This is a genomic window from Nitratireductor aquibiodomus NL21 = JCM 21793, assembly GCF_000615975.1.
Taxonomy (GTDB): Bacteria; Pseudomonadota; Alphaproteobacteria; order Rhizobiales; family Rhizobiaceae; genus Nitratireductor; species Nitratireductor aquibiodomus.
This window is the reverse complement of the sequence record NZ_BAMP01000013.1, coordinates 1-56027: the sequence shown is the minus strand read 5'-3', so window position 1 is coordinate 56027 and position 56027 is coordinate 1. Positions and strand designations below refer to the sequence as shown.

48 protein-coding genes and 11 pseudogenes (1 of these 59 running past the window's edge) are annotated in these 56027 nt (G+C 62.1%); 39 read left to right on the top strand and 20 right to left on the bottom strand.

Annotation, left to right across the window (positions count from 1 at the left end; genetic code table 11):
- Together JCM21793_RS24420 and JCM21793_RS30105 are read right to left on the bottom strand one after the other, a co-directional pair.
- Positions 1 to 965, bottom strand: the 5' portion of a protein-coding gene (locus JCM21793_RS24420) for a hypothetical protein (RefSeq protein ID WP_244439674.1). The gene continues 631 nt to the left of window position 1, outside the view; only the first 965 of its 1596 coding nucleotides appear in the window; its start codon is at positions 963 to 965; its stop codon lies off the left edge, out of view.
- Positions 890 to 1534: a PIG-L family deacetylase gene (locus JCM21793_RS30105; RefSeq protein ID WP_244439676.1), complete on the bottom strand. Its 645-nt coding sequence runs from the start codon at positions 1532 to 1534 to the stop codon at positions 890 to 892. The genes JCM21793_RS24420 and JCM21793_RS30105 overlap by 76 nt, the downstream gene beginning before the upstream one ends.
- A gap of 15 nt (positions 1535 to 1549) precedes the next feature.
- Here JCM21793_RS30105 and JCM21793_RS30100 point away from each other — a divergent pair, with 15 nt between their 5' ends.
- Complete coding sequence (locus JCM21793_RS30100) at positions 1550 to 1708, top strand: hypothetical protein (protein ID WP_244439677.1); 159 nt, start codon at positions 1550 to 1552, stop codon at positions 1706 to 1708.
- Between the two features lie 33 nt (positions 1709 to 1741).
- On the opposite strand, the gene JCM21793_RS05915 is transcribed toward JCM21793_RS30100, so the two are convergent.
- A complete protein-coding gene (locus JCM21793_RS05915) occupies positions 1742 to 2941 on the bottom strand; it encodes an ROK family transcriptional regulator (RefSeq protein WP_025029765.1) in 1200 nt (399 codons plus the stop codon).
- A 148-nt stretch (positions 2942 to 3089) separates the two neighbouring features.
- Between JCM21793_RS05915 and JCM21793_RS05910 the strand changes: the two genes are divergently transcribed.
- The 7 genes and pseudogenes from JCM21793_RS05910 to JCM21793_RS05885 all read left to right on the top strand — a co-directional run bounded on the left by JCM21793_RS05910 (position 3090) and on the right by JCM21793_RS05885 (position 9637).
- Positions 3090 to 4355, top strand: coding sequence for a sugar ABC transporter substrate-binding protein (locus JCM21793_RS05910; protein ID WP_025029764.1), 1266 nt, complete (start codon positions 3090 to 3092; stop codon positions 4353 to 4355).
- Between the two features lie 53 nt (positions 4356 to 4408).
- Positions 4409 to 5302, top strand: coding sequence for a carbohydrate ABC transporter permease (locus JCM21793_RS05905; RefSeq protein WP_025029763.1), 894 nt, complete (start codon positions 4409 to 4411; stop codon positions 5300 to 5302).
- A 79-nt stretch (positions 5303 to 5381) separates the two neighbouring features.
- Entirely contained in the window at positions 5382 to 6185 is an 804-nt protein-coding gene (locus tag JCM21793_RS05900; protein WP_202800318.1) for a carbohydrate ABC transporter permease, read from the top strand.
- 7 nt (positions 6186 to 6192) lie between these two features.
- Positions 6193 to 7679: pseudogene (gene argH, locus JCM21793_RS24415) on the top strand (argininosuccinate lyase).
- Positions 7648 to 8105: pseudogene (locus JCM21793_RS31385) on the top strand (ABC transporter ATP-binding protein); the annotation flags it as partial. The pseudogenes argH and JCM21793_RS31385, both read left to right, overlap by 32 nt.
- A gap of 18 nt (positions 8106 to 8123) precedes the next feature.
- Positions 8124 to 8741 carry an ABC transporter ATP-binding protein gene (locus JCM21793_RS31380; RefSeq protein ID WP_370671624.1) on the top strand — a complete coding sequence of 206 codons (618 nt, stop codon included), beginning with the start codon at positions 8124 to 8126 and terminating at the stop codon, positions 8739 to 8741.
- The gene (locus JCM21793_RS05885; RefSeq protein ID WP_025029762.1) at positions 8738 to 9637 is read left to right on the top strand and encodes a carbohydrate kinase family protein; all 900 of its coding nucleotides are present in this window, start codon (positions 8738 to 8740) and stop codon (positions 9635 to 9637) included. Before JCM21793_RS31380 ends, JCM21793_RS05885 begins: the two co-directional genes overlap by 4 nt.
- 97 nt (positions 9638 to 9734) lie before the next feature.
- Here the strand turns inward: JCM21793_RS05885 and JCM21793_RS05880 are convergent, their stop codons facing one another.
- From JCM21793_RS05880 to doeA, 3 genes are read right to left on the bottom strand one after another with little or no spacing between them, the layout of a single operon-like run.
- Positions 9735 to 10427, bottom strand: coding sequence for a GntR family transcriptional regulator (locus tag JCM21793_RS05880; RefSeq protein ID WP_025029761.1), 693 nt, complete (start codon positions 10425 to 10427; stop codon positions 9735 to 9737).
- A gap of 19 nt (positions 10428 to 10446) precedes the next feature.
- On the bottom strand, positions 10447 to 11610 hold the full coding sequence (argE, locus tag JCM21793_RS05875; RefSeq protein ID WP_025029760.1) for an acetylornithine deacetylase: 1164 nt from the start codon (positions 11608 to 11610) through the stop codon (positions 10447 to 10449).
- Between the two features lie 3 nt (positions 11611 to 11613).
- Positions 11614 to 12798 (bottom strand): ectoine hydrolase DoeA, encoded by a 1185-nt coding sequence (gene doeA, locus JCM21793_RS05870; RefSeq protein ID WP_025029759.1) that lies wholly within the window; start codon positions 12796 to 12798, stop codon positions 11614 to 11616.
- Positions 12799 to 13021: 223 nt separating this feature from the next.
- Between doeA and eutB the strand changes: the two genes are divergently transcribed.
- The 7 genes and pseudogenes from eutB (at position 13022) to maiA (ending at position 19984) form a co-directional block, all read left to right on the top strand.
- Positions 13022 to 14044 (top strand): hydroxyectoine utilization dehydratase EutB, encoded by a 1023-nt coding sequence (gene eutB / locus JCM21793_RS05865; protein ID WP_025029758.1) that lies wholly within the window; start codon positions 13022 to 13024, stop codon positions 14042 to 14044.
- Positions 14034 to 15026: a cyclodeaminase gene (locus JCM21793_RS05860; protein WP_025029757.1), complete on the top strand. Its 993-nt coding sequence runs from the start codon at positions 14034 to 14036 to the stop codon at positions 15024 to 15026. The genes eutB and JCM21793_RS05860 overlap by 11 nt, the downstream gene beginning before the upstream one ends.
- Positions 15027 to 15028: 2 nt before the next feature.
- Positions 15029 to 15529 (top strand): Lrp/AsnC family transcriptional regulator, encoded by a 501-nt coding sequence (locus tag JCM21793_RS05855; protein ID WP_025029756.1) that lies wholly within the window; start codon positions 15029 to 15031, stop codon positions 15527 to 15529.
- A 127-nt stretch (positions 15530 to 15656) separates the two neighbouring features.
- Positions 15657 to 17141: an NAD-dependent succinate-semialdehyde dehydrogenase gene (locus JCM21793_RS05850; protein ID WP_025029755.1), complete on the top strand. Its 1485-nt coding sequence runs from the start codon at positions 15657 to 15659 to the stop codon at positions 17139 to 17141.
- Between the two features lie 42 nt (positions 17142 to 17183).
- Positions 17184 to 18545: pseudogene (locus JCM21793_RS05845) on the top strand (aspartate aminotransferase family protein); the annotation flags it as partial.
- 92 nt (positions 18546 to 18637) lie between these two features.
- Positions 18638 to 19333, top strand: coding sequence for a fumarylacetoacetate hydrolase family protein (locus tag JCM21793_RS05840; protein WP_025029753.1), 696 nt, complete (start codon positions 18638 to 18640; stop codon positions 19331 to 19333).
- 1 nt (position 19334) lies between these two features.
- Positions 19335 to 19984, top strand: a pseudogene (gene maiA, locus JCM21793_RS24405) (maleylacetoacetate isomerase).
- Between the two features lie 5 nt (positions 19985 to 19989).
- On the opposite strand, the gene JCM21793_RS05830 reads toward maiA, so the two are convergent.
- Entirely contained in the window at positions 19990 to 20454 is a 465-nt protein-coding gene (locus JCM21793_RS05830) for a MaoC family dehydratase (RefSeq protein ID WP_025029752.1), read from the bottom strand.
- A gap of 278 nt (positions 20455 to 20732) precedes the next feature.
- Between JCM21793_RS05830 and rirA the strand changes: the two genes are divergently transcribed.
- Positions 20733 to 21194, top strand: coding sequence for an iron-responsive transcriptional regulator RirA (gene rirA, locus JCM21793_RS05820; RefSeq protein WP_007006804.1), 462 nt, complete (start codon positions 20733 to 20735; stop codon positions 21192 to 21194).
- Positions 21195 to 21247: 53 nt separating this feature from the next.
- Here rirA and JCM21793_RS05815 read toward each other — a convergent pair whose 3' ends face one another.
- From JCM21793_RS05815 to hemP, 5 genes and pseudogenes are all read right to left on the bottom strand, one after another.
- The gene (locus tag JCM21793_RS05815) at positions 21248 to 22042 is read right to left on the bottom strand and encodes a heme ABC transporter ATP-binding protein (RefSeq protein ID WP_007006805.1); all 795 of its coding nucleotides are present in this window, start codon (positions 22040 to 22042) and stop codon (positions 21248 to 21250) included.
- Positions 22042 to 23142, bottom strand: a complete 1101-nt coding sequence (locus JCM21793_RS05810; protein ID WP_025029750.1) for a FecCD family ABC transporter permease — start codon at positions 23140 to 23142, stop codon at positions 22042 to 22044. The genes JCM21793_RS05815 and JCM21793_RS05810 overlap by 1 nt, the downstream gene beginning before the upstream one ends.
- A 1-nt stretch (position 23143) precedes the next feature.
- Positions 23144 to 24052 carry a heme/hemin ABC transporter substrate-binding protein gene (locus tag JCM21793_RS05805; RefSeq protein ID WP_025029749.1) on the bottom strand — a complete coding sequence of 303 codons (909 nt, stop codon included), beginning with the start codon at positions 24050 to 24052 and terminating at the stop codon, positions 23144 to 23146.
- A 114-nt stretch (positions 24053 to 24166) separates the two neighbouring features.
- Positions 24167 to 25224, bottom strand: a pseudogene (locus tag JCM21793_RS24400) (hemin-degrading factor).
- Positions 25225 to 25234: 10 nt separating this feature from the next.
- A complete protein-coding gene (gene hemP, locus JCM21793_RS05795) occupies positions 25235 to 25435 on the bottom strand; it encodes a hemin uptake protein HemP (RefSeq protein ID WP_007006809.1) in 201 nt (66 codons plus the stop codon).
- Positions 25436 to 25695: 260 nt separating this feature from the next.
- Between hemP and JCM21793_RS05790 the strand changes: the two genes are divergently transcribed.
- Genes JCM21793_RS05790 through JCM21793_RS31700 form a run of 7 tightly spaced genes read left to right on the top strand, consistent with a single transcriptional unit; the run spans position 25696 to position 30613 of the window.
- On the top strand, positions 25696 to 27711 hold the full coding sequence (locus tag JCM21793_RS05790) for a TonB-dependent receptor domain-containing protein (protein ID WP_007006810.1): 2016 nt from the start codon (positions 25696 to 25698) through the stop codon (positions 27709 to 27711).
- A 1-nt stretch (position 27712) separates the two neighbouring features.
- Complete coding sequence (locus JCM21793_RS05785; protein ID WP_025029747.1) at positions 27713 to 28174, top strand: hypothetical protein; 462 nt, start codon at positions 27713 to 27715, stop codon at positions 28172 to 28174.
- Positions 28175 to 28207: 33 nt separating this feature from the next.
- On the top strand, positions 28208 to 28915 hold the full coding sequence (locus tag JCM21793_RS05780) for a MotA/TolQ/ExbB proton channel family protein (RefSeq protein ID WP_007006812.1): 708 nt from the start codon (positions 28208 to 28210) through the stop codon (positions 28913 to 28915).
- On the top strand, positions 28905 to 29294 hold the full coding sequence (locus JCM21793_RS05775) for a biopolymer transporter ExbD (RefSeq protein WP_007006813.1): 390 nt from the start codon (positions 28905 to 28907) through the stop codon (positions 29292 to 29294). Before JCM21793_RS05780 ends, JCM21793_RS05775 begins: the two co-directional genes overlap by 11 nt.
- A 5-nt stretch (positions 29295 to 29299) precedes the next feature.
- Positions 29300 to 29710: an ExbD/TolR family protein gene (locus tag JCM21793_RS05770; protein WP_025029746.1), complete on the top strand. Its 411-nt coding sequence runs from the start codon at positions 29300 to 29302 to the stop codon at positions 29708 to 29710.
- Between the two features lie 2 nt (positions 29711 to 29712).
- A complete protein-coding gene (locus JCM21793_RS31705; protein ID WP_502685575.1) occupies positions 29713 to 30459 on the top strand; it encodes an energy transducer TonB in 747 nt (248 codons plus the stop codon).
- Entirely contained in the window at positions 30341 to 30613 is a 273-nt protein-coding gene (locus tag JCM21793_RS31700) for an energy transducer TonB family protein (protein ID WP_502685574.1), read from the top strand. Before JCM21793_RS31705 ends, JCM21793_RS31700 begins: the two co-directional genes overlap by 119 nt.
- A gap of 52 nt (positions 30614 to 30665) precedes the next feature.
- Here the strand turns inward: JCM21793_RS31700 and putA are convergent.
- Positions 30666 to 34278: pseudogene (putA, locus tag JCM21793_RS24390) on the bottom strand (bifunctional proline dehydrogenase/L-glutamate gamma-semialdehyde dehydrogenase PutA).
- A gap of 160 nt (positions 34279 to 34438) precedes the next feature.
- Between putA and JCM21793_RS05755 the strand changes: the two are divergent.
- The gene (locus JCM21793_RS05755; protein ID WP_036539747.1) at positions 34439 to 34891 is read left to right on the top strand and encodes an Lrp/AsnC family transcriptional regulator; all 453 of its coding nucleotides are present in this window, start codon (positions 34439 to 34441) and stop codon (positions 34889 to 34891) included.
- Here JCM21793_RS05755 and JCM21793_RS05750 read toward each other — a convergent pair.
- From JCM21793_RS05750 to JCM21793_RS24385, 4 genes and pseudogenes are all read right to left on the bottom strand, one after another.
- Positions 34878 to 36095: a cytochrome-c peroxidase gene (locus JCM21793_RS05750; RefSeq protein WP_025029744.1), complete on the bottom strand. Its 1218-nt coding sequence runs from the start codon at positions 36093 to 36095 to the stop codon at positions 34878 to 34880. The two genes, JCM21793_RS05755 and JCM21793_RS05750, sit on opposite strands and share 14 nt — an antisense overlap.
- A gap of 1 nt (position 36096) precedes the next feature.
- The gene (locus JCM21793_RS05745) at positions 36097 to 36552 is read right to left on the bottom strand and encodes a FixH family protein (RefSeq protein ID WP_036539736.1); all 456 of its coding nucleotides are present in this window, start codon (positions 36550 to 36552) and stop codon (positions 36097 to 36099) included.
- 153 nt (positions 36553 to 36705) lie between these two features.
- A complete protein-coding gene (locus tag JCM21793_RS05740; RefSeq protein ID WP_025029742.1) occupies positions 36706 to 38163 on the bottom strand; it encodes an NAD-dependent succinate-semialdehyde dehydrogenase in 1458 nt (485 codons plus the stop codon).
- A 69-nt stretch (positions 38164 to 38232) separates the two neighbouring features.
- A pseudogene (locus JCM21793_RS24385) lies at positions 38233 to 39173 on the bottom strand (AEC family transporter).
- 130 nt (positions 39174 to 39303) lie between these two features.
- On the opposite strand from JCM21793_RS24385, the gene JCM21793_RS05730 reads away from it, so the two are divergent.
- From JCM21793_RS05730 to JCM21793_RS24375, 6 genes and pseudogenes are all read left to right on the top strand, one after another.
- A complete protein-coding gene (locus JCM21793_RS05730; RefSeq protein ID WP_007009716.1) occupies positions 39304 to 39855 on the top strand; it encodes a histidine phosphatase family protein in 552 nt (183 codons plus the stop codon).
- 107 nt (positions 39856 to 39962) lie between these two features.
- Positions 39963 to 40240: pseudogene (locus JCM21793_RS28600) on the top strand (acyl carrier protein).
- A gap of 33 nt (positions 40241 to 40273) precedes the next feature.
- Positions 40274 to 41461, top strand: coding sequence for a beta-ketoacyl-ACP synthase (locus JCM21793_RS05720; protein WP_007009718.1), 1188 nt, complete (start codon positions 40274 to 40276; stop codon positions 41459 to 41461).
- An 85-nt stretch (positions 41462 to 41546) separates the two neighbouring features.
- Positions 41547 to 42766 (top strand): annotated as a pseudogene (locus JCM21793_RS24380) (beta-ketoacyl-ACP synthase).
- 39 nt (positions 42767 to 42805) lie between these two features.
- Complete coding sequence (locus JCM21793_RS05710) at positions 42806 to 43834, top strand: zinc-binding dehydrogenase (protein ID WP_007009720.1); 1029 nt, start codon at positions 42806 to 42808, stop codon at positions 43832 to 43834.
- Between the two features lie 9 nt (positions 43835 to 43843).
- Positions 43844 to 44763: pseudogene (locus tag JCM21793_RS24375) on the top strand (lipid A biosynthesis lauroyl acyltransferase).
- Positions 44764 to 44780: 17 nt separating this feature from the next.
- On the opposite strand, the gene JCM21793_RS05700 reads toward JCM21793_RS24375, so the two are convergent.
- Positions 44781 to 45212, bottom strand: coding sequence for a L,D-transpeptidase (locus JCM21793_RS05700; protein WP_025029740.1), 432 nt, complete (start codon positions 45210 to 45212; stop codon positions 44781 to 44783).
- A 188-nt stretch (positions 45213 to 45400) separates the two neighbouring features.
- Between JCM21793_RS05700 and JCM21793_RS05695 the strand changes: the two genes are divergently transcribed.
- The 5 genes and pseudogenes from JCM21793_RS05695 (at position 45401) to JCM21793_RS05675 (ending at position 51744) form a co-directional block, all read left to right on the top strand.
- Positions 45401 to 46684 (top strand): acetylornithine deacetylase/succinyl-diaminopimelate desuccinylase family protein, encoded by a 1284-nt coding sequence (locus JCM21793_RS05695; RefSeq protein WP_025029739.1) that lies wholly within the window; start codon positions 45401 to 45403, stop codon positions 46682 to 46684.
- Between the two features lie 82 nt (positions 46685 to 46766).
- Positions 46767 to 48248, top strand: coding sequence for an ABC transporter substrate-binding protein (locus JCM21793_RS05690; RefSeq protein WP_025029738.1), 1482 nt, complete (start codon positions 46767 to 46769; stop codon positions 48246 to 48248).
- Between the two features lie 49 nt (positions 48249 to 48297).
- Positions 48298 to 49244: pseudogene (locus tag JCM21793_RS24370) on the top strand (ABC transporter permease).
- Positions 49241 to 50113 (top strand): ABC transporter permease, encoded by an 873-nt coding sequence (locus JCM21793_RS05680; RefSeq protein ID WP_025029737.1) that lies wholly within the window; start codon positions 49241 to 49243, stop codon positions 50111 to 50113. The pseudogene JCM21793_RS24370 and the gene JCM21793_RS05680 overlap by 4 nt, the downstream one beginning before the upstream one ends.
- The gene (locus JCM21793_RS05675) at positions 50110 to 51744 is read left to right on the top strand and encodes an ABC transporter ATP-binding protein (protein WP_025029736.1); all 1635 of its coding nucleotides are present in this window, start codon (positions 50110 to 50112) and stop codon (positions 51742 to 51744) included. Before JCM21793_RS05680 ends, JCM21793_RS05675 begins: the two co-directional genes overlap by 4 nt.
- A gap of 80 nt (positions 51745 to 51824) precedes the next feature.
- Here JCM21793_RS05675 and JCM21793_RS05670 read toward each other — a convergent pair whose 3' ends face one another.
- Positions 51825 to 52196 (bottom strand): TerB family tellurite resistance protein, encoded by a 372-nt coding sequence (locus tag JCM21793_RS05670; RefSeq protein ID WP_007009727.1) that lies wholly within the window; start codon positions 52194 to 52196, stop codon positions 51825 to 51827.
- A gap of 258 nt (positions 52197 to 52454) precedes the next feature.
- Between JCM21793_RS05670 and JCM21793_RS05665 the strand changes: the two genes are divergently transcribed.
- The 4 genes from JCM21793_RS05665 to JCM21793_RS05650 all read left to right on the top strand — a co-directional run bounded on the left by JCM21793_RS05665 (position 52455) and on the right by JCM21793_RS05650 (position 54861).
- The gene (locus JCM21793_RS05665; RefSeq protein WP_007009728.1) at positions 52455 to 53240 is read left to right on the top strand and encodes a TSUP family transporter; all 786 of its coding nucleotides are present in this window, start codon (positions 52455 to 52457) and stop codon (positions 53238 to 53240) included.
- Between the two features lie 50 nt (positions 53241 to 53290).
- Positions 53291 to 53461, top strand: coding sequence for a hypothetical protein (locus tag JCM21793_RS29695; protein WP_007009729.1), 171 nt, complete (start codon positions 53291 to 53293; stop codon positions 53459 to 53461).
- 40 nt (positions 53462 to 53501) lie between these two features.
- A complete protein-coding gene (locus tag JCM21793_RS05655; RefSeq protein ID WP_025029735.1) occupies positions 53502 to 54353 on the top strand; it encodes a helix-turn-helix domain-containing protein in 852 nt (283 codons plus the stop codon).
- A 73-nt stretch (positions 54354 to 54426) separates the two neighbouring features.
- Positions 54427 to 54861, top strand: coding sequence for a VOC family protein (locus tag JCM21793_RS05650; RefSeq protein ID WP_007009731.1), 435 nt, complete (start codon positions 54427 to 54429; stop codon positions 54859 to 54861).
- Positions 54862 to 54863: 2 nt separating this feature from the next.
- Here the strand turns inward: JCM21793_RS05650 and JCM21793_RS05645 are convergent.
- Positions 54864 to 56027, bottom strand: a 1164-nt coding sequence (locus tag JCM21793_RS05645; RefSeq protein ID WP_025029734.1) for a cobyric acid synthase, incomplete at its 5' end; no start/stop codon positions are given.

Here is a 56027-nt window from a genome sequence, read left to right as displayed (position 1 = left end):
TCCGGTAAAGCCACATCCAGAACCCGCACAGACAGCTGCGCTGGAAACGTGCGCGCGCGCGCATCGATATGCGGATAAGCGATCCTGTTCACGGTTTCGGCGTGCGCGCCATCAATCTGCAACGGAAGACTGCAGAGACCCGATGCAACATCCTGCGGTGCCTCCACGCGAAGGCCACCGGCTACCGGTTCTGCGCTCCAGCCGGAGGGCAGTGCCAGCGCGGCCTGCCCGGAATGCGGGAAAACGTCCGAGATGCGCAGATCGATCTGGCGCGTTTCAGCCGCCGCGTTGATCAATGCGCGGTCGGGAGACAGTGTGGCCGACCGCGCAGGAAGCACGACAGGCGCCCGCTCCAGCGGCAGAAGCGTTTCTGACGAAACCCCGCCGACGGTCACGCCGACACGTATGGCTGGCAGGCGGGCGACACCGGGACGGTAAACCGCCGGATAACAAACCGTGCTTTGTGCACCCGCCGGAACATGGACAACACCATCCGAATGCCGCCAGCCCTCCGGCAGAACGGGTGTGACCTCGGCCACTGGACCCGTCGTTTCGATAGACAGGGCAACCTCTTCGCCCGGACGCAGAACATCACGTTCAAGCGTTGCGCGTACCGAAACGCCACTGGCAATGCGCATGACGTGTGAAAGCTGGATTTCCTTGGCGGCAAGGCGATGGTGCACCTCGCCGCGCGCCCTGTCCGGACAGGCATCGCGGGCGGCGCGGACTGCCTTGAGTGCCATAGCCGCCTGAAGCGCCACCCTGTTCATATCCGGGAACGCCGCAAATGCAGCCTCGCAGGCCGATTGCGCCATTTCGAGATGGTCGGCGATTTCAGGTGCACCGGCAAATTCTGCCAGATCGGCGAGCGTCGCCGGCAGCCCGTCGGTCAGTTCGTTGTCGGGCCCGTCCACCTCGGACCGCACCAGATGCAGCGGCCAGTCGTTCGGCTCGCCATAAGGCACCCAGCGCCCATGCCCTGCGTCAGATGGAAGGCGCGCGACTGTTCACCGATCTGCGCCCAGCTCCAGCCCGTCACCGGGTCTTCTCCGCTTGCCTTTACGGTCAGGGTTGCATTGGGCGGCGGCAGATCGTCATCGTAATTGTCTCCCGCCCCCGACCATGCCGGAAGATAGAGCTTCTTCACCTGCCAGACAGGCAGATCCACATCCGGGAATGTCGGATCGGCGGCAGCGCTCATCACCTCATGGGCGAGCCCCGTCATGGCGCGGTGGTGACCATGCTGGCCCGGTATGTCCAGAAATGTGGGGCAGATGATGTCCGGACGTTCGGTACGGATGATCTCGACAAAGCGTTTGAGCGCTCTCTCACGGCCCCACTTCTCAAGCGTCTCGGTACCGCTCTTTGAGAAACCGAAGTCGAAGATCGTGTCATCGGGCGTTTCGGAGAGCCAGTAGAGATTGAGCTTGAGCACATCGGCCGCGCGCTCCATTTCCGCCGTGCGCACGACGCCAGATCGTGCGTCACCTCGGAGCCGATGGCGTTCTGCCCGCCCTCGCCGCGATTGGCGCAGGCATAGGAGAGCGCGATGCCGTCGCGCAAGGCCAGCGCCGCCAGCATTTCCGACGTCTCGTCGTCGGGATGTGCGCCCGTGTTCATGAAGGAGACGCACGACCTCAGCGGCGCAAGGGCCTGCCAGAGCCTGACGATGCGCGGATTGCGCATCTGCGTTGCAATACGCTCCTGATCGGAAACGGGCATTTCTGAACCTCCCAGAGAATCAAGTTTTTGCGGCAATGCGCGGTGTGATGGTGTCGTGGATGACGAGCGCTGCCCCGCCGAGCGCGGCGGTGAGGCGCCCGCAGGAACCGCGCTGGACACGCGGTGTGGCTCGTCCGGCCCGTGCAGCAACAGAGCCGCCAGGAAGATCGAGCGAGGCAATAAGGTGATCGAGAACCGCATCCGGCATGGCACCGCCAAGAATGACGGTTTCAGGATCGAAAAGGTTCTCGATCAGACCGACCGCCTGCGAAAGCGGACCTGAAGCCTCGTCGATCCACTCCATCAAATGCGCGTTGCCTGCCCTGTAGAGGTTTTCGATATCGGAGGCGCTGCCGATCTCGATACCCGCGCCTGCAAGCCGCGTGCGGGCGGCGATGCGGCTGGCATAGGTTTCAAGACAGCCATGATTGCCGCAGGCACAAAGACGCCCGCCGGGCCGGACAATGACATGGCCGATCTCGCCGGCATTGCCGAACGCCCCGCGCTGCACCTCGCCCTCTGCAACCACGCCAAGGCCAAGCCCTGCGCCAAAATAGATGAAGCAGAAGGTGCGAAGCCCCGTTGCGACGCCGCGCACGCGCTCGGCCACGGCGGCAGCCGTCGCGTCGTTTTCTACCACCACAGGCATGTCGAGCGCTTCCTCGAACACGGCAACGGGGTCGCTGTCCTCCCAGCCGTGAAGCGCAGACTGTCCGGCACCCGATATGCCGACCTTGCCGAACGGACCCGGCATCACCACGCCGGCGCCCAGAATCTTCTGGGTCTTGCCGCAACGCCCCTCGAGCGCGCTGGCACGTATACGCCGGGCAACGGAAACAACCGTGGAAGGAGCATTGTCCGGCAACGCCTCGCGTGTGGTGAACAGCGTTTCACCCTCAAGGTTCACCAGCGCACCGAACATCGCGTCCGGCCTGACCTCGATGCCGAGCGCCACCGCGCCGTCCGCGTTGAGCCGATATTTTAGAACCGGCAACCCCCGCCCCTCGGACTGGCGCCCGGCTTCGATCAGAAGCCGGTCCTCCTCCAGTTCGGCAATGATGTTGCTTACGGCCTGTGTCGACAGGCCCGATATGCGCGCAATCTCCGCACGCCCGATGGGCTGTCGCTCACGCACATGGCCCAGCACCACCTGACGGTTGTGAAGCCGGGTGCGTTCAGCGTTCGATCCGACAATGCGACGGGGGTTGCTGATCTTCATATGCGCTTATTAATTCAACTTACTTGAATATTCAACTTGATTGAGTTAATCGTCAGCGAATGGACATGCCGCCTCATTGAGACGGGTGAACAGAGGGTGACTGCTTTGCCAGACAGGATTTGGCTGGCGATCAAAGGGAGCGAACAGAATGAAACTCAACAGACTACGGACCTTCATGATGGGTGCCGCCACGGCAGCCATGACCATGGCTTCTGGCGCAGGCAGCGCTTCGGCGGTCGAGATCGAGTACTGGCAGTACTTCTTCGAAGCGCGCGTCGACGCGATGGACAAGCTGATCGAGAATTTCGAGGCAGCCAATCCCGACATCACCGTCAAGATGACGCATTTCCCCTATGACAGCTATCGCACCAAGGTGGCTGCTGCCATTCCCGCCGGTCAGGGCCCCGATGTCGTCCAGCTCTTCTATGGCTGGCTGAACGATTATGTGGAAGCCGAGCTCATCCAGCCTCTGCCCGCCGACACCTTCCCGCCGGAAAAGATCGAGGAAGAGTTTTTCCCCATGGTCAAGGCGATGCGGATGGGCGACAGCTACTGGGCACTGCCCACTGCCGTGCGCTCGCTGGCGCTGTTCTACAATGAGCGCATGTTCGATGAAGCCGGCATCGAGAACCCACCGGCAAATCTCGACGAATTCGTTGAAGCCGCGAAAAAACTGACCAAGAAGGACGGTGCCGGGAACCTCACCGCCGTTGGCATCACCACCGGCATGACCGCGCAGGATCACCACTGGATCCGCGAAGTGCTGATCCGCCAGTTCGGCGGCGAGCCGTATCTGGATGACTACAAAAAGGTCAACTACAACAATGAGGCCGGACTGAAAGCCTTTGGTTTCTATAACGATTTGCAGGCCAAGCACGGCGTGACGAAGGCCGCCTTCATGGATGAACCGCAGGCCGCCTTCAAGGCCGGCCGCGCCGGCATGCACATTGACGGCTCGTTCCGCATCGGCGCGCTGGAAAGCGTGCGCGGCCTCAAATGGGGCGTGGCCGAGCTTCCCGCCGGTCCTGATGGCACCAAATCGAACTATTCCTCCTACTGGGTGAACGCGATCACCTCGAAGGCGGAAGGCGAGAAGTTCGATGCCGCCGTCAAGTTCATGGAGTATCTCACCTCCGACGAGGCCATGCAGATCTGGCTTGAGACGGTCGGCGAGCTTCCTGCAAAGCCGTCAGCCGCAATGACCGACGAGAACGTCAATCATCCCGTCTACGGCCCCTTCATCAAGGGTCTCGAATACGCAAAGACCACGGTCTTCGCCAATGAGAGCGCCCAGCGTCAGACGATGGTGGACATGATGCAGCGCATCGAGCTGCAGGGTCAGGCGCTTGAAGAGAGCGTCTCCCAGGCCGCCGGCGAAGAGCAGAAAATCCTCGACGAGTACTACCAGAAATAAGGCCTTATGGGCGTCCGGCCTGCCGGACGCCCAACGCAATTCGGGACGGGGCCATGCGCTTTTACAACAATCTCACCATCTCGCAGAAGCAGATCGTCTGGGCCTGGATTTTCCTCGCCCTGCCGGTTCTCTTCTATGTCGTCATCCGCTTCTATCCGACGGCCAATGCCTTCGTTCTTTCCTTTCAGGAATGGAACCTGCTCGGCGACCGGAAATATGTGGGCCTTGAAAACTACACCAGGCTGTTCAGCGATCCGGTCTTCTGGAAAGTGTTCAAGAACACCTTCATGTATCTGATCCTGGGCACGCCGGTCAGCCTCGTCCTGTCCTTCATCATCGCCTATCACCTCGACAAGGTGCGCTTCATGCACGGCACCATCCGTGCGCTCTATTTCCTGCCCTTCATGACAAGTGCGGTGGCCATGGCCTGGGTGTGGCGCTGGTTCTACCAGCCGGTCCCGATCGGCGTGTTCAACAATTTCCTGGCAAGCTTCGGCATCAGTCAGATCGAATTTTTGAGCTCGACAACCAACGCCCTTCCCTCGGTTCTGGCCTGTGCGGTCTGGGCGGGTCTGGGCTTTCAGGTCATCATCTTCATGGCCGGCCTGCGCGCCATTCCGCAAAGCTATTACGAGGCCGCGCGCATCGATGGCGTGTCCACATGGACGGTGCTGAGCGAGATCACCATCCCGCTTCTTAAGCCGACAATCGTGTTTCTCGTGGTCTTTTCCTCGATCGGTTTCCTACGGATCTTCGATCAGGTGTTCAACATGACCACCAACAACCCCGGCGGTCCGTTGAATTCTACCAAGCCGCTGGTGCTTTTGATCTACGACACCGCATTCAACGGCTTCAACATGGGCTATGCGGCAGCACAGACCGTCGTGCTCTTTACCATTCTGCTGGTCGTCAGCCTGATCCAGCTTCGACTTTTGAAGGATAGCTGACATGGCCAGTCAGGACATCGCAGTCAAAGCGTCCACTGACGCGCTTTTTTCCGGATCCTCGCGTAATTCCAGGCGCAATATGGGCCAGTTCATCCGCTGGGCACTCCTGTTCGGCGGCGGCATTCTCATGATCATGCCCATCGTGTTCATGGTCTCCACCTCGCTGAAATTCCCCTTCGAGGTCTACAATCTGAACCTGATCCCCGAAGAGCCGACAATCGAGAACTACACCTATGTTCTCGAGGACGGGCGCTTCTACGGCTGGTTCATCAACTCGCTGGTCATCGCAATCGTCACCACCGCGTCGGCCGTCTTCTTCGACGCGCTGGTTGGTTACGCGCTCTGCAAATTCAAGTTCCCCGGCCGCTACCTAGTCTTCATCGCCATCCTGTCGACGCTGATGATCCCGACCGAGATGCTGGTCATCCCGTGGTATCTCATGAGCAAGAGCTTTGGCTGGCTCGACACCTATTGGGGCATCATGTTCCCGGGCGTCATGACCGCCTTCGGCACCTTCCTCATGAAGCAGTTTTTTGAGACCGTTCCGGACGATTTCCTGGAGGCTGCGCGCATTGACGGGCTGAACGAGTTCCAGATCTGGTGGCAGGTGGCCATGCCGCTCGTCCGCCCGGCGCTTGCAGCCCTTGCGATCTTCGTTTTCCTCGGCAACTGGACCGCCTTCATCTGGCCGCTGATCGTCACCAATTCGGTGGAGATGTACACGCTGCCGGTCGGCCTTTCGAGCTTCGGCGACGAGGTGGATGTGGCCTGGGAACTGATCATGACGGGTGCGGCCATCTCCACGCTGCCGACACTGGTCGTTTTCCTCATCTTCCAGCGCTTCATCATTCGCGGCGTTGTCATGGCCGGCCTCAAGGGATAAGCGCACGATGAGCCTCAACGAAAAATTCCCTCACCCCGTCTACAAGGACACGGTGCTGGCACCGCTTTTTGAAGGCGTGAAGGCCAATTATGTGGGTGCGTTCCGTGCCATCAACCGTGCGCATCTGGTGATGCTCACAGAGACCGGCATTCTCGCCTACGATGACGCCGCTCGCATCGCCGCAGCCCTCATCGACATTGACGAGACGGTCGATGTCGATGCCCTCACCTATACCGGCGAGGTGGAAGACTATTTCTTCCTCGTCGAGGCGGAACTCAAAAAGCGGCTTGGCCCGGATCTCGCCGGCATGCTGCACACGGCGCGTTCGCGCAATGACATGGATCATACGGTCTTCAAACTCACATTGAAGCACCATGCCGACACGCTGATCGGCAAGGCGCACGCGTTGGCTTCAGCCTCATCGCCAAGGCCGAGGCCGAGCGCGACACGCTGATCGTTGCCTACACGCACGGCCAGCCGGCACAGCCCTCGACGTTCGGCCACTACCTCTCGGCCGCCGTCGAGGTGCTTCTGCGCGACATCGAGCGTCTTCAGGCGGCCCGCGCCAATATCGACCATTGCCCGATGGGCGCTGCCGCCATCACCACCAGCGGCTTCCCCATCGACCGTGGCCGCATGGCCGATCTGCTGGGCTTTTCCGAGCCGTTGCGCAATTCCTACGGCTGCATCGCCTCGGTCGACTATCTCACCGGCCTCTACAGCCCGATGAAGCTCACCTTCCTGCATCTCGGGCGTTTCATTCAGGACATGCAGTTCTGGTCGGCCTTCGAGGTGGGACAGCTCCATGTGCCCGGCAGTCTCGTGCAGATTTCGTCCATCATGCCGCAAAAGCGCAATCCCGTGCCCATCGAGCATCTGCGCCATCTTGCGTCCATGACCTGCGGGCGCGCCGATGCGGTCATCAACACGATGCACAACACGCCCTTCACCGACATGAATGACAGCGAGGGCGAGGTTCAGGTGGCTGGCTATTCAGCCTTCCAGAGCGGCGCGCGCGTGCTCGATCTTCTAGCAGCGCTGATCAGCGTCGTCTCCATCGATGGGGAGCGGGTTGCAAAAAACATCGATGCCGCCTGCATCACGGTCACGGAACTCGCCGACACGCTGGTGCGCCGCGAAAACCTGTCCTTCCGGCAGGCGCATGAGATCGCAGCCGCCACGGCCCGCGCCGTGATCGCCGATGGCAAACCACTCGGCGAAGGGTTCGACGCTTTCTCCAAGGCTTTCAATGAGCTTTCTGGCCGCGACAGCACGCTCGACCCCGCAGCCTACAGCGAGGCCGTCAGCGCACGCCATTTCGTGGCGGTGCGCGAGCGTTTCGGTGGTCCGGGCCCCGACGCCATGAACGAGGCGCTTCAAACCTATCGCGCCACCCTCACCCGCCTTTCAGAACAACAGGCAGCGGACCTTGCCCGCGCCGAAAAAGCCGGGGCCGCGCTCGATGCCGCCTTCGGCGCTCTCTTGCAGGAGTAGACCCTTGGCCACCTTGTCCCTTCGCAATCTCGTCAAATCCTACGGCAAGGTCGAGGTGCTTCACGGCATCAATCTCGACGTGGCCGATGGTGAATTCGTCGTCTTCGTCGGCCCGTCGGGCTGCGGCAAATCCACGACCCTGCGCATGATCGCCGGCCTTGAAGAGATCAGCGGCGGCGAAATCCACATCGGCGAGCGCCTCGTCAACAATCTGGAGCCCAAGGAGCGCGACATCGCATGGTGTTCCAGAACTACGCAATCTATCCGCACATGTCGGTGCGCAAGAATATCGGCTTCGGCCTGCGCACGTCCAGGCTTTCAAAAGAGGCGAAGGACAAGCGCATCGACGAGGTGGCCGCCATTCTCGGCATGACCGACCTCTTGGAGCGCCGCCCCAACCAGCTTTCGGGCGGGCAGCGCCAGCGCGTCGCCATCGGCCGTGCCATGGTGCGCGATCCCGCCGTCTTTCTGTTCGACGAGCCGCTCTCCAACCTTGATGCGCAACTGCGCACCCAGATGCGGCTTGAAATCAAGAAGCTTCACCAACGCGTTGGAAACACGATCATTTTCGTGACGCACGACCAGGTGGAAGCCATGACCATGGCCGACCGGATCGTAATCATGAAGGATGGCTATATCCAGCAGGTCGGCACGCCGCTTGAGGTCTATCACAAGCCGGCAAACACCTTCGTCGCCCAGTTCATCGGCGCACCATCCATGAACATGCTGCCGGGCAACTGGGCCGGAAAGGGCGTGAAACTCGGGGATGGGCTCGGCATCGATCTGCCCCAACGCAGTGCCTCGGAAGGGGCCGACGTGATCCTTGGTATCCGGCCAGACGATCTCGTTGTCACCGGCGGCAACGGGCTTTTCTCGGGCACCGTCAACATTGTCGAGCCGCTCGGTGCCGACACGCTGGTCTATGTCGGTGTCAATGGTCATGAGGTGATCGCAAAGGCATCGGGCCGCAAACCGCCAAAAGCCGGCGACACGGTCAAGCTGACGGCGAAGGCCGGCGAAATGCATCTCTTTGATGCCAAATCCGGGGAGGCGCTGCCGTGACGCAAGCCAACCGGTCGGGCCGCGTCCTGAGCGTAGGGCGGCTCTACTGCGATCTGATTTTTACCGATCTGCCGAAAATGCCAACGTTGGGTGAAGAAGTTTTTGCCGGCGGCCTGTCGATCAAGCCAGGCGGCGGCGCGTTCATCACCGCGGCCTATGTGGCCGCCCTCGGGCGGCCGGTCTCATTGGCTTCCGCACTCCCTTCGGGGCCGTTCGCCTCAGCACTGATGAAAGAGCTTGAGGCAAGCGGTGTCGATCTTTCGGCCTCGCAGCCCATGCCCGACACGCTCGATCCGCAGATCACCGTGGCCATGACATCGGGCACGGAACGCGCGTTCCTCACGCGCCGCGCCGGTCCCGCCGTGCCGGAAACATTTGCGCAAGTCATCGCCAACGGTGACTTCGCCCATCTCCATATCGGCGAGCTCGCTACTCTGGTCGAAGCGCCCTTCCTCATCGAACAGGCGCGCGGTGCGGGGCTTTCCATCTCGCTCGACTGTTCATGGGACGATGCGGTTCTGGCGCGCGATGATCTTGCCGCGCTGATCGGAGCAGTGGACATATTCCTGCCCAACGAAACCGAGGCGCAGCGGCTTGCCATTTCCCCGGGAAAGAAACCGCCCGCACCGCTTACAATCGTCAAGCGCGGGCCGGAAGGATCCATCGCGATCAGCGCCGAAACCACCATCTCGATGCCGACGCAGCCCGTCAATGTAATCGATTCCACGGGGGCCGGAGACGCGTTCAATGCCGGTTTCATCGATGCGTGGCTTTCCGGAAAACCGGTTGAACAATGCCTTGCAGCCGGCAATCGCTGCGGGGCCGAAGCCGTCATGCGGGTTGGCGGCGCAACCGACCTGCCCGATCTGAGCGCACTGGTAAAGGCGGCCTCCTAGAGCATTTTGCAGGCAGGTGAATTCACCTGCCGTTCGCACAAATGCGGAAAAATATACAGATTGAGCGGAGCAGCGTTTTCGTGAAACGATGAGCCGCTTAAAGAGGTCCGGCCTCCACCTCTTCGCCTGCCCTTTCCTTCAGGCGAGCAAAACTCATGGCCACATGGGCGCGGCGGATTTGCCCGACGCTTTCCAGCGCCCCGCAGGCAACGGCTGCGGCAATGTCGGAGACTTCGCGCAGGAAAAAGCCGATCTCGCTGGCAAGCGTTTCTTCCGTGCCGTCCTCGCCGGCCGCACGCTTTAGCCAGATCCGCGTGGTCTGATAGTACAACCGTTCGGAAAACTCCTGCAGAGGCTCGTTTTCCGTCAGCGTCATCAAAAGATGGAAAAAATCCATATTGAGCTGTGCAAAGGCGCGCTGGCTGGGCGTTCTCACCAAAGCCTCACAGCGCGTCTTCATGCCAGCGAAGGCGCGTTTGGCGTCTTCATCGGGCTCTATCGGTGAAAGCTTGCCGATCAGCTCCGAAAGCTCCACACGCAGGCGGTAGACCTGTTCCAGCGAGGCGATGTCGATATCCGTGACGATGGTTCCCACGCCATGGACAGAGCGCAGATAACCCTCGTCCTCGAGCCGGGCCAGAACCCGGCGGATCGGCGTTCGGCTGGTGTCGAATTCCTCGGCGAGGTCTTCTTCGCGCAGCCGCATGCCCGGCGGATAGTCGAGCAGACAGATGCGTTCGCGCAAAAGCGTGTAGATACGCTCGAACCGCGCACGTGCCTCGCCTGTCATCGCTCTGGCTCCATCGCCCTCAGCTCACCTTTCTGCCCAGCCGGTCAAGCATGCCAAGGCATTCTTCGAGCTGTTCCAGAGAAACGAACTCGTCTGCCTTGTGCGCCTGTTCGATGGAGCCCGGCCCGCAGATGACGGAGGATATCCCCGCTTTCTGGAAAAGCCCCGCCTCCGTGCCGAACGCCACCACTTCCGCCTCGGTGAGACCGGTAAGCTCCGAAACGATCTGCCGCGCCTCCGATTCGGTTACCGGCTCCAGCCCGTCCACCTCACCGATCACATGGGTGACGATGTCAGCGCCCTCAAAAACCGCCTTCATGACTGGCTTCAGCTCGGATTCGACAAACGCTCGGATACGGTCTTTCACAAAATCCGCATCCTCATTGCGCACCGGGCGCATTTCCCATTCCACGGAGCAGTGGTCGGCAATCACGTTGCGGGCCGCACCACCCGAGATCGTGCCGACCTGAAGCGTCGTCCAGGGCGGATCGAACCGGTTGCCCTTCGGCGCACGCGTCTTCAGATCCTCGGCCAGCGCCATGAGCCGCGAAATATAGCGCACCGCATATTCAACCGCATTGACGCCGCGTTCAGGAGAAGAGGCATGGCCGGCAAGCCCGCGAAACTCGGTCGTGTATTCAAAGCAGCCCTTGTGACCCTCGATGATGCGCATCATGGTCGGCTCGCCAATGATGGCGACGGAGGGCCGGATTTCCGCCCGCTCCAGCTCCTCCACCAGCGCGCGGGCACCAAAACACCCGACCTCCTCGTCATAGGTGAAGGCGAAATGCATTGGCCGTTTCAGGTCCAGCTCGGCAAAGTGCGGCGCCATGGCGAGCGTGCAGGCGATGAACCCCTTCATGTCGCACGTGCCACGGCCATAAAGCCTGCCATCTGCTTCACGCATGGCGAACGGATCGCTCGTCCACTCCTGCCCCTCAACGGGAACGACGTCGGAATGGCCCGAAAGCACGATACCGCCATCCCCTTCGGGCCCAAGCGTGGCAAACAGGTTCGCCTTGTGCCCACTCTCGTCCAGCGTCATTGAAAGCCTTGCACCGAGCGCGCTAAAAAGCTCGCTGGCATAGGCGATCATCTCCAGATTGCTCTCTGCCGAAATGGTGGGAAACCCCACCAGATCGGACAGGATGCGCGTCGTGTTTTCCAGCGTTTCGGATCGCATGGATCAGTTCTTCACGATCAGTTCGCGCGGGCGGCGGCAAAGCGCCTCGGCCGGGCCATCTTCCGTGATCAGGATGCTTTCGGTGATTTCCAGCCCCCAATCGGCCATCCACAGGCCCGGCATGAAATGGAACGTCATGCCCGCTTCCAGAATTGTCTCGTCCTCGCGGCGCAGCGAGATTGTGCGCTCGCCCCAGTCTGGCGGATAGGAAATGCCGATCGGATAACCGCAGCGCCCGTCCCGCGTGATGCCGGCCCGCTCCAGCGCGCCATAGAGCGCATCGGCGATCTGGCCTGCGCGGTTGCCCGGCCGCGCGATCTCCAATCCCGCCTCGATGCCTTCCACCAACGCCTTTTCCGCATCCAGCATGTGCTGCGGCGGCGTGCCGAGAAACACGGTGCGGCAGAGCGGCGCGTGGTAGCGGCGATAGCAGCCGGCGATTTCGAAGAAGGTCGCATGCCCCTGCTCGAAGCGCCGCCCGTCCCAGGTCAGATGCGGTGCGGCGGCGTCGGAGCCCGTCGGCAGTAGCGGCACGATGGCCGGATATTCGCCCCAGTCATCATCGACGCCGCGGATCGCGTCGGCATAGATCTCGGCCACCAGATCGTTTTTTTTCAGGCCCGGCTCGATGCGCTCGACAATGCCGTCGATCATCTTTTCGGAGATCCGCGCCGCCCGGCGCATGAAGACGATTTCCTCGTCAGATTTCACCGCACGCTGCCAGTTCACCAGCGCCGTCGCGTCCACAAAGGTGGCGTTGGGCAGTTCTTCCTTCAAAACCAGATAGGCCTTGGCGGAGAAATAGTAGTTCTCCAGCTCCACGCCGACCCGCTTGTTACCGAAGCCGTGGGCGCGCAAAATTTCGGCCAGATGCTGCATCGGATGCAGCGTGTTGGCCTGCACATAGTGGTCGGGATAGCGCAGCACCCGGTCGTCATCCATATAGACCGTGCGCACGGCGCCGTTCCCGTCCATCGACCGGCCCCACCAGATCGGGTCGGCATCCTTGAAGACGATCACCCCCTGATGGACATAGAACGACCATCCGTCATAACCCGTCAGCCAGGCCATGTTGGAGGGATCTTCCACGAACAGAACATCGATACCCTTCGCCTCCATGGCGTTGCGGGTCTTTTCGAGGCGAGCGGCATATTCCTGCGCGCTGAAGGGCATTTCGGCTGCTGGCATGGTTCCTCCAAAAAGCGAAAGACCGGACGCTTTTGCACCCGGCGAAACCGTACACCGGAAAGGCAATTCGCAACCTTGTGTACAACTATTCCATGATCACATTTTCGAGCCGGTGAATCGCAGGAAAACGACATCGAATGTCGCTACTTCTATTCCCGAGCCAACGATGTTGTGTACAAATCAGCACCATCACGCTGCCTCGCAGACAATCCGGGAGATTTTCATGAGCCACAGGGCTACGCTTGCGCTGGCAGACATTCTGGCCGCGCGTCGCCGCATTGCCGGTATTGCGACACTCGATACCCCTCTCCCGCCCTCGCCCTTTCTCAGCCGTCTCGCGGGTGATGACGTCCTCCTCAAGCTCGAAATCGGACAGGCAAGCGGCGCCTTCAAGCTGCGCGGTGCCGCCAATGCGGTCCTCACCCTGCCCGGCGACGCCACCGGCGTGGCCTGCTGCTCGACCGGCAATCATGGCCGCGCGGTTGCCTATGCGGCACGCGCGCGTGGCCTGCGCGCCGTCATCTGCATGTCGAAGCTGGTACCGGAGGCGAAAATCGCCGGCATCAGGGCGCTTGGTGCCGAGGCCCGCATCATCGGCGCAAGCCAGGACGAAGCGCAGGTCGAAAGCCGCCGCCTCGCCGAGGAGGAAGGCTTCTGTGAAATCTCGCCCTTCGACGATCTGGCCGTCATCGCCGGTCAGGGCACGATAGGGCTTGAGCTCCTGGAACAGCGCCCGGATCTTGAAACCGTGCTCATTCCTTTGTCGGGCGGCGGGCTCGCCGGCGGCATCGCCTTTGCCCTGAAGGCGATCAAGCCCTCCATCCGCGTCATTGGCATCACCATGGAGCGGGGTGCAGCCATGCACGCCTCGCTTGCCGCCGGAATGCCGGTCGCCATCACCGAGGTGGCGAGCCTCGCCGATTCGCTTGGCGGCGGGATCGGGCTTGAAAACCGACATTCCTTCGACCTTTGCCGCAATCATCTGGATGATGTCGTGCTCGTCACCGAGGAAGAAATCTATCGCGCCATGCAGGCGCATTATTTCGAAGACCGGCTGGTGTGCGAAGGGGCGAGTGCCGTCGGTACCGCCGCCCTCATGGCCGGCAAGATCTCCGGAAGAATCGGCCCCACCGCCACGCTCATCACCGGACGCAATGTCGATATGCAGATCTTCACCGACATCGTCTGTGGCCGCGATGTCGCGCTCGGCGACACGATCATCAAGGGAGCGCCCCATGCCGCATGACATTCTCGTCCTGACCGAAGCCGATCTGCGCAAGGCCATCCGCCTCGACCTTGAAGCCATCGACGTGGTGGAAGAAGCCTTCCGCGCGCTCGCCTCCGGCCAGGTCATCATGCCGCCCATCCTTTCCATGGACATTCCGCAGGTTCATGGCGAGGTGGATGTGAAAACCGCCTATATTCCCGGCTTTGAAGGCTTCGCCATCAAGGTCAGCCCCGGTTTCTTCGACAATCCGAAGATCGGCCTGCCGAGCCTCAATGGCCTGATGATCCTGTTTTCCGCAAAAACCGGCCTCGTGGAGGCGCTTCTGCTCGACAATGGCTTTTTGACCGATTTGCGCACCGCGGCCGCCGGCGCGGTCGCCGCCCGCCATCTGGCTCCGCCCGAAATCGAAACCGCCGGCGTCATGGGAACCGGCGTGCAGGCCCGCCTGCAAATGATCGCCGCGCATCAGGTGCGCCACTTCTCCCGCCTTCTCGTCTGGGGGCGCGATGCGGCAAAGGCAAAAGCCTGCGCCGCCGAACTGGCCGAAACCCTCGGCATCAACGTTAGAGCTGAAACGGACCCGGCCAGCCTCGTCGCCCAAAGCCAGCTTGTCGTCACCACCACGCCGGCCCGAGAACCTGTTCTCAAAGCCGATTGGCTGCATCCGGGGCTCCACATCACCGCCATGGGCTCCGATCAGGAAGGCAAGAACGAGATCGAGCCGACGGCTCTCACCCGCGCCGATCTCTACGTCGCCGACCGTGTGAGCCAGTGCGAAAAACTCGGCGAACTGGCAGCCGCGATTCATGACGGCGTATGGCATGGCGGCACGCCACCCGAACTCGGAGACATCGTTTCTGGAGCCGGTACCGGCCGCACCGGCGATGACCAGATCACCATCTGCGACCTCACCGGAACGGGCGCGCAAGACACGGCCATTGCCACATTTGCGCGCGCCCGGGCCTTGACAGCGAAGGCCGGGACGACGATCCAGAGCTGACCATGCTCAAGCTCGACGATCGCGATCTCAAGATTCTCGGTATCCTTCAAAGGGAAGGCCGCATCTCCAAGGCGGCGCTGGCCGAACGCGTCAACCTGACGCCGCCCCCCTGCTGGGAGCGGCTGAAACGCCTTGAAAAGGCGGGGATCATCACCGGCTACCGTGCAGAAGTGGCGCTGGCGAAGCTCACGCCCCACATTGCCGTTTTCATGGCCGCCGAACTTTCTGGCCACCGCGCGGAAGACTTTCAGCGATTCGAACGCAGCGTGCAGGACATCGATGAAATCAGCGGCTGCTGGGCTGTCGGCGGCGGGTTCGACTATATCCTGCAGATCATCGCACGCGACATCGACGCCTATCAGCGGCTGGTCGACAGGCTTCTTGAGATGAATGTGGGTCTTGCGCGCTATTTCACCTACATCGTCACCAAGCCGGTGAAGCAGCCGGGCGCGTTTCCGCTCGGAGTTCTGGTGAACACCGACGAGACGGCGCAGAAGGAATAGTGGGCGCGGGCCACGAAGTTCAGAAGAAACCTTGGTGCGCCCTGCCAAGATCGTCAGAAAATTTGGCGACCCGAACGGCATAATCCCAGTCGATCCATAAACTGGAAATCCGCTTGGGAGTGAGCCGATGTCCGCTATTGCAGCCCTTCAGAAAACCGCCCTGTCCGATCTCGCCGATCCGCGTCTGTTCCGCGAATACGCCTATGCGAATGGCCACTGGATCGCCGCCCCCGGCGATCCAGTGGTGGATGTCTACAATCCGGCCGATGGCGCGCGGCTCGGCTGCGTTCCGGCACTCACCGCAGAGCAGGTTGGTGAGACCATCGAGGCAGCGCACGCAGCCTTTCCCGCATGGGCCGCCCTTCTCCCACAGGAGCGCGCGCAGATCCTGATGCGCTGGTACGATTTGATCGTCGCCGCCAAGGAGGATCTCGCCCATCTCATGGTTCTGGAACAGGGCAAGCCGCTGTCCGAAGCGCGCGGCGAGATCGATTACGCCGCCTCCTTCGTCTCCTTCTACGCCGAGGAAGCCAAGCGCGTTTCGGTCGAGAGCGTCGCTTCGCACCTGCCGGGCGCGGACATGCAGGTTTCGCGCGAGCCGGTGGGTGTCGCGGCCCTCGTCACGCCATGGAACTTCCCCTCCGCCATGCTCACCCGCAAGGCGGCAGCCGCCCTTGCCGCCGGCTGCACCGTGGTCGCGCACCCCTCTTCCGAGACGCCGTTCTCCGCACTCGCCCTTGCAGAACTCGCCGAGCGCGCCGGCGTGCCGGCAGGCGTCTTCAACGTGCTCACCGGCAAGGCAGCCGAAGTCGTCGGCGCGATGACCGCCTCAACCCGTGTGCGCGCCGTCTCCTTCACAGGCTCCACCGAGATCGGCCGCCTGCTCTACGCGCAGTCCGCGCCGACCGTGAAGCGTCTCATCATGGAGCTTGGCGGCCATGCGCCCTTCATCGCCTTTGCCGATTGCGACCTCGACCACGCGGTCGAGAGCGCCATTTCGGCGAAGTTCGCCACCTCCGGACAGGACTGCCTTGCCGCCAACCGCTTCTATATCGAGCGCCCCATCTACGACGCCTTCGTCGCCGCATTCGCCCGCAAGGTCGAGGAACTGACGGTCGGCAACGGCCTCACCGATCCCGATATCGGCCCGCTCATCCATGAGCGCGCGGTCGCGAAGCAGAAAGAACAGGTCGCCGATGCGCTTGAAAAAGGTGCGCGGCTCGTAACAGGCGGAAAAGTGTCGCGGCACGGCCCCACCTTTTTCGACCCCACAGTTCTGGCCGATGTGCCCGAAACAGCCCTCATCTTCCGCGAGGAGACGTTTGGGCCGATTGCCGCCTTCACGCCCTTCGACGACGAAGCGGACGTGCTCGAAAAGGCGAACGACACCGAAACCGGCCTCGCCGCCTATCTGCACACGCAGGACCCCAGCCGCATCGCCCGCCTTTCGCGCGGTCTCGAATTCGGCATGGTGGCCGTGAACCGCACCAAGATCACCGGCGCGCCCATCCCCTTCGGCGGGGTCAAGCAGGCGGGCCTTGAGCGCGAGGGCTCCCGCCATGGGCTGGAAGCCTTCACCAACATCAAATATGTCTGCCGCAACGTCGGTTGAGCAGCGCTGAATACAGTTTGAGACGAACAGGAGAGTGACATGCTGTTGAAGAACGACCAACTCGACCAGTGGGACCGCGAGGCCTTCTTCCACCCCTCGACCCACCTGGCCCAGCATGCGCGCGGCGAAAGCGCAAACCGCATCGTGACCGGCGGCAATGGCGTCTATATCGAGGACCGCGACGGCAAGAAGCTGCTCGACGCCTTTGCCGGCCTCTATTGCGTCAATGTCGGTTATGGCCGCACCGAGATCGCTGATGCGATTGCCGAGCAGGCCAGGGAGCTTGCCTATTACCACGCCTATGTGGGCCACGGCACGGAAGCCTCCATCAAGCTCGCCAAGATGATTGTCGACCGCGCGCCTGAAAATATGTCCAAGGTCTATTTCGGCCTCGGCGGCTCCGATGCCAACGAAACCAACGTCAAGCTGATCTGGTACTACAACAACATACTAGGCCGCCCCGAGAAGAAGAAGATCATCTCGCGCTGGCGCGGCTATCATGGCTCCGGCCTGATGACCGGCTCGCTGACCGGGCTTGAGCTCTTCCACAAGAAGTTCGACCTGCCGCTTGCCCAGGTGGTCCACACCGAAGCGCCCTATTACTACCGCCGCCCGGTCCTTTCCATGAGCGAGGAGCAGTTCACCGCCCATTGCGTGGCGGAGCTCGAAGCGCTGATCGAGCGCGAGGGCGCGGACACCATCGCCGCCTTCATCGGCGAGCCCGTGCTCGGCACGGGCGGCATCGTGCCGCCGCCGGCCGGATACTGGGCCGCGATCCAGAAAGTGCTGCGCAAGCACGACATCCTTCTCGTCGCCGACGAGGTCGTGACCGGCTTTGGACGCCTCGGCTCCATGTTCGGTTCCATCCATTACGACATGGAACCCGACCTCATCACCATCGCCAAGGGCCTCACCTCGGCCTATGCGCCGCTTTCCGGCTCCATCGTCGGCAAGAAGATGTGGGAAGTGCTCGAGCGCGGCACGGATGAATATGGCCCGATCGGCCATGGCTGGACCTATTCGGCCCATCCGATCGGCGCGGCAGCCGGCATCGCCAATCTCGAATTGGTCGACAAGCTCGGTCTCGTGAAGAATGCCGGCGAGACAGGCGCTTATTTCGTCAACGCCATGCGTGATGCCATTGGCGACCACGCCCATGTCGGCGAAGTGCGCGGCGAAGGCATGCTCTGCGCCGTCGAGTTCGTGAAAGAGCGCGAGAACCGCTCCTTCTTCGACGCTTCCGAGAAGATCGGCCCGCAGATGGCCGCAGCCCTTCTTGAACAGGGCGTCATCGGCCGCGCCATGCCACAGGGCGACATTCTGGGCTTTGCACCCCCGCTTTGTCTGACGCGCGAAGAAGCAGACACGATTGTCGATGCGACCGCCAAGGCCGTGAAGAGCGTCTTCAAGGCTGATCTCCAAACTTGGGCGCTTCGGGGCCTTGCCCCGGAGCGTCAATTCGGCCATCTCTTCTCCCAGTCATCTGGGAGAGTTTCATGGCCGATTTCGTTTTTCCGCCCGCCCCGCAGCCCTCCGTTGCCGTTTCCGGCACCGAGGCGCGCTTTCCCGTGCGGCGCATCTTCTGCGTCGGGCGCAACTATGCCGCCCACGCGCGCGAAATGGGCCATGATTCGGACCGCGAGCCGCCATTCTTCTTCACCAAACCGGCTGACGCCGTGGTGGATACCGACACGGTGATCCCCTATCCCAGCCTGACCAAAGATCTTCACCACGAAATCGAGATGGTCGTCGCCATCGGCAAGGGCGGCAGCAACATCGACCCGGCCCATGCGCTCGACCACGTCTATGGTTATGCGGTCGGTCTCGACCTCACGCGGCGCGATCTTCAGGGCGATGCCAAGAAAAAAGGCCGACCATGGGACTGGGGCAAGGCGTTCGACCGCTCGTCGCCCTGTGGCCCCATCGTGCCTGTTGCCGAGACCGGTCACCCGTCTGAGGGCCGCGTCTGGCTCGCCGTCAACGGCGAAATCCGCCAGGAAGGCGATCTGGACGAGCTGATCTGGCCCGTGGCCGACGTGATTGCACTGTGCAGCCAGGCCATGGAGCTGAAGGCCGGCGATCTGATCTATACCGGAACGCCTGCCGGCGTCGGCGCGCTTGAGCCGGGCGATCAGGTGGAAGGCGGCGTCGACGGCATCGGCGAGATCGCCATCACCATCGGCGAGGCCTGAGATGAACGAGATCGTCCTGCACAATTATTTCCGCTCCTCCACCTCTTACCGGGTGCGAATAGCCCTCGCCATGAAAGGCATCGACTATCGCTATGCCGCGCATCACCTGCGCCATGGCGAGCATCGCGGCGAGGCTTATCTGTCGGTCAATCCGCAGGGCCTCGTGCCGGCGCTGGTGTGGAGCACGGTACGATGATCGCGCAGTCCATGGCGATCATGGAGTTTCTGGACGAGACGGTGCCCGAGCCCCCGCTCCTGCCCGCCGATGCGCATGGGCGCGCGCGGGTTCGCATGCTCTCCCAGATGATCGCCTGTGAAGTCCATCCGGTGAACAATCTGCGCATTCTGAACGCGCTCAAGGAGCGTTACGGCGCAGACGACGCCGAAGTCGGCGCATGGTTCCGCCACTGGGTGAATGCCACGTTCGAACCGCTTGAAAAGATGCTCGCCGAGAGCCCGCAGACCGGCGCCTTCTGCCATGGCGACACGCCCGGCATGGCCGATATCTGCCTTGTGGGTCAGGTTACCAACAACAAACGCTTCGACGTCGACATGACGCCCTATCCCGTCATCCAGCGCATCAACGACGCCTGCATGGAACTGGAAGCGTTCCGGAAGGCCGCGCCGATGAACCAGCCCGACGCGGAATAGGCCGCTCAGGCGGCCTTGTCGTCGAGAATCAACATGATGATGGTTTCAGCGGCAAGTGCGGGCGTTTCCTCGCCCTCGATTTCCACCTCGCCGTGATGACGGATGAGAAGCCGGCCCGGCGCCTTTTCCTCGATGCCCTTCAGCGTGCTGCGCAGCCGCACGCGGCTGCCGGCCTTGACCGGCGCCAGAAAGCGCAGCCGGTCGAGCCCATAATTGATGATCGTGCCCAGATGCACCGGCCACGCGCCACAGTCATAAGACAGGCTCGATAAGAGCGACAGCGTGAGGAAACCGTGCGCGACAGGTTTGCCAAACGGGCTTTCGCGCTCCGTGCGCTCGCGATCCACATGAATCCACTGGTGGTCGTTGGTGCAGTCGGCGAAACGATCGATCATCGACTGGTCGACGACCACCCAGTCGGAAACGGTCGTGTCCACGCCGATCTCATTTTCCAGAACATGCGCGTTCATCGTCTATGCCTTTCTGAAATGAATTCGTCTGCAAAATCTGGTCTGAGGCGTCAGAACGAGCATGGCTGCGCTTTCCCCGCCGACCGGTTCCCAGATTTGTCGCGCGAATATTGTGCATTGCAGCACGAATAACAAGGCAAAGCGGTCATACGTGAAATTGCGCAACTCAGCGATTGCCTGCATAAAGTTGATTGAATTTATCAGATTTATGCCGACTCACTCTGGAATTATTCTAAACAATAAGCCATATTGCGGGAACGATATGTGAAAGGACTGTTATGCGCCTAACGCGACAAACCAATTATGCAATCCGGATTCTGATGTATTGCGCCGCCAATGAGGGTCGGCTCAGCCGCATCTCGGACATCGCTGAGGCATACTCCCTGTCCGACCTGTTCCTGTTCAAGATTCTGCAGCCGCTTGTCGAGCACGGCTTTGTCGAGACCGTGCGTGGACGTCATGGCGGTGTTCGTCTGGCGAAACCGGCCGGCGACATCACTCTGTTCGATGTCGTGCGCGTCACCGAGGACAATTTCGCCATGGCGGAATGCTTTGAGAATGACGACGCAGAGTGCCCGCTGGTCGAAAGCTGCGGCCTCAATGAAGCGCTGCGCAAGGCGTTGAACGCCTTCTTCGAAGTGCTGGCCGGCTATACGATCAGCGATCTCGCCGTCGGCAAGCCGGATATGCGATTACGGCTCGGTCTTGACGAGTTACCCGAGCGTGTAGCGGCACGCTAGGCTCAGGAAGGACCGTACGCAGACGGTCCTCATCCTCCGAAAATGTTCTGACCCTAAAGCTGCGCTGACTGTGGCAGCACATAGGGAAGATCTCCACCTGGCGGAACACCCACCTGAATTCGGCACTCGAACACGTCGGACACAAGCCGATCGTTAAACACATCGGCAGGCGTTCCCGCCGCGACCAGCGTCCCGCGATGCATCATGGCCACCTGATCGGCAAAGCGCGCGGTTAGGTTGAGATCGTGCAGAACCGCCAGCACACCACCGCCGGCAGAAGCAAACCCGGCGGCAATGTCCATGATGATCAGCTGATGCTTGATGTCGAGGCTTGAAACCGGCTCATCGAGCAGAAGGTAGCGCGGCCTGCCGTCGAGCACCGGTTTCCAGACCTGGCAGAGCACACGGGCGAGCTGGACACGCTGCTGTTCGCCGCCCGAAAGTTCCTGATAAAAACGCCCGGCAAATCCTGCGAGATCAACGCGCTCAAGAGCCTTTTCGGGAAGCCTCGTCTGCTCGGCCGGGCCAGCGCCTGACCGCCCGCCCAGAAGCCCCAGCTTGACCACCTCGCGCACCGTATAAGGGAAGGAGAGCGAACTTGCCTGCGGCAGAACGGCCCGATGCGCGGCAGCCTGCCATGGCTGCATGTGCCGGAGCGCTTCGCCATTGATCCGCACATCGCCATCATATGGCAGGTCGCCAGATACCGCCTTCAGAAAGGTGGTCTTGCCCGATCCGTTGGGCCCGACAATGGCCGTCACGGTGCCCGGCTTCACCGACAGTGTCACATTGCGGAGAATGAGCCTGCGCCCGACCCGCACCGAAAGATCTTCGACATCGATCGCCATCACAGATCCAGAATCCCCCTCTGGCGCAGCAATATCCACAGGAAGAACGGCGCACCGAGCGTCGCCGTGACAATGCCGATCGGCAGCTCCGCTGGTGCTACCACAACACGGCTGATCGCATCGGCCACCAGAAGCAGGCTCGCCCCCAGAAGCGCCGAAGCCGGCAGCAGGTAGCGATGTTCGGGGCCGATGGTCAGCCGCAGAAGATGCGGCACAACGATGCCGACAAAGCCGATGCCGCCGGCCACGGCAACCGAAGCGCCCGTTGCCGCCGCCACGGCCAGAATGGCGGAGTTCTTTACCCGCTGGACCCGCACGCCAAGATGGTTGGCGGTCGTCTCGCCCAAAACCATCGCGTCGAGCCCGCGTGCCAGGAAGGGCGCTGCAGCAAGGGCTGCAAGGATGATCGGCCCGGCAGCCCAGATTTTTGCCCAGGTGGCCCCCGCCAGAGAACCAAGCCCCCAGAAGGTCAGGTCCCGCAGCTCCTGATCGTCCGCGACGTAGACGAGCATGCCCGACAATGCGCCTGCGAGCGCGCCAAGCGCTATGCCGGCAAGAAGCATGGTGGCGATCGATGTCTGCCCGCGCCGTGTCGCCACCCGGTAGAGGAGCAGGGTCGACACGAGCCCGCCGCAGAAAGCGGCCAGCGGCAGAGCATAAATGCCGAACATGCCGATCACCGGAGCAAGCATCGTGTTGCCGAGCACGATCACCGTGATGGCGCCAAGCCCCGCGCCGGACCCCACACCGACAATGCCCGGGTCGGCCAGCGGGTTGCGAAACAGTCCCTGCATGACAGCGCCGGAAACAGCCAGCGATGCGCCAATCAGGCTTCCGAGCACCACACGCGGCAGGCGGATGTCGCCGATGACCACCCGGTCGCGCAGTGAGAGGGCATCTGCTCCACCGCCCAGCCAGCCCGAAAGCACCGCCCAGAACGACGTATCGGATGCACCCGATCCAAGACTGAACAGAAAAAGAAACGCGTAGAGCAGGATCAGGGCCAGAATGACCAGCCGTGCCCGCGCCGAACGGTCGCCACTCGTATCAACATGCCAGCGCCATCGTGGCGCCGGTGCGGCATTGTCACGTAACGCCATGCTATTCGGTCACCGTTTCCGAACCGTTCAGAGCGCTGGCCAGATCGCGCACCGCGCCTGCAGTCCGTGGGCCGAAGCCCAGAAGATACGAACCGTCCATCCGTATCAGGGTTCCCTTCTTTCCGGCCGGAGTGCTGGCGAAAGCGGGGTGTTTCAGCACATCCGGCCACCCTCCGTGCCCCTCGCGCTCCATCATGAGAACAACCTCCGGAGCCGCCGAAATCACGGCCTCGTCAGTCACCTGCTTGAAGCCGGACATCGTGTCCATCACGTTGACCCCGCCCGCCATGCGGATGATGCCGTCTGCGGCCGTATTTCTGCCTGCGGCCATGACCCGCCCGCCGCGCATGCTGAGCACGAAAAGCACGCGCTTCCCGTCAGCCTGCTTCTGCGCTTCCGCTTCGGCGGCATCGAGATCGGCCTTGACACGGAGCGCGAGCATTTCGGCTTTTTCTTCAACGCCCAGAGCGGTGCCAACCACGCGAATCTTGCGCAGGATTGCCTCTCGGTCATAGCCTTCCGGAACTTTTACGAGGGGCACGCCGGACGTCTCAAGCACATCCATCGTTTCCACCGGCCCACTTCCTTCCATGGCCAGTATGGCACTCGGCTCGACGGAGAGCACGCCTTCGGGCGAAAGCGCTCGCATATAGCCGATATCGGGCAGTTCCTCCGCCTCTGGCGGATAGGTGCTCGTCGTGTCGCGCGCGACAAGCCGCTCTTCCTCGCCAAGACTGTAGACGATCTCGGTAACGGCACCGCCGATCGTCACCAGCTTCGAGGCGTCGGAGAACGGCTGAATGGCCTCGTCCGCAACGGCGGGAGTGAATGCTGCACCGAGAGCAATGAGCGCACTCACCACAAGCCGCCCCAACCCTCTTCGCGTCACTGAAGAAATCGCTTCACGCATGGTCCGCCAGTCTCCCTGGATCCCGGCCCGATTTCCGTAGTGCACGGGACAGTCCAATCAATTGATTTCACCAGACGAAGACAGGGAGCGAGACTCCCCGTCCAGGAAGGTCAGTCAGGCCACCTGCCGGCATTCGCGCCGTGGCAAGCCTTCGACCATGGAACGCCAGTCGCTTCGCTCGGCATGTCCTTCGAGGCGTTCCCCGAAGAACTGGGCGATCAGTTGCCCGTCGGCGCCATAAGCTCCATGGAGGTGACATGACCGTCTCTGGTCGGTTTGCGAACGGCCCAGAGTTCCTTCACGTGGTCTGTTCGCAGATGAAGATTGAAACCGGGGTCAAGAATGTTGATCCATGGTCCCATCGGCTTCACCGTTTCGATCGCGCCCGTATGGATCTGGATACATCCGCTGCTGCCGACGAAACACATGATCGGCACTGTCTCACGGACCGCCTGATGCAGCATCTGTGTCAGGGCGTCGTCCCCCAGCCGCCAGGCGTAGTCCTCGCCGATCAGGTGGACGGCCTGATGGCGCGTCAGTTTCAGCTTGCGCAGGATGTTGAAGAGCTGATGCACATCCGTCATCGTGCTCCAGCGCTCGCGCAGCACGTCGGCAGCCGGCAGGTCGTCGGTGACAATCTCCTCGATAATTTTCTCTGCCTGAACCTCAAGCGGAGCCTGCTGGTCCGGATGAAGGAGATCCTCGACGAGTTTCTGATAGGCGTAGAGGTTCGACTTCGGCCTCAGATGCACCTTGTGCACGGCATCACCCGCCTGATCGAAGAACTGCAGGCTGCGCCGCACATCGTCTCCATCGCGCTTTTCCACCGCAAAGCCGAAGGCCCAGCGGGAGGGAAATATGCGCAGATCGATGTCGCGGCCCAGAACCAGCGCATGCTGCGCGCCGGCGGTAATCTTCTCGTAAACGCCGACCTTTTCGTGGACGGCGCTTTCGTTGCGCGTCAGGGCCATCACCTCCCCGACGGCTTCGAGGGCCGGGAGAAGATCGGACACGCGCGGCTCGATACGGGTCACGCCATGGCCCACATGCGCGGCCAGCAGTTCGGCCTCAGAAATGCCCAGCGAAATCGCCAGGTCCCGCTCGCGCATCTTGGGATTTTCGTCACGGGCGCGCCTGATCGCCTCGGGCGCGCGTACTGTCTGAACATTCATTCCACGAAACCTACTTGTTAAGAATCAGCTTTCCCTGGCGGGTAATCTTCAACCGGTAATAAGCACCGTGATGCTCAATTCCGATTTCGCGGCGCCCGCCGAAAAGGTCCGTGCTGGAAATCGTCCGGTCAGGCGTAACGCCGCCTTGCCTGACGGCCAGATGCTGTATGTCTGCCTGTCCGCGCGGGTCGATCGACAAATAGGTCTTCATTGGAAAGAACCTCCATTTTCAGGTCACTGGCTTGGGCTCACATCGACAGCATGTTTTCTGCCATTCGCTTTCTTGACTTTTCTTATCATATTTTATAGCCACCGCAATACCGGAGTGGAATAATCAAGATAAATTTCCTAACCGGATAATCGTCGGCAAGCCAGCGCCAGCCGGCCAGTTGCTGTGTTTAATTGCTGGAGACATCGGGCATGCGAAATTACGCGCGACGCACAAACCTTGGCTTGCTGTGCGGGACTTCAATGGCGACGCTGGTTTTGTCGATGAACGCAATGGCCGAGGAAGTGCCGGTACTTTTGTCGGAAGCGTCAGGCAGGGTCACCCTTCTCGACCGTATAACGGTGGTGAGCAGGACAGAGGAAAGCGCGCTCGAATCACTGGCATCAGTAAGCCAGATCAGCGGCGAGGAACTTGAGCGCCGTATGGCGACCAACGCCAACGACATCTTCTTCGGCGTTCCCGGAATCAAGGTTTATTCCGACGGACGCCCGGCGGTCAGCAACATCAACATCCGCGGCCTTCAGGACGCCGGACGCGTTTCCGTCATCGTGGATGGCGCTCGCCAGAATTTCCACAAGGCGGGCCATGAAGTGTCCCGCATGTTCTGGCTCGACCCGCAGCTTGTCCAGCAGGTGGACGTCATCCGCGGCCCCAGCGCGAACACGTTTGGTTCAGGCGCAATTGGCGGCGTCGTCTATTTCGAAACCAAGAAGCCCGATGATTTCCTGCGTGACGATGAGAATTACGCGCTGTCGCTCACGGGGCGTTATGAATCGAACGGTTCCGGCTGGACCACGAGCGCGATCGGCGCCTATCGCTTCAACGAAGCCGCCTCCGTTCTCGGCAACATCGTCTGGCGCGACTATGGTGACTACAAGGATGGCGATGGTTCACGCGTCGACAACTCCGGCTTCGACGTGCTGAGCGGCCATGTAAAGGGAACCATCAGACCAACGGAGAACAGTGAGCTGACGCTCGGCTGGACCGGGTCCCGCGACGACTGGTCTTCGACGGCAACCCGCGACTACCGGCTCGACAGCGACACGTTCACGGGCGAGTTCAAGATCTCCGACGCCGAGGAGAAGTGGCTCAATCTCAACATCAAGGGTGCGGTCAACAGCATCGATCTAACCCAGACCGATACGGGCCGGCGCCCCGGCACATCGGGCTACGACCTCAGAACGACCAGTTTCGATATCTGGAACACATCCTATTTCGATACCGGGATGATTGCCCATGAACTGACAGTGGGCGGCGACTGGGTCTATGACGATTTCACCTCGAATGCGGCGTCAGGCGGCTCCGACACTTACAACCCGACCGGCACCCGCAGGGTCTGGGGCGCCTACGTTCAGGACAAGCTCACTTATGACTGGCTCGAAGTCGTCGCCGGGCTGCGCTACGATTCCTACGAACTGGAGGCGTCCGACAAGAATTCAGGCGACCGGTTCTCCCCCCGCCTCAGCGTTGGCGTCTCCCCCTTCAGCGAGGGCGTTCTTTCCGGTCTGCAGTTTTATGGCTCCTATGCAGAAGGCTACCGTGCACCCAACACGTCGGAGGCCTACATCACCGGCGGCCATTCCTTCCCCGGCTTCAGCTTTGCGTTCCTGCCAAATCCCGACCTCAGGCCCGAGACCGGCAAGACGTGGGAGGCGGGCATAAACTACAAGGCCGACGGAATCTTCGATGCCGGGGATACGCTGCGGCTCAAGGCAGCCTACTTCCACAACGACATTGACGACTACATTACCATTCCCACTTTCCCGGCAATTCCAGGCAGCGAATGCGCCAGCCTCGGTCACACCATGTGTGCGCAGTACCAGAACGTCTATGCTGCAGAAATCCAGGGCTTCGAACTCGAGGGCCGCTACGATGCCGGGCGCTATTTCGCCGGTCTCGGCATCTCCGTCATCGACGGTCATCAGACCGACAGGGATGGCGTGCGTTCGGACCTCACGACCATTCCCTCAGCCAGCGTCACGCTCGATGGCGGCATGCGTTTTCTCGAACGTCGCCTGACACTCGGTGGCGAGGTGCAATTCAACAGGGCTCCCAGCGGCACGACCTTCGCCGAGGATTACACGCTGGTGAATCTCTATGCGAACTATCAGCCCAATGAGAACCTCCGGTTTGATTTCCGCGTCGACAACCTTTTCGATAAGCGTTACGTGCTGCCGATCGTTGACGTTTCCGATGGTATGCATGCACAACCCGGCCTGACCGTAAAGCTCGGCGCAACCGTCCGTTTTGGAGGATAAAATGCCGTCTCGATTACTTCCATCTTCTCTTCTGTCCACCGCTGGCCGTATCGCGCTGGCGTTGGCCGGCACGCTGGCAGCAACCCTGCCAGGGGCCGCGCAGGACCCTGCCGCCGGCGCGATCAAGCTGGAGCTCAACGCTCTTCAAAAAAGCGAAAAGGGCTGCCGCATCGCATTCGTGGTCGAGAATGCGATGGGCCAGGATATCGCCCGGGCAGCCTACGAAATCGCCCTTTTCAGCAAGGAAGGCCTCGTTGACCGGCTTCTGGTCCTGGACTTCCAGGAACTGCCCAATGAGAAGACCAAGGTGCGGCGGTTCGACCTCGCCGATGCCGATTGCGATGCGATCGGGCGTGTCCTGATCAACGACGCTTCGGCCTGCGAAGGCGATGGGCTCGAGCCCGGTGACTGTATTGCCCGGCTGGAAGCAACCAGCCGCGGCACTGTCACCTTCGGCAAATAACGTTCACAAAACAAACCCCACAGGAATGCCCCCATGTTCGACGGCGTCATCTCTTCCATAGGCTCCTTTCTCAAGCTCGGCGGCCCCGTCGTTGCGATCCTGCTTGTTCTGTCGGTCTTCGCTCTGGCGCTCATCCTTCTGAAATTCATGCAGTTTCAGCGCGAGCGGGTCGGCCGGCACGGGCGTTCCAACCGCGCGCTCCATGCCTGGTTCCACCACAACCAGGGCGAGGCACGCTCGATGCTCGCCAATGCGCGTTCGCCGCTGGAGGAAACGCTCGCAACCACAATGCGGCTTGCCGCGGCAAAAGCCGACAAAGGCGCCGTGGAAGACGAGGTCAGCCGCCTGGCGCTTGGCCGCCTGCACGATCTGCAACGCGGGTTTCGCGCGCTCGACGCCATCGCCCAGGTTGCCCCTCTGCTTGGCCTGTTCGGCACGGTTCTTGGCATGATCGAAGCCTTCCAGAAGCTGCAGGAAGCCGGGAATTCAGTGGATCCGTCACTGCTCGCCGGCGGCATCTGGGTAGCACTTCTGACCACGGCCTGCGGCCTTGCCGTTGCCATGCCCGTTTCTCTCCTTCTCACATGGTTCGAAACACGCATCGAAAACGAGCGCGTCGCCATCGAGACGATGACCGCAACCGTTCTGTCGCACGCGTCGATCGAGAAAGCGGAAGAACAGGCAACGTCGGCAGATTCCGGCGCGCCACGGCTTGTGACAGGTGAGAGCTATGCGCATTGACGCGGCTGCGGTCAGGAAGAGAAAGCCCCTGTCGCTCACATCACTGATCGATGTGATCTTCCTCCTGCTGCTCTTCTTCATGCTCACCTCGACCTTTACCCGCTTCGCCAGGGTCGAGATTTCCGGCGGGCCGGCGTCAGCCTCTGCCGGCGGCAAGCCGCCGGACGTGCTGATCCGCGTCGATGATCCGGCGGGCTGGCGCGTCAATGGCCAGACGCTCGCCGAAGAGGCAGCCATCGTCGAACTCGCACGCCTGAAGGAAGCCGGCGCAGAAACCGCCGTTCTCCTGGTGCGCGGCGAGCTTACATCCCAACAGCTGGTCGAGGCGGTGGAGAACATTCGTCGCAACACCGAACTCAACCTTTCCGTCGCGAGGTAATCCCCATGCTCCGCCTTGCCCGTCCCAAGCAGCCCCGCCAGCGGGAAAGCACGATCGCACTGATCAACATCGTGTTCCTGATGCTGATCTTTTTCCTCGTTGCCGGCACGCTGACCCCGCCGCTCGACAATGATGTCAGCCTGATCTCCACCGTCGAGGCCAATCCGTCGGAACCGCCGAATGCGCTGTTCGTCACCGAAGAGGGTGAGATGCGCCTGCGCGGTACGGCGACAGATGCGCAGGGTTTCATGCTCGCGCGTGCAGAAACCCTTGGTGAAGAGGCTGCAAGACAACTCGAGATCAAGGTGGCAGCAGACCGCGACCTGCCGGCCGCCAAACTCGTCGACATCGTCGGCGCCCTCAAGGCAGCCGGTGCCAGCAGGATCAGCATCATCACGGAACGTACGGCAGAATGAAAATGCGCGCCTGGAAATGGGCCGTAGCGCTCGCCGTATCGTTAAGCCTGCACGCGGGTGCGGCGGTCTATGTGATGAGCCGCCCGACAGATGTCGAGATCGCCGGTGGCGGCTCGACGGAAATCGCGATCGCCGGCAACGCCTTTGCCGATATGGTCGCCGCCGGTGAAACGACCGAGGAAGTCGTGCCGGAAACGCAGCCGGAGACAGAGCCGGTTCAGCCCGAAACGGCAAGCGAGGTGCCCCCCGAGGCACCGGTCGAAACCGTGGTTGATGAAGCCCCGACCCCGGTCCTGGAGGCAGAGCAACCCGTTACCGAGGTGACGGAGGCAGAGACAGCAGAGGCTATCGAGCCGGTCGAGAACGCGCAGATCGTGGCAGCGCTCTCGGAAGCGCCGGTTCCAACGCCCCGCCCCGCCTACACACCGCCGCCCAAGCCAAAGGTCGAGAAGAAGCAGGTCCAGAGGACCAAAAAGGCACCGCCCAAAAAGCGCAACGCCGGCTCAAAGGGCCGCGACACACAGGACGCGCGCCGCGGAACAACCTCCGGAAAGCAGAATGCCGGTCAGGCCTCCAAGGGCCGGCAGGTCGCGCGCGCCACAAAAAGCGGCAATGCGCGCGTCTCCAACTATCCTGCAAGGTCGTCTCGAAACTGCGGCGCTCGCTGCGCTATCCGAGCGCGGCAAAACGCCAGCGGCTCAAGGGCGAGGTCCGCGTACGCTTCACGGTCGCGCGGAACGGTTCCGTGAGCGGCATATCCGCATTGTACGCAGTTCCGGCTCTAGTGTCCTCGACCAGGCCGCCCTCGAGACGGTTCGCCGTGCAGCGCCCTTCCCACGAATTCCGGATGAAGCCGGTCGTTCGAGCTGGGGTTTTACCGTTCCGCTGGCCTTCCGCCGTTGATCGCGCCAGACCGTCCGCGCAGCCATCGGGCTGTGCGGTGGAGGATTTCAACCTAAACCGAAGCCAAAAGGCTCGCATTGCCGCCTGCTGCCGTCGTGTCGACACAGATGGCGCGTTCATGGGCAAAGGCAGCCGGGTAGATCGGCTCGACGATCAGCGGGACAATCGCCCCCTCGCGCCCGGCAAGCGCCCGGCGCAGGTCTCGCAGCCATTCTTCCCCGCCACAGGCGGCCACCAGATCGATGCCAGGAGCGCCGAGTGTCTCCGGAGCACGGTGCCATCGGCTGCCTCCAGCGGAAGCCCCTGCCCGAGCAGCGGCCTGAGAATGCGGCGCGCTTCCGGATGCACTGCGAGCACCGCGTTTCCGGCTGACAGTGCCTGCACGACCTGCGCCAGAAGGACTTCTTCATCAGCGCCCAGACAGAGCGCGCGGCCGCGCGGCGTCAGCATCAGTGTGTTGGCCTCGCCAGTCGGTCCCGGCAGATCGAGTGGCCCCTGATCCAGCGCCGCCGAGGCTGCCATCGCTTCCTGTGCCCTGCCACGCAGGAGCTTCCGCAGGACCGGGAGCCTGTCTGCACGCGCTGTCCACTTTGCATCCATCGCAGGCAGGAGACGGCTCACCGCATCGGCGGCAAGCTCGGGACCTGACGGCGCTACCTGCGCGATCTCCGCACCACGCCGGAAGCGGCGCAGATAGTGCGGGCCGCCGGCCTTGGGCCCCGTTCCCGAAAGCCCCTCGCCGCCGAAGGGCTGCGAGCCGACAACAGCGCCGATCTGATTTCGGTTCACGTAGATATTGCCGGCATGCACCCTATCGATCACGTGCTGTGCGCGGGCATCGATGCGCGTGTGAAGCCCGAAGGTCAGGCCATAACCCTTTGCGTTAACATCGGAAATGACCATGTCTATGTCATCCGCCTCGAATGTCGCCACATGGAGGATCGGGCCAAAGATTTCGCGCTCCAGTTCGCCGATCCCGGACACTTTGAAGGCGGATGGCGCCACGAATCGCCCGCCATCCGGCACATCGAGTGCCGCGATCCGGCGCCCCTTGTCCGACATCTGCTGTGCATAGCTGCCGATCGTGTCGAGTGCCTCACCGTCGATCACCGGGCCGACGTCAGTCGAAACCTCCCATGGATCGCCAATGCTGAGCGCTGCATAGCCCCCTTCAACATCTCGATCACCCGATGCTCCACATCCTTCTGCACATAGAGCATGCGCAGGGCCGAGCAGCGCTGGCCGGCGCTCTGGAAGGCCGAGGCCACGACATCGCGCACCGCCTGCTCGGGCAGTGCCGTGGAATCGACGATCATCGCGTTAAGCCCGCCCGTTTCGGCAATCAGCATTGCGCCCGGACCGGCATTGTCGGCAAGCTGGCGCTCGATCAGCCGCGCCACTTCGGTCGAACCGGTGAAACACACGCCGGCGATCCGGGGGTCAGCCGTCAGCGGACCGCCCACCGTCGGGCCATCGCCGATCAGAAGCTGCAGCACATCGGCCGGCACGCCCGCCTCATGCATCATCGTCACGGCGCGGGCGGCGATCAGCGAAGTCTGCTCGGCCGGCTTGGCAATAACGGCGTTGCCGGTCACAAGTGCAGCTGCGATCTGGCCGGTGAAAATGGCGAGCGGAAAGTTCCACGGCGAAATACAAACGATGACGCCGCGTGCCTGCGTTTCCCTCTCCACATGCTGCGCCTCGCGGGCATAATAGCGCAGGAAGTCGACCGCTTCGCGCACTTCGGCAATGCCGTCTGAAAGCGACTTCCCGGCCTCGCGCGTGGCAAGCGCGAAAAACTCCGCAGCGTGCGCCTCGTAGAGATCGGCAATCCGCCGCAGGATGTCGCCGCGCTCTCCAACCGGCGTCTCCGCCCAGCCGGGCTGTGCCCCGAGCGCAATATCCACAGCCGCGTCCGCCTGCTCCCGCGTGGCATCGCGTACCCTGCCAACGGTCTCCGACAGCCGCGCCGGATTGACCACCTCGCGCCTTTCGCCATCTCCCTTTGCCGGCGTGATGGAGATGGCTTCCCATTCATGCGGCGCGGCAAAGGGCGCGCGGGCCGCATTGAGCTCGGCCATGGTCACGGGGTCCGTAATGTCCCAGCCCCGGGCGTTCTTTCTGGAAAGCCCGAAAATCTCCGAGGGGCGTTCAATGGCCGGGTTGGCGGCTTTGCCGTTCGCCTCGATGGCTGCAAAAGGGTCGGCAGCGATTTCTTCCGCGCTGACATCCTCATCGACGATCTGGTGCACGAAAGAGGAGTTCGCGCCGTTCTCCAGAAGCCGCCGCACCAAATAGGCGAGCAGATCCTGATGTGCGCCGACCGGCGCATAGATGCGACAGCGTGTGTTTTCGCGCTTGCGTACGGTTTCGTGCAGCGCTTCGCCCATGCCATGCAGGCGCTGGAACTCGAACCGGGTCTTGTCCGTTGCCATGGCGAGGATCGCGGCTGCCGTGTGCGCATTGTGGGTCGCGAATTGCGGATAGATGCGATCCGTCATGCCAAGCAGTTTGCGGGCGCAGGCAACATAGCTGACATCCGTGTTCACCTTGCGCGTGAAGACGGGGAAGCCGTCGAGCCCCATCACCTGGGCGCGCTTGATTTCCGTATCCCAGTAAGCACCTTTCACAAGGCGCACCATGATGCGTCGGTCAAGCCGTTCTGCAAGTTCGTAGAGCCAGTCCAGCACGAAGGGCGCGCGCGGGCCATAAGCCTGTACCACGACGCCGAACCCGTCCCAGCCGGCAAGCTCTTCGTCCGCCAGCACCGCTTCGATGACGTCGAGCGAAAGGTCGAGGCGATCCGCCTCCTCCGCGTCGATGTTCAGCCCCATGCGGGCGTCGCGGGCTGCAAGGGCCAGGCTTTTCAGCCGCTCGATCATCACCGGCAGCATCTGCGCCTTCTGCGTCGCCTCATAGCGCGGGTGAAGCGCGGAAAGCTTGACGGAAATGCCCGGATTCTCCCGGATGTCGTCCCGGTTGGAATACCGCTTAAGTGCGGCAATGGCATCCGCATAGGCCTTGTGATAGCGCAGCGCATCGACTTCCGTGCGGGCTGCCTCGCCCAGCATGTCATAGGAATATGTATATCCCTTCTCCACCATGGAGCGGCCGCGCTTCATCGCTTCCTCAATGGTGCGCCCGAGCACGAACTGCTCGCCCATTTCGCGCATGGCGCGCGATACGGCCGTCCGGATCACGGGTTCGCCCATGCGCCGCACGAGGCCGCGCAGGACCGCTTCCACCCCCTCACCTTCATCGTCGAGCACCCGCCCCGTGAGCATCAACGCCCAGGTGGATGCGTTGACGAAAATCGAAGCGGATTCGCCCGAATGTGCGGACCAGTCATGCGGCGCGATCTTGTCGCGGATCAAATCGTCCATCGTCTCTGCGTCCGGCACGCGCAACAGCGCCTCGGCCAGACACATCAGCGCCACGCCTTCCTGCGTCGAGAGACCGTATTCGGAAAGAAATGCCTCCATCATGTGCATGTCGCTCGAAGAACGCACCGCCCGCACCAGATCGGCGGCGTTGGCCGAGATCCGGCCTCTGTCTTCGCTCGACAGGTCGGCCAGGGCGATCAGCCGCTGCAACGCCTCCGCCTCATCGGCCAGATAGTGAGCCCTGATGTCCTCTCGCAGTTTTTCCGGCGCATTCTTCTGCATGACGTCCTCAAATATGGAATGGCTTGCGCGGCGCTCCCGTCACCGCATTTGAGCCGATCATAGCACAGCGAGTTCGGTCGATCGGGCTAATTGCTTGCGCATTCCAGTTCATATGGACTATCTTCTCTGGCAAAATCAGCTCCAGAAAGGCCCATCCTACATGGTGACAGAACGTGTGGACCGCATCGACCGCAATATCCTGGACGCCCTGACCAAGGATGGCCGGCTTTCCATCGCCGAGCTCGCACGCCGGGTGGGCCTCTCCAAGACGCCGGTTCAGGCGCGGCTGCGGCGTCTCGAGAAGGAAGGCTATATTCGCGGCTATTCCGCCATCATCGATCGCGCGCGCATCGGCGAAGGTCACATCGCCTTCGTTCAGGTGGAGCTTGAAGACACACGTTCATCCGCGCTTGCCGCCTTCAACAAGGCGGTGCTTGCCGTGCCCGAGATCGAGCAGTGTCACATGACAGCCGCCGGCTTCGACTATCTGCTCAAGGTGCGGACCCGCGACATTTCAAGCTATCGAAAGGTGCTCGGCGAACGCATCTCCGCCCTGCCCCATGTCGCCCGCACCTCGACATTCGTGACGATGGAAACGGTCAAGGACCGCTAGGGTCCAGCGTCTTCAGAAAGGCGATGAGCGCCTGCCGCCCGCGATCGGTGAACACCACGCCGCGAATCTCGCTTTGACCCGACACTGCGTCGGGTGCGCTGCTGTAGTGGTCGATCACCGCTTCGAGCGAAGCAATCTGGCCGGCATGCATGTAGGGCGGGCGTCCCGCCACGCCGCGCAGCGAAGGCGTCTTGTAGGCCCGCTCCATCGCGGTCGCGTCGCGCTTCATGAAACGCAGGGCTTCGCAGGCCTCGGGCGTTGCATCGCTATGGCGTCCCAGGCAGTTGAAAGGGTCGGACTGCACGGTGGCGATGCCCGTGGCACGCCCCAGATCCTCCGGCAGCCCCTCAGCAGGTGGCACGCCCGTATTGTGGAAATGATCGTCCGTTAAACGCGGCCCGTTATGGCATTCAAGGCAATTGGCCTTGCCGATGAAGAGCCGCAGCCCCTCGAGTTCCAGATCAGAAAAGGCTGCATTCCCGGCCGGCTGCTGCCCTGCCGCCATCGCCCGCGCAAAACGGTCGAAGCGGGTTTCGGGCGGTGCCAGCGTGCGTTCAAACGCAGCAATCGCCTTGCCGATATCGGCAAACACCCGGTTGACCGCTTCTCGTTGCTCCGGCGCCATTGCAGACCAGTCTGCGCGCTCGGTCTCTGTTCCAAGCGGGCTGGCGTTTTCGGGAGCTTGCGAAAGGTCCGGCAGGGGGCCGAAAATCTCCTCATAGGTTCCGGCGTAGGCCTCGGCGATGTAGCGCGCATATGCGGTGCGGTTGCCGGCATGCTCTCGCTGGTCCTCCAGAGGTGTGAGCGCCTGCGCCCAGAGGCTGTCGCGCCGCCCGTCCCAGAATTGCCAGATGTTCCACGCGGCGCCCGCAAGCGGCATTGTGCGCCGGTCTGTTTCTGCAACCCCGACACCGCGCGGAAGACCGTCCTGAAACTGCCGGTCGGGGTTGTGGCATGTGGCACAGGAGACGGTTCCAGTGCCGCTAAGCCCCTCATCGAAAAAGAGCCGTCTGCCGAAATCCGCCGCCCGCGGATCATCCGCAAAGCGATTTCCTGGTGAAGGTGGCACGGGCCCCAGCGCATCAATCGAGAGAGACGCGATCTTCGCCCTCTCATCTTCGCTCAGTGCACCGGAATCGCAGGCGGACAACGCAAGAAGACCGCACAGCGCGCCGATTGCAGCATGGCGGCGCGCCGTCTTCATGTCACAGATCCAGATTGAAGACCGCCTCATCGAGCCCCGGATCGGCCGATATCCCGATGCGGATTTCCCAGTGCCCGCCCATATTGAAGCGCATGCCCTCCACCCGGTAACGCCCTTCTCCCAGGTTTTCGGCTGCCTGCGGCTCGGTCGGCAGGCCGTGCCCGTGGGCCGGCATGCCGCCATCGACGGCTATCGAAGCATCCGTCACGGGCGCGCCATCGGGCGTGGTGACCGTCACCACCCACTCGTGGGTCTCGTTTACCGGTACGGGCTGTGCGTCGGTCTCGAACATGACCTGATAGAGCCCGTCCCTGCTCACCGTGTTATAGGCGATGTCGATCTCGGGTGCGGGCGGGGTGAAGAGACGGTAGGCGGCATAAATCGCGATGGCCGCCGCGAGCAGGCCCAGACCCGCAAGCATGAAGCGCCTTGTTCCGTTAACACGCTGTGGCGGCATGTGCTCCCTCCGACTCGGCAGATGCCCTACTTAACCCGCAGCCCCGCTCCTGTTCCATAGTTACTCTGTCGCAATCTGGAAAAGGCGCCGGAAAAGACAAAGAAAAACCGGCGCATCGACGCCGGTTTCCCCACTTGACCCTGGCTCGGGTGCCTAGAGCCCCAGCCCGCCAATGCAGACATATTTGGTGTCGAGATAGTCTTCGATGCCCTGGTGACCGCCTTCCTTGCCAAGGCCCGATTCTTTGAGACCGCCGAACGGCGCTTCCACCGTGGTGATGATCCCTTCATTGACCCCGACGAGACCGTATTTCAGCCCCTCCATCACGCGGAAGGCGCGGCCCAGATCGCCGGTGTAGAAATAACAGGCGAGACCGAAGACTGTGTCATTGGCAAGCTTGACCGCTTCTTCCTCCGTCTCGAAGCGGAACACCGGTGCCACCGGGCCGAAAATCTCTTCCTGCATGAAGCGCATGTCGGGCGTGGCGTTGGAGATCACGGTGGGCTGGAAGAACGAGCCGCCCAGCGCATGGCGCGCGCCGCCGGCTGTCACCCTGCCGCCCTTCTCCGTAGCGTCGGCGATCAGTTCCTCCACCTTCTCGACCGCCTTCTCGTCGATCAGCGGTCCCTGCTGGGTCCCGTCCTCGAGACCGGATCCCACCTTCAGCTTTTCGGCCGCCGCCGAAAGCTTCTCCACAAACCTGTCATAGATGCCGGCCTGCACGAAAAAGCGGTTGGTGCAGACACAGGTCTGACCGGAGTTGCGGTATTTTGCGGCCATGGCACCCTCGACCGCCCGGTCCAGGTCCGCGTCGTCAAAGACGATGAACGGCGCATTGCCGCCCAGTTCCATCGAAACCTTCTTCACCGTGCCCGCGGTCTTTTGGATCAGAAGCTTGCCGATTTCGGTGGAGCCGGTGAAGGTGATCTTGCGCACCAGCGGATTTTCGCAGAGCTCGTCGCCGATCTCGGAGGCCGAGCCGGTCAGGATGTTCACCACGCCTTTCGGAAATCCGGCCTCTTCGCACATAACACCCCAGGCGAGCCCGGAATAGGGCGTCTGCGACGCCGGTTTGGCAATCGCCGTGCAGCCTGAGGCAAGTGCCGGGCCAAGCTTGCGTGCCAGCATTGAGGAGGGAAAATTCCACGGCGTGATCGCGCCAATGACGCCGACCGGTTCCTTGGTCACCAGAATGCGGCGGTCCGCCCAGGGCGACGGCACCACATCGCCATAGACCCTGCGACCTTCTTCCGCATACCAGAGAATGTAGGCCGCCGACATGCCCACTTCGCCCTTCGCCTCGGCAAAGGACTTGCCCTGCTCCATCACCAGAAGCTCGGCGAGCGCATCCTGATTGTCCATGATCACATCGTGGAGCCTGCGCAGAAGTTTTGCGCGGTGGTCGGCAGATGTCTTCTTCCAGGAGTGGAACGCGGTTTCGGCCGCTTCGATCGCGCGGCGGGTTTCAGCCGTGCCCGCGCGTGGCACGGTGCCGATCTTCTGGCCGTTGGCCGGATTGACGACATCGATGGTCTGCCCCGAATCCGCCTCGACCCAGGCTCCGTCGATGAAATTGGCCTGGCGCATGAAATGACTGGTCTTCTGAAGCATCTGGGTCTTCTCCTCTGTTTGCGCGGCACCGTACTGTCCCGAGGCGCCCCGGCTAGGGGCTGACTGGCCCTATTGATAGGTCCAGTGGAGCACGGAAAGCCAGAACGCAGTCGAAAGCACGGCGAACGCCGTGGCGATGGTCATCGCGTTGGAGGCGAGTGCCTGTCCCGTGCCGAAGCGTGAAGCGATCAGATAGGGATTGACCCCGGAGGCAGCCCCGCCGCAACGACGGCGATCTGCGCGCTGAAGACCGGAAGGCCGATCAGAAGCGCGACACCAAGGGCAACGGCAGGCATCAGGAAAAGTTTCAGCGCAGCGATCACGATTGCGGGACGCACATCGCCCGAAATTCCGAACCGCCGCAGCCCAAGCCCCATCGCAAAAAGCGCCACTGGACCCGCGACATTGGCCAGCGCATCCACGAAACGGGTTCCGAGCGCAGGCATCTCGAGCCCGGAAAAACGCCAGAGCAACCCGGCAATGATGCCGATGATCAGCGGACTGGAGAAAAGCCTTGTCAGAAACTCGCGGACAATTGAAAGCGCACTGCCGCCCTTTCGACCGACGAGCGCGAAAAGCAGAATCGACATGCCCATCATGATCGGCAGATGAACCGAAACGATCAGTGAGAGGACCTCAAACCCCTCCTGCCCGAACACGCCAAGCATGAAAGGGATTCCCAGCAGGACGAGATTCGAAAAGCTTGTCGACAGACCGGCCACCACGCCGGCGCGCGCGTCGCGCCCGAAAAAATGCACAATGATAAAGTGCCCCGCCACCCAGGCGACGGCAACGGCGCTGAAATAGGTTGTCCAGAGCGCCCAGGGCAGGTTTCCGTCGAATGCGGCGCCCGCCATGGTGCGGAAAAGCAGAAGCGGCACCGCGACGGTCACCGCAAATTCGCTTAGTGCATCGCCGGTTTGCGGCTTCAAAAGGCCGCTCCATCCGGCGACATAGCCGAATGCGACAAGACCAAAGACGAAGGAGACGGTTTCAACGAGTGGAGACATGCAGCCTGTTTAGCGGCAATGGTTGCCAAGGGAAACCATCAGTCAGACAATTCCACTCAGGGCAGCAAGGCGGCTTTCAAGTGCTGTCCCTGTGCCTATATGCTAGGAAGAATAGTTTGAGGATTGCCATATGTTTCGCCTGCTCGTTGCCATCATTCTTCTTTTCAGCGTCTTTCCGGCGCAGGCAACCGAGGCGGGATGGGCGCTTTTGCGCAATGGCGGGCAGGTCGTGCTGATGCGCCATGCCATTGCTCCAGGCAGCGGTGACCCGGCCAATTTCGACATTGAGAACTGCGGCACCCAGCGCAACCTGTCCGAGCGCGGGCGCCTGCAGGCCCGCCGTATCGGCGCCCTCGTCGATGCCCGCGCTGCGCCGGTGGAAAAGGTGCTTGCGAGCCGCTACTGCCGGACCCGCGACACGGCCACGCAGGCCTTTGGCTCCGACGTGGTCGAGCTCTTTCCCGCGCTTGATCTGCCCGCAGACGACAGCGCCATGGAAAAGCAGAAGGCGGAGCTTCTCGCACGAATCAACGACTACACCGGCTCGGGAAACCTGTTCCTGATCACCCATCTTGAAATCATTGAAGCGCTGATCGGCGCCTCGGCGCGAGAAGGCGAGGCCATTATTTTGTCACGCGGAGGCGACAATCTGCATGCCGCCGCGCGCATCAAATTCAACTGATCGTGCCATCAGTGGAGCCTATAACCCCTTTTCCTGCCGGCAAAAAGCGATTAGAGACCCCACGATCATCCTATTGTAAGAGAATCTCCCCAGACTGAGGGCCACACGTGACGACATTCGACAAGGTTGCCGACATCATCGCTGAAACCAGCGAGATCGACCGCGAGAAAATCACCCCCGAAAGCCACACCATCGACGATCTGGCATCGACAGCCTCGACTTCCTCGACATCGTCTTTGCCATCGACAAGGAATTCGGCATCAAGGTTCCGCTGGAAAAGTGGACCCAGGAAGTCAATGACGGCAAGGTTTCGACGGAAGAGTATTTCGTCATGAAAAACCTCTGCGCCAAGATCGACGATCTGGTGGCTGCAAAGGCCGGCTGAGTTTTCCTGACAGTGCACCGTTAAAGGAACGGCATGAGCCCGCGCGACGTAGTTATCACCGGTATGGGGATCGTTTCCTCGCTTGGCGAGGGTGTAGACGCCCACTGGCAGGCGCTGACGGCGAAAACGCCGTCTCCCGTCCTCGACAGGGAGCGGTTTGCGCCATACAGCATCCATCCCCTCCCCGAGATCGACTGGGGCCAGCAGATCCCGCGCCGCGGCGATCAGCGCCAGATGGAGACCTGGCAGCGGCTGGGCACCTATGCCGCGGGCCTGGCGCTCGACGATGCGGGCTTAAAGGACGACGAAGCGCTCTGCGCGACGATGGACATGGTGGTCGCCGCCGGTGGCGGCGAGCGTGACGAAACGGTGGACGAGGCCATCCTCGCCGCATCGCTCGAGCGTGAGGACCACGACATCCTGCTCAATGAGAAGCTGACGACCGAGCTGCGCCCGACGCTTTTCCTGGCGCAGCTTTCAAACCTGCTCGCCGGCAACATCTCCATCGTCCACAAGGTGACGGGATCGTCGCGCACTTTCATGGGCGAGGAAGGCGCCGGCGTCTCCGCCATTGAGACCGCCGCCGCGCGCATTCGCTCCGGTCAGTCCTCACATGTCCTGGTCGGCGCGTCCTTCCAGACCGAGCATTCCGACATGCTGCTTGCCTATGAGCTTGCCGGTTTTCTGCATCGTGAAGACTGGAAGCCGGTATGGCAGCGCAGCGAGGCAGAGGGCGGTGGTGTGGTCACCGGCTCCGGCGCGGCGTTCCTGATCCTGGAATCGCGCGAGCATGCGGAACAGCGTGGACGCAAGGCCTATGCATCCATCGGCCCGGTCGTCTCGCGCCGCACCCGCCGCAAGAGCGAACCCTTGGCCGACGGTATCGCAGGGATGCTCGATCAGCTCCCCCTTCCCAAAACACCTGTTCTTGCCCTTTCAGGCGCATCCGGTGCCCACGCGGCGACGGCAGCCGAACGCGAAGCGCTTGCCCGTCACGACAACATCGCGCTGCGCGGCTTCTCTTCGCTCACCGGCCATATGAAGGAAGCACAGTTTCCCTTCGCCGTAGCGTTGGCCGCGCTTGCCGTGCACCATGGCAGCCCCTACCCGGCTTTCGACGGCGCAAGCGAAGCCGCGTTCGACGGAAGCCCTGACGCAGTTCTGGCGACTGCAATCGGCTATCATTGCTACGAGGGAATGGGCCTGGTCAAAAAGGCCTGATCCTTCCGGCCCGGAGGATTTTAGAGAAAGCGATCCCGTGAAAACGACCGACAGCTTTGGAAGACCCGTTATCGCCGTAACCGGAATGGGCGTCGTCACCTCTCTCGGCCAGGGCCGACAGGAAAACTGGGACGCGCTGATCAGCGGGCGTTCGGGCATCCACCCCATCACGCGCTTCCCAACGGACCACATGGCGACCACCATTTCCGGCATGGTCGATTTCCTGCCGTCGAGCACCAGGGGTGCCAGCGTCCACACCCATCATCTTGCCGATCTCGTGGCGGCGGAAGCCATCGAACAGTCCGACCTGCCCGCATCCGATTTCGGCGGTCCGCTCTTTCTTGCCGCTCCTCCAGTGGAACTCGACTGGCATCATCGCCTTGCGCTTTATGCCAAAGCCCGCACTCACAACGGCAATCCTTCGCTCATCGAGGCCGCCCGCGAAGCGCGCGCATGGAGCTTTTCGAGGAAAGCCAGTTCGGCACCATCGCCGATCGCCTCGCCGAGCGCTATGGCACAAGCGGCCTGCCGATCACCATGTCGACCGCGTGCGCATCGGGCGCAACCGCGATCCAGCTCGGCACTGAAGCGATCCGCCGCGGGGAATGCAACCGGGCGCTTGCCATAGGCGCGGATGGTTCGGCGACCGCCGAAGCGCTGATCCGCTTTTCGCTTCTTTCTGCGCTGACCACCCAGAACGATGCGCCCGAAAAGGCCTCGCGCCCCTTCTCTAAGGACCGCAGCGGCTTTGTCCTTGCCGAAGGAGCCGGTGCGCTCGTCCTGGAATCGCTTGAAAGCGCGCTTGCGCGCGGTGCCGAAATTCTTGGCATCATGCGCGGCTGCGGCGAAAAGGCGGATGATTTCCATCGCACCCGCTCCAAGCCCGACGGCTCGCCCGCCATCGGAGCGGTCCGCGCGGCCCTGGCGGACGCTGGCATGGCTGAAGACGAGATCGAATATGTCAACGCGCACGGCACGTCTACGCCGGAAAACGACAAGATGGAGCATCTGTCTCTCTCGACCGTTTTCGGCGAGCGCATGAAGACAACGCCCATCTCCTCCAACAAGTCGATGATCGGCCACACGCTTTCGGCAGCCGGTGCCATCGAGGCCGTTTTCTCGCTGATGACCATGCGCGAGGGCGTCATTCCGCCCACCATCAATTACGACACGCCAGACCCGGCAATCGAGCTCGACGTGGTGCCGAATGTGAAGCGCGAGGCGCAGGTTTCGACCGTTCTGTCGAACTCCTTCGGCTTCGGCGGACAGAACACCTGCCTTGTCATGGCCCGCGAACCGGTCTAATCGACCCGTTCAGATTGCCCAAAACCATCGGAATTCATTATGCGCGCACTTCAACTCGTCGCCGACCGCAAGCTTGAAACCGTCGATCTTGCGCCGCCGCCCCCTCCCGGACAGGGCGAGGTGACATTGAAGATCCGTGCCGTCGCGCTCAATCACATCGATGTCTGGGGCTGGCGCGGCATGGCGTTTGCCAAGCGCAAGATGCCGCTCGTCGTTGGCGCGGAAGCCTCCGGCGTGGTCGAGACTGTCGGTCCCGGCGTCAGCAATCTGCTTCCAGGCCAGCTCGTTTCCATCTATGGCGCCCGCACCTGCGGTTTGTGCCGCCCCTGCCGCGAAGGCCGTGACAATCTGTGTGAACACGTCTCCGGCGTGCACGGTTTCCACCTCGACGGCTTTGCGCAGGAAAAGATCAACCTGCCGGCCCGCCTCCTCGTCCCCGCCCCGCCCGGCGTTGACGAGATCGGTGCAGCGGTCGCGCCCGTCACCTTCGGCACCGTCGAGCACATGCTGTTCGACAATGCGAAGCTCGAGCCAGGCGAAACCATTCTCGTTCAGGCCGGCGGTTCCGGCATTGGCACCGCCGCCATCCAGCTTGCCAAGAGCATGGGCTGCACCGTCATCACCACGGTCGGCTCCGAGGACAAGATGGAAAAGGCAAAGGCGCTCGGTGCCGATCATGTGATCAACTACCGCGAGGACCGCTTCGAGGGGGTTGTGCGCAAGATCACGAAGAAGCGCGGCGTCGATGTGGTGTTCGAGCATGTGGGTGCCGACACATGGGCAGGCTCGCTCCTTTCCATGAAGCGCGGCGGACGCCTCGTCACCTGCGGGTCCACCTCCGGTGTTTCCACCAACATGAACCTGATGCAGCTTTTCCAGCAGCAGCTCAAGATTTTCGGATCTTTCGGCTGCCGCATGGAAAACATGGCAGACGCCATGCAGAAGATGGCGCGCGGGCTGGCTTCCCCAGTGATCGATACCGAGGTGAGCTTTGCCGACATCGACAAGGCGCTCGCCCGCATGGAAGGCCGCGACGTGTTCGGCAAGATCATCCTGCGCGTGGACTGACCCGCGCCCATGAAGCGCTTTCTCCACACAACCGGTAAACGACTCAAAACGCTGGAATACTGGCTCACCGCGCGCCTGGTGATCGGTATTCTCACGCTCCTACGCCGCCTGCCACCGGAAAAAGCGCTTGATCTGGCCGAGAAAGTCGCGCGCATTTTCGGCCCGAAAGTGGGGCGGCACCGGCTGGCGGTCGACAATCTGCGTCAGGCTTATCCTGAAAAGGGTGATGCCGAGATCGAGGCCATAGCGCTCGACATGTGGGGCAACATGGCCCGGCTTGCCGTCGAGTATGTTTTTCTCGACAAGCTGTTCGATTTCGATCCCGAAGCCGATACGCCCGGTCGCGTCGAGGTAGAGGGCGTGGAGATATTCAAGCGACTGCGTGAGGAAAAAGGCGTCCCGCACATTTTCTTCACCGGCCATCTTGCAATTTCGAGTTTCTGCCCATCGCGGCCGCCCGCTTCGATCTTGCCACCACGTCGCTCTTTCGCCCTCCCAACAATCCCTATGTGGCCGACTACATTCTGGAGACCCGGCGCAGCGCCATGGGCGGGCTCGTGCCCTCCCAGGCGGGTGCTGCCCTCCAGCTTGCCCGCGTTCTCGACGATGGCGGTAATATCGGCGTTCTCGTCGACCAGAAGTTTCGCAAGGGCGTGAAGACGCGCTTCTTCGGCCGTGAATGCCGCACCAATCCGCTGCTCGCAAAGCTCGCGCGGCAATATGACTGCGACATTTACCCGGCACGCTGCAAGCGGCTACCCGGCGGGCGCTACCGCCTGATCGTCGAGGACAGGATTACCCTGCCCCGTGACGCGGATGGCGTCATCGACATCGAGGCCAGCGCCCAGTTGCTCAATGACGTGGTCGAGCGCTGGGTGCGCGAGGATCCTGGCCAGTGGATGTGGTTCCACAAGCGCTGGCAGATCTAGGGTCAGGACCCGAACGGTCAATCCGTAACGACGATCCGCGTGTTGCCGGGGCCGATCTTTTTCACCAGCGCATAGAGCCGCTTCGCGTTGGATGTGTGCAGGCGCACGCAGCCGTGTGAGGCGGGCCTGCCAAGCTTCGAAACGGCATTGGTCCCGTGAATGGCATAGCCACCGTAGTAAAAGATCGAATACGGCATGGGCGACATGTTGTATTTGCGCGAATGCCACATTCTGTGCATGCGCTTCGGTCGCCATTGCCCGCGTGGCGTCACATAGCCTCGCCGCGCGGTGGACACACGCCAGCGGTGCAGCACGCGCCCGCGATGCATCACCGTCATCGTCTGTTTGGAAACACTGACTTTAGCCACGAGGCTCGCGGCTACACTTTGAGCCACGCCGCCGGAAAAAATCAGGCCTGCAATGGCTACAGCAAAGAAAATTCGTTTCATGAGCGCCCCCCGCTGCATGTGTGAAGTTTCTACCCGTAGTCTTGGAATGCTTAGTTTCAATTCATGACGAAACCCCAAACGTCCTTGGTAAATAGAACTATACCTCTGTTTTTCGGGCAAGTTTCCACTGTTCACAATCGCGTGCAAGCGATCTTGCCAAGCCGGCTGCATATCGCTCTATTGCACACATGAACGAACAGCTTGCCCTGGCAGTGCGCCGCCGGACGGACGACCTCGTCGCACTCACTTCCGATCTGATCCGATTTCCCACGGTGAACCCGCCGGGCGACGCCTATGCGCCCTGTTGCGAATACATCGCGCGCCGCCTGAAGGCGAAAGGGTTTGCAACCCAATTCGTCCGCGGGACGGGCGCACCGGGCGATTCTGACCGTTACCCCCGCACCAATGTCATTGCCCGCCGCGAAGGCCGCAGCCCCGGCGCCACGGTTCATTTCAACTCCCATATCGACGTGGTGGAAGCGGGCGAAGGCTGGACGGTCGATCCCTATGCCGCCGTCGTAAAGGATGGCAAGGTTTTCGGGCGCGGAGCCTGCGACATGAAGGGCGGGCTTGCCGCCTCCATCATCGCCGCCGAAGCGTTTCTCGAAATCTATCCGGACTTTCCCGGTGCCATAGAGATTTCCGGGACGGCCGACGAGGAATCGGGCGGTTATGGCGGCGTCGCCTATCTGGCCGGCAAAGGCTTCTTTTCAAAGCCCCGCGTCGACCACGTCATCATTCCCGAACCGCTGAACAAGGACCGCATCTGCCTTGGCCATCGCGGCGTGTGGTGGGCGGAGATCGAAACGCGTGGTGCCATCGCCCATGGTGCAATGCCGTTTCTCGGCGATTCGGCCATCCGCCACATGGGCGCTTTGCTCCACGCTTTCGAGGAAGAGCTTTTTCCCGCCCTCGACGCCAAGGAAACCCGCATGCCGGTCGTGCCCGAAGGCGCGCGCCGCTCCACCATGAACATCAACTCGGTCCACGGCGGCCAGACGGAAGATTTCTTCCCCGGACTGCCCTCGCCCAATGTGGCCGATTCCTGCCGCATGGTGATCGACCGCCGGTTTCTGATCGAGGAAGACATTTCGCAGGTGAAGGGCGAAGTGGTTTCCATCCTCGAACGTCTGAAGCGCGAGCGTCCGAAATTCGACTACTCCATGCACGACCTGATGGAAGTCCTGCCGCTGATGACCGAGGAGGACGCACCCGTGCCGAGCGCCATCGCCGCCGGCATCCGTGAGGTTTTCGGCAAGGAGCCGGAATATGTCATCTCGCCCGGCACCTATGACCAGAAGCACATTTCGCGCATCGGGCACCTGCACGACTGCGTCGCCTACGGCCCCGGCATTCTCGACCTCGCCCACCAGCCCGACGAATGGGTCGGGATCGAGGACATGGTGCAGTCGGCGACCGTCATGGCCATGAGCCTCGACGTTCTGTTGCGCGGCGCAGCGCCACCTCGATAAACCTCGTTTCAATGCGTGATTTACAGCCGCGCTGAATCACGCTTCAATCCTGAAAAATCACACGGCCCTGCGGGAGAGAGACATGAAGACGATCAAGTCCATTATCGGCGGTGCAACGCTGTTACTGGCCGCGGGAACCGCCGCGCTCGCAGCACGCACCGATCTCGTCGTCGGCATCGTTCTGGAACCGCCGCATCTCGACCCGACCGCCAGCGCTGCTGCGGCAATCGACGAGATCCTCTACGCCAATCTCTTCCAGGGCCTGACCCGCATCGGCCGCAATGGCGAGGTCCTGCCCGCTCTTGCCGAAAGCTGGGAAGTCTCCGACGACGGCAGGACCTACACATTCAAGCTGCGTTCCGGTGTCACCTTCCACGATGGCACCACATTTGATGCCGAGGATGTGCAGTTCACGCTGGACCGGGCGCGCGCCGAAGATTCGACCAACGCGCAAAAACAGCTTTTTTCGGCAATCGATACCGTGGAGGCAGTCGACCCGGCCACGGTGAAGATCACGCTTTCGGCCCCGCAGGGCTCTTTCCTTTACAATCTCGGCTGGGGCGACGCGGTCATCGTTGCACCCGAATCCGCCGAAACCAACAAGGAAAACCCCATCGGCACAGGCCCCTTCAAATTCGACAGATGGGCAAAGGGATCGTCCGTCACGCTGGTGAAGAACCCGGACTACTGGGGCGAGCCCGCCGCGCTTGAAAAGGCCGAGTTCCGCGTCGTGCCCGATGCGGCTGCCGCCATCCCCGCCCTCTTATCGGGCGATGTGCAGGCCTTTCCGCAGATGCCCGCCGGCGACGCCCTCATCCAGATCGAGAGCGACCCGCGCTTCGTGGTCGCCATCGGTGCGACCGAGGGCGAAACGATCCTCTCCACCAACAATGGCAGGGAACCCTTCAGCAACATCAAGGTGCGTCAGGCCATCGCCCATGCGCTGAACCGCGAGGAGATCATCGCCGGCAACGGTTCGGGCTACGGCACGCCCATCGGCTCGCATTTCTCGCCCGCCAACGAGGCCTATGTCGATCTGACCGGCACCTATCCTTACGATCCCGCAAAGGCGAAGGCGCTTCTTGCTGAAGCCGGCTATCCCGATGGCTTCAAGGCGACGCTCAAGCTCCCGCCGCCGCCCTATGCGCGCGATGGCGGACAGGTCGTCGCCTCGCAGCTGCGCCAGATCGGCATCGAACTCGAGATCATTCCGGTCGAATGGGCGCAATGGCTCGAACAGGTGTTCAAGAACAAGGATTACGACCTCACCATCGTCTCCCACACGGAGCCGAACGACATCAACATCTATGGCCGCGACGATTATTACTTCAACTATAAGAACCCCGCCTTCAAGGAAGTCATGAACGCGCTTGAGGCGACAGCCGACCCGGAGAAGCGCATCGAGCTCTACCAGACCGCCCAGAAGATCATCGCCCAGGATGCGGTCAACGGTTTCATGTTCCAGCTTCCCAAGATCGGCGTCTGGGATGCCAAGCTCGAAGGCATGTGGGAAAACTCGCCCATTCAGGCCAATGACCTTACGGACGTCAGGTGGACTGACTGATCGTTGAAAGGAACCAGGCCGCGTACGCGGCCTGGTTCCGGGGTCGCCCATGCTCGCCTATCTCTTAAAACGCATCGCCATCGGCCTCGTCACGCTCATCGTGGCATCGGCTGTCGTGTTTCTCGTTCTTGAGATTGTCCCGGGCGACCCGGCCCTCGTGATGCTCGGCATGAACGCCGAACCCGAGGCACTGGCTGCCCTGCGCGAGGAAATGGGCCTCAATCAGCCGGTGCTTATGCGCTATCTCGGCTGGGTCTCGGGCATGGCGACCGGCGATTTCGGCAATTCCTATACCTATTCATCGCCGGTGCTCGAATTGATCGGCGAGCGCGTCATGGTCTCGCTGCCGCTCGCGCTCATCTCGCTTTTCCTGTCCACGGCAATCGCCCTGCCCGTCGGCATATTCGCCGCCTCAAGGCGCGGAAAGCCTGCCGACACGATCAGCATGGGCGCGGCCAGATCGGTGTCGCCATCCCCAATTTCTGGTTCGCGCTCATCCTGATCTATCTCTTCGCAGTATGGCTTCGCCTCGTGCCTGCCGGCGGCTTTCCGGGCTGGGATGCAGGACTGTGGGCCGGATTGAAGGCCCTTCTTCTGCCCGCCATCGCTCTTGCCCTTCCGCAGGCGGCAATCCTCGCACGCGTCACCCGTTCGGCCATGCTTGAAGTGCTCGGCGAAGACTATATCCGCACCGCGCGCGCCAAGGGCATGCCGCGCCGCATTGTTCTGTGGCACCACGCGCTGCGCAATGCGCTCATTCCGGTTCTCACCATTCTCGGCCTGCAATTCGCCTTTCTGCTTGCCGGCACCATCATCATCGAGAATGTGTTTTATCTGCCCGGCCTCGGGCGTCTTGTCTTCCAGGCCATCACCCAGCGCGATCTGATCGTCGTGGAAGGCGTGGTGATGCTGCTGGTCGCCACGGTCATCACCGTCAACATTCTGGTCGATATCGGCTATGCAATCGTCGATCCGCGCCTGAGGACCCGCCGATGACCCCCGACGCGCCTGCACCGGAAGCCCCGCCCGAACGCCACTTCCTGCAGGCGGCGCTTGCCAACCGTTCCTTCGTGATCGGCCTTGTCATCACCGCCATTGTCGCCGCCATGGCGCTCCTTTCCTTCGTGTGGACACCCTACGACATCACCCATCTTGTCGTGGCCGACCGCATGAAGGACCTGTCGATTGCCCATCCGCTGGGCACCGACCATCTCGGCCGCGACATTCTTTCCATGATCATGATCGGCGCACGCAACTCAATCGCAGTTGCCATCGTTGCCGTCGGCATCGGCATGGGGCTCGGCGTGCCGCTCGGCACATGGGCGGCGGCACGCGGCGGCCTGGTCGATGAAATCCTGATGCGCTTCAACGATCTCGTCTTCGCCTTCCCGGCCCTTCTGTCAGCCATCATGATCACCGCCATTTTTGGCCCCGGAGCGATCAACGCCATCATAGCCATCGGCATTTTCAACGTACCGGTCTTTGCCCGCGTGGCGCGTGCCGGCGCGCTGTCCATCTGGCCGCGCGAATTCATCCTCGCTGCCCGTGCCGCCGGCAAGAGCAAGACGCTCATCACCATCGAGCACATCCTGCCCAACATTGTTGCGCTGCTGCTCGTACAGGGCACGATCCAGTTTGCACTGGGCATTCTGGCCGAAGCCGGCCTCTCCTATCTCGGCCTCGGCGCGCAGCCTCCCATGCCGTCCTGGGGGCGCATGCTGTTCGAAGCGCAGACACGCATGATGATCGCCCCGCATCTCGCCATTTTTCCGGGCCTTGCCATCGTCATCACGGTGCTGGGGCTCAACCTTCTGGGCGACGGCCTGCGCGACCTTCTCGACCCGCGGCTGAGGCGCGAGCGATGAGCCTTCTCCAGATCGAAAACCTGTCGCTCTCCATTGCCGGCTATCCGGTCTTGAAGGACATCGACCTTGAAATCCAGCCCGGCGAGGTTCTTGGCCTTGTCGGCGAATCCGGATCCGGAAAATCGATGACCGCCCTCACCGTCATGCAGCTCCTGCCTGAGCTTGCACGGGCAAAGGGCCGCGTTGTCTTCGACGGGATCGACATTCTGTCAGCCCCAGAAGAGGCTATGTGCCGTCTGCGCGGCGACGATCTCGGCATGGTCTTTCAGGAGCCCATGACCGCGCTCAATCCGGTCAAGACCATCGGCGAGCAGGTGGCCGAAGGCATTCGCTGGCACACCGGCGCCAACCGGCCGGATGCCGAGGCACGCACCCGCGCCATTCTTGAACGCGTTGGTCTGCCTGAGGCCAGATTTCCGCTCTCCCGATATCCCCACGAGCTCTCCGGCGGCCAGCGCCAGCGTGTCGTCATCGCCATTGCCTGCGCGTTGAAACCCAAGCTGCTGATCGCCGACGAGCCCACCACCGCGCTCGACGTGGTGCTTCAGGCGCAATTCCTCGACCTGCTTCGCGATCTGGTGGAAGAAAACCGCATGGGGCTTCTGCTCATCTCGCACGATCTCGCCGTCGTCGCAGACATGGCCGACCGCGTGACCGTAATGCGTCATGGCGCGGTGATGGAAAGCGGCCCCACCGCGAACGTTCTGAGCCAGCAGAAACATCCCTATACGCGTCAGCTCGCCGAAGCCTCCACCCATGTGCCGGCGAGAGCCCGGCCGCAGGAAGCAGACGGCGAGAGGCGTCAGACGCCGCTCCTCACCGTTTCCAGCGTAACGCGTGATTATCCGGGCCGTCGCAGGGGGCTGTTTTCCCGTCCCGAACCCTTCCGCGCCGTGGACAATGTCAGTTTCTCGCTCATGCCCGGTCATGCGGTGGCGCTGGTCGGGCGGTCGGGATGCGGAAAATCCACGCTGGCCCGCATGATCCTGGCGCTCGACACGCCGACATCGGGCGAAATCCGGCTCGATGGCGAGGCGCTCGGTGGCAAGAGCGAGCATGAGCTGCGCCACGCCCGCCGCAACATGCAGGTGGTGTTTCAGGACCCCTATGGCTCCTTCAACCCGCGCCATCAGGTGGAGCGGCTGGTGGCAGAACCCCTGCATCTGCTTGATCAGAAACCCTCGGCCAGCGAGCGCCGCGAACGGGTGGCCGAAGCGCTCGAATCCGTCGGCCTGACAGCCGGTGATATGCGCAAATACCCCCATGAGTTTTCCGGCGGTCAGCGCCAGCGCATTTCCATCGCCCGCGCCATCATCACCCGCCCGAAGCTCATCGTCGCCGACGAACCGGTCTCGGCCCTCGACGTCTCGATCCGTGCACAGGTTCTCGACCTCTTCGCCGATCTCAACAAGCGCCTCGATCTAACCTATCTCTTCATCACGCATGATCTAACGGTTGCCCGCGCAATCACCGACGAAGTCATGGTCATGCATGAGGGACGCATCGTCGAAAACGGCCCTACCGCAACTGTTTTGAGACACCCGGAATCGGAAGCGGCCCAGGCGCTTGTCAATGCCGCCCCCGATCTGGAGCGAGCCATAAGTGCGCGGCTGGCCAGGCAGCATATCTGAGTTCCTGCTTCACATCGTATGCGCGCGCGTTGCAGTCGTAGTGCAGCCGGCCGGCTCTTCTCATGCCTGCAGGTTTCACCTCAGCCGGACAGATGCGCCACTTCGTCTGCGCCTAGGCCCAGCACGTCACACACCCGCGCCGTCAGTCGCTCGGTCCGGGAGGCAAGCTCCGCGTCACGCATCGCCAGTTCGAACAGTGTTTCGGCAAGGATCAGCCGACGCTCCTGGCTCATCTGACGCAGGCTCGCTCTCGCCTGCATCACTTCAGTCTCCGTTGCCAGCGCTTCGAGCGTGCCGACAATATCCGCGGTGTCGTCCTCGGAAAGCTTGAGCATTGCGGAAGCGAAACGGCCAAGAACAGCCTTCTCACGGTTTCCCGGCACCTCATCGGTCAATGCCAGACGAAGCAGAAGGAGCACGTCGGCGGCCATGGCATTCAAAGCGGCTGACATCGAAGGCCCCTCCGCTCCTGAACCGGACTCTGGCGATGCAAACATGGCTTGCTCCCGGTTTCTTCGTCCGTCACGATGACGCTCTGGCAGTAATCAAGTACAACCCTTCCAGACAGGCTCAACAAGCAGCTTCGCCAGGGCAGTTCTGTCATTCATTGCACCACAGCGCAAAGCTTCCTGTACAGTCGCAAATCCACCTTGCGGTGTGCATCCGGTTGTGCTGCAAGAAGCCATCTTACCGCTGGCTACCCCCTGAACATGTTTGAAGCAAGTCTCGAAATTCTCCTGCTGTTGACGCTGGCCGCATTTTTTGCCGGTTTCATGGACGCGATTGCCGGCGGTGGAGGCCTCGTCACCATCCCGGCACTGTTGCTCGCGGGCTTCCCGCCGGTGCTGGCGCTCGGCACCAACAAGCTGCAGGGCATGTTCGGCAGCGGAGCCGCTGCATACGCCTACGCAAAAGCCGGGCATGTCCGCGTTTCGAGCCAGATTTTTCCGGCAGTTTTCTCTTTCCTGGCATCCATCGCCGGTGCGCTTGTGGCCACGGTTCTGCCGGCTGATCTGCTGCGCGGCATGCTCCCTTTCCTGCTGATAGCGGTTGCGCTCTATTTCGCGTTTAAACCGAATTTGAACGACATTGACCGCGCCCAGCGCATCACCCCGTTCCTTTTTGGCCTGACCATCGCACCCCTACTGGGGTTTTACGACGGCGCGTTCGGTCCTGGAACGGGATCGTTCTTCATGCTCGCTTTCGTCGGCCTCGCCGGCCAGGGCATGCTCAAGGCGACAGCCCACACGAAGTTCCTCAATTTCGCATCCAATGTCGGCGGTTTTGCCGCCTTCGCTGCGGTCGGGGCAATTGCATGGAAAGTGGGGCTGGTCATGGGCCTGGCGCAGATCGCCGGAGCACGCATCGGCGCCGCCTTTGCCATGAAGAAGGGCGCGCGCATCATCAAGCCGCTGCTGGTTCTGGTTTGCGTTGCCCTGGCAGTGCGGCTCCTGATGGACGGTGACAACCCGCTCCTGCGATATATTGGCCTATAAGTTGTAACTGGCTTTATCTTTTCCCCGCTAACACTTGATCGGGGATACCCATGACACTCAACGCACCCTCCAAGCTCGTTTTCCTTCTCAGCCTCGTTATCGCCGTAATCGCGCTTCTCGCGGCTCTGAACCTGCTGTCCTTCGTGCCGATCCCCTCTTTCTGGATCATGACACTGGCCTACATCCTGCTTGCAGGAGGAACGATGCTGAAAGGCGTCTGAAGTCCTTTCCAGAAAGGGCGCGCGGCACTATCGTGCCTGCATGTACGATGTTTCAGGACTTCCAGGACTGGAAACGGCGGCAGGCCTTCTTCCGCCGGATCCTGACTGCTTTTTCCTCATCAGGCGCCCTCCACAACCAGCGTTTTGCGACGCGGTCCTCGGCTTCACCGGCTATGCCGAGCGCACGAGCGGTCATTTTCGTCAGATACAGGCTGCGCCGCTGGCCGTGCCGCTGATCATCAGTTTTTCGTCTTTTTTCACCATCGCGCTTGGCCGCACACCGAAGCAGGATGAACGGTTCGCCTGTTTCACTTCAGGCCTCTATGCCGGACCGGCGGTCATCGACTCCTTCGGCGCCAGCGCCTGTATCCAGGTCGATTTCACGCCGATCGGCGCACGCCGCTTCTTCGGTGTGCCGATGCATGAGCTCGCCGCGCGCATGGTTCCGCTCGACGACATTCTGGGGCCGCTTGCCTGGCACCTGCGCGAGCGTCTTGGAGCGGAGCCCGACTGGAACCGCCGCCTCGGTATCGTCGAGAGCATTGTCTATCGGCGCCTGCTTGAAGCGTCGGCGCCGGATCGGAAAACCGCCATCGCCCTGCGGCGCATCGCGACCTCTCACGGATCGGCATCCATGGCCGATATCGCTGCCGAACTCGATTGCAGCCGCAAGCACCTCGTCGAAATGTTCCATCGAAACGTGGGGATCGCGCCCAAGACCTATGCGCGCATGGTGCGATTTCACCGCGTGCGGCAGCTTGCCATGAGCAGCGGGCGGGCCATGGCTGATGTAGCGCTTGAATGCGGCTTTTCCGATCAGGCACATATGAGCCGCGATTTTATGGAGTTTTCCGGTGAGACCCCGTCCCGCTGGAAACGCCGCGTCAGCTGATCAGCGGTAACATTTCTTCAAGACGTTTCCGCGTGCCGGTGACAATGTGGCGGCGTGAGAAACGGAGAGAGTGATGAGCCAGATCATCCCGCTTGAGGCCCCACGCATCTACCCCACCTTTCGCTACCGCGATGCCGCCCGCATGGCCGACTGGCTTGTCGAGGCATTCGGCTTCCGCGTCCACGCCAGCCACGAGCGCGAAGGTCGCATCGTCCATGCCGAGCTTGCCCTTGGGTCGTCCATGATCATGATCGGCGAAACGGCCGACGATGCCTATGGCGACCTGGTGGGCACGCCGGGCGCGACAGGAGGCAAATCCACCTATGTGGCGATCGACGATGCAGATCTCCTTTACGCCCGGGCGCGGGGCGCCGGCGCGAAAATCCTGCAGGACCTGAGCGACACGGACTATGGCAGCCGCGATTTCATCTGCGCCGATCCCGAAGGCAATGTCTGGTGCTTTGGCACCTACTGGCCAAAGGCGCATGAAAACCCTGCCGCCGAGTAGGGTCAGCGCGCCGCGGCCAGCAGGGCATCGCAATCGAGATGCCGTTCGAGTTTTAGGGCGATGTCGTCGAGCGCGGTCTCGACCTGGGCGCGATAGCTGCCCCCGCCCGTCTCGATGCCAAACTCGCTGAGAAACCGCGCCCGAAAAGCATCGGAGCCGAACAGACCGTGCAGATAGGTGCCCGACACCCTGCCATCCCCTGACGTCGCGCCCTCTGCCCGGTCGCCGATCATGGCAACGGGCCGGGCGCAGTCCTCCCCTTCCGTCCGGCCGATGTGGATTTCGTATCCTGTGACCGGCACGCGGTATCTGGCCGAGACGGCCTCCACCTCGCGCAGCGCTTTCTGATGCTGCATGACCGTCTCGACATCCAGCAGACCGAGCCCCTCGACACGGCCTGCCGCGCCCTCGAACCCTTCCGGGTCCTCCACACTGCGGCCCAGCATCTGATAACCCCCGCACAGGCCGACGATATACCCGCCGCGCTCCCGGTGCGCTTTCAGGTCTTCGTCCCAGCCCTGCCGGCGCAGGAAGGCGAGATCGCCGATGGTCGATTTCGAACCCGGCAGCACGATCAACCCCGCATCGCGCGGCAGGCGCTCGCCCGGCGGCACAAACACCACCTCCACCTCGGGTTCGGCCGAGAGCGGGTCGAGATCGTCGAAATTGGCGATGCGCGAAAGCATCGGAACGGCGACCCTGAGCTTAGCCGGCAGCACACTCGTGCGGCGCGCCAGCGCGACCGAATCCTCCGGCGGAAGGCGGTGCGCTTCGGAAAGCCACGGCACCACACCGAAAGAGGGCCAGCCGGTGAAATCGTGAATGGCGGCAATCCCGTCGTCGAACAGCGAGAGATCGCCGCGAAACTTGTTCACGATATAGCCAACGATCATGCGCCGGTCCGCTTCATCGAGGATCAGATGCGTGCCGGCCAGCGCCGCGATCACGCCGCCCCGGTCGATGTCGCCCACCAGCACCACCGGCACGTCGGCTTCAGTGGCAAACCCCATATTGGCGATGTCGCGCGCACGCAGATTGATCTCGGCCGGCGATCCCGCCCCCTCGACGATCACCAGGTCCGCCTCCTTGCGCAGCCGTTCGAAGGATTCCAGCACCGGCGCCATCAGCGCGCCCTTGCTGCGCTGATAGTCGCGCGCCCGCGCGGA

What these genes read in the sequence shown, in the direction of transcription:
- JCM21793_RS30100 (WP_244439677.1), top strand. Translation starts at nt 1,550, where the DNA reads ATGCCGTCGCGCAAGGCCAGCGCCGCCAGCATTTCCGACGTCTCGTCG.
- JCM21793_RS05915 (WP_025029765.1), bottom strand. Translation starts at nt 2,941, where the DNA reads ATGAAGATCAGCAACCCCCGTCGCATTGTCGGATCGAACGCTGAACGC.
- JCM21793_RS05910 (WP_025029764.1), top strand. Translation starts at nt 3,090, where the DNA reads ATGAAACTCAACAGACTACGGACCTTCATGATGGGTGCCGCCACGGCA.
- JCM21793_RS05905 (WP_025029763.1), top strand. Translation starts at nt 4,409, where the DNA reads ATGCGCTTTTACAACAATCTCACCATCTCGCAGAAGCAGATCGTCTGG.
- JCM21793_RS05900 (WP_202800318.1), top strand. Translation starts at nt 5,382, where the DNA reads ATGGGCCAGTTCATCCGCTGGGCACTCCTGTTCGGCGGCGGCATTCTC.
- JCM21793_RS31380 (WP_370671624.1), top strand. Translation starts at nt 8,124, where the DNA reads ATGGTGCGCGATCCCGCCGTCTTTCTGTTCGACGAGCCGCTCTCCAAC.
- JCM21793_RS05880 (WP_025029761.1), bottom strand. Translation starts at nt 10,427, where the DNA reads ATGACAGGCGAGGCACGTGCGCGGTTCGAGCGTATCTACACGCTTTTG.
- argE (WP_025029760.1), bottom strand. Translation starts at nt 11,610, where the DNA reads ATGCGATCCGAAACGCTGGAAAACACGACGCGCATCCTGTCCGATCTG.
- doeA (WP_025029759.1), bottom strand. Translation starts at nt 12,798, where the DNA reads ATGCCAGCAGCCGAAATGCCCTTCAGCGCGCAGGAATATGCCGCTCGC.
- eutB (WP_025029758.1), top strand. Translation starts at nt 13,022, where the DNA reads ATGAGCCACAGGGCTACGCTTGCGCTGGCAGACATTCTGGCCGCGCGT.
- JCM21793_RS05860 (WP_025029757.1), top strand. Translation starts at nt 14,034, where the DNA reads ATGCCGCATGACATTCTCGTCCTGACCGAAGCCGATCTGCGCAAGGCC.
- JCM21793_RS05855 (WP_025029756.1), top strand. Translation starts at nt 15,029, where the DNA reads ATGCTCAAGCTCGACGATCGCGATCTCAAGATTCTCGGTATCCTTCAA.
- JCM21793_RS05850 (WP_025029755.1), top strand. Translation starts at nt 15,657, where the DNA reads ATGTCCGCTATTGCAGCCCTTCAGAAAACCGCCCTGTCCGATCTCGCC.
- JCM21793_RS05840 (WP_025029753.1), top strand. Translation starts at nt 18,638, where the DNA reads ATGGCCGATTTCGTTTTTCCGCCCGCCCCGCAGCCCTCCGTTGCCGTT.
- JCM21793_RS05830 (WP_025029752.1), bottom strand. Translation starts at nt 20,454, where the DNA reads ATGAACGCGCATGTTCTGGAAAATGAGATCGGCGTGGACACGACCGTT.
- rirA (WP_007006804.1), top strand. Translation starts at nt 20,733, where the DNA reads ATGCGCCTAACGCGACAAACCAATTATGCAATCCGGATTCTGATGTAT.
- JCM21793_RS05815 (WP_007006805.1), bottom strand. Translation starts at nt 22,042, where the DNA reads ATGGCGATCGATGTCGAAGATCTTTCGGTGCGGGTCGGGCGCAGGCTC.
- JCM21793_RS05810 (WP_025029750.1), bottom strand. Translation starts at nt 23,142, where the DNA reads ATGGCGTTACGTGACAATGCCGCACCGGCGCCACGATGGCGCTGGCAT.
- JCM21793_RS05805 (WP_025029749.1), bottom strand. Translation starts at nt 24,052, where the DNA reads ATGCGTGAAGCGATTTCTTCAGTGACGCGAAGAGGGTTGGGGCGGCTT.
- hemP (WP_007006809.1), bottom strand. Translation starts at nt 25,435, where the DNA reads ATGAAGACCTATTTGTCGATCGACCCGCGCGGACAGGCAGACATACAG.
- JCM21793_RS05790 (WP_007006810.1), top strand. Translation starts at nt 25,696, where the DNA reads ATGGCGACGCTGGTTTTGTCGATGAACGCAATGGCCGAGGAAGTGCCG.
- JCM21793_RS05785 (WP_025029747.1), top strand. Translation starts at nt 27,713, where the DNA reads ATGCCGTCTCGATTACTTCCATCTTCTCTTCTGTCCACCGCTGGCCGT.
- JCM21793_RS05780 (WP_007006812.1), top strand. Translation starts at nt 28,208, where the DNA reads ATGTTCGACGGCGTCATCTCTTCCATAGGCTCCTTTCTCAAGCTCGGC.
- JCM21793_RS05775 (WP_007006813.1), top strand. Translation starts at nt 28,905, where the DNA reads ATGCGCATTGACGCGGCTGCGGTCAGGAAGAGAAAGCCCCTGTCGCTC.
- JCM21793_RS05770 (WP_025029746.1), top strand. Translation starts at nt 29,300, where the DNA reads ATGCTCCGCCTTGCCCGTCCCAAGCAGCCCCGCCAGCGGGAAAGCACG.
- JCM21793_RS31705 (WP_502685575.1), top strand. Translation starts at nt 29,713, where the DNA reads ATGCGCGCCTGGAAATGGGCCGTAGCGCTCGCCGTATCGTTAAGCCTG.
- JCM21793_RS05755 (WP_036539747.1), top strand. Translation starts at nt 34,439, where the DNA reads ATGGTGACAGAACGTGTGGACCGCATCGACCGCAATATCCTGGACGCC.
- JCM21793_RS05750 (WP_025029744.1), bottom strand. Translation starts at nt 36,095, where the DNA reads ATGAAGACGGCGCGCCGCCATGCTGCAATCGGCGCGCTGTGCGGTCTT.
- JCM21793_RS05745 (WP_036539736.1), bottom strand. Translation starts at nt 36,552, where the DNA reads ATGCCGCCACAGCGTGTTAACGGAACAAGGCGCTTCATGCTTGCGGGT.
- JCM21793_RS05740 (WP_025029742.1), bottom strand. Translation starts at nt 38,163, where the DNA reads ATGCTTCAGAAGACCAGTCATTTCATGCGCCAGGCCAATTTCATCGAC.
- JCM21793_RS05730 (WP_007009716.1), top strand. Translation starts at nt 39,304, where the DNA reads ATGTTTCGCCTGCTCGTTGCCATCATTCTTCTTTTCAGCGTCTTTCCG.
- JCM21793_RS05720 (WP_007009718.1), top strand. Translation starts at nt 40,274, where the DNA reads ATGAGCCCGCGCGACGTAGTTATCACCGGTATGGGGATCGTTTCCTCG.
- JCM21793_RS05710 (WP_007009720.1), top strand. Translation starts at nt 42,806, where the DNA reads ATGCGCGCACTTCAACTCGTCGCCGACCGCAAGCTTGAAACCGTCGAT.
- JCM21793_RS05700 (WP_025029740.1), bottom strand. Translation starts at nt 45,212, where the DNA reads ATGAAACGAATTTTCTTTGCTGTAGCCATTGCAGGCCTGATTTTTTCC.
- JCM21793_RS05695 (WP_025029739.1), top strand. Translation starts at nt 45,401, where the DNA reads ATGAACGAACAGCTTGCCCTGGCAGTGCGCCGCCGGACGGACGACCTC.
- JCM21793_RS05690 (WP_025029738.1), top strand. Translation starts at nt 46,767, where the DNA reads ATGAAGACGATCAAGTCCATTATCGGCGGTGCAACGCTGTTACTGGCC.
- JCM21793_RS05680 (WP_025029737.1), top strand. Translation starts at nt 49,241, where the DNA reads ATGACCCCCGACGCGCCTGCACCGGAAGCCCCGCCCGAACGCCACTTC.
- JCM21793_RS05675 (WP_025029736.1), top strand. Translation starts at nt 50,110, where the DNA reads ATGAGCCTTCTCCAGATCGAAAACCTGTCGCTCTCCATTGCCGGCTAT.
- JCM21793_RS05670 (WP_007009727.1), bottom strand. Translation starts at nt 52,196, where the DNA reads ATGTCAGCCGCTTTGAATGCCATGGCCGCCGACGTGCTCCTTCTGCTT.
- JCM21793_RS05665 (WP_007009728.1), top strand. Translation starts at nt 52,455, where the DNA reads ATGTTTGAAGCAAGTCTCGAAATTCTCCTGCTGTTGACGCTGGCCGCA.
- JCM21793_RS29695 (WP_007009729.1), top strand. Translation starts at nt 53,291, where the DNA reads ATGACACTCAACGCACCCTCCAAGCTCGTTTTCCTTCTCAGCCTCGTT.
- JCM21793_RS05655 (WP_025029735.1), top strand. Translation starts at nt 53,502, where the DNA reads ATGTACGATGTTTCAGGACTTCCAGGACTGGAAACGGCGGCAGGCCTT.
- JCM21793_RS05650 (WP_007009731.1), top strand. Translation starts at nt 54,427, where the DNA reads ATGAGCCAGATCATCCCGCTTGAGGCCCCACGCATCTACCCCACCTTT.